Source organism: Acidithiobacillus sp. HP-11 (genome assembly GCF_015100075.1).
Lineage (GTDB): Bacteria > Pseudomonadota > Gammaproteobacteria > Acidithiobacillales > Acidithiobacillaceae > Acidithiobacillus > Acidithiobacillus thiooxidans.
Genome location: NZ_JACKYY010000021.1, coordinates 1 through 44,612, shown reverse-complemented (window position 1 = coordinate 44,612; position 44,612 = coordinate 1). Strand labels below are relative to the sequence as shown.

At 54.1% G+C, this 44,612-nt stretch carries 41 protein-coding genes, 2 pseudogenes and 1 other annotated feature; of the genes and pseudogenes, 19 read left to right on the top strand and 24 right to left on the bottom strand.

Annotated elements, in window-relative coordinates:
• Nucleotides 1-258 precede the first annotated feature (258 nt).
• Both H7F08_RS08025 and H7F08_RS08020 read left to right on the top strand, forming a co-directional pair.
• Nucleotides 259-585, top strand: a complete 327-nt coding sequence (locus H7F08_RS08025) for a hypothetical protein (RefSeq protein ID WP_193640280.1) — start codon at nucleotides 259-261, stop codon at nucleotides 583-585.
• Between the two features lie 176 nt (nucleotides 586-761).
• Nucleotides 762-2,002 (top strand): IS3-like element ISAfe7 family transposase gene (locus tag H7F08_RS08020; RefSeq protein WP_413541259.1). Its coding sequence is split into 2 segments (ribosomal slippage): nucleotides 762-1,056 and nucleotides 1,056-2,002, totalling 1,242 coding nucleotides; the frame shifts between segments, so codons are not numbered across the junction.
• Nucleotides 1,046-1,162: a sequence feature (AL1L pseudoknot), on the top strand. It overlaps the preceding gene by 117 nt.
• Here the strand turns inward: H7F08_RS08020 and H7F08_RS08015 are convergent.
• Nucleotides 1,999-2,412, bottom strand: coding sequence for a hypothetical protein (locus H7F08_RS08015; RefSeq protein ID WP_193640279.1), 414 nt, complete (start codon nucleotides 2,410-2,412; stop codon nucleotides 1,999-2,001). The two genes, H7F08_RS08020 and H7F08_RS08015, sit on opposite strands and share 4 nt — an antisense overlap.
• A 488-nt stretch (nucleotides 2,413-2,900) precedes the next feature.
• Here H7F08_RS08015 and ltrA point away from each other — a divergent pair, with 488 nt between their 5' ends.
• Nucleotides 2,901-4,382 (top strand): group II intron reverse transcriptase/maturase, encoded by a 1,482-nt coding sequence (gene ltrA / locus H7F08_RS08010; RefSeq protein WP_193640278.1) that lies wholly within the window; start codon nucleotides 2,901-2,903, stop codon nucleotides 4,380-4,382.
• Between the two features lie 86 nt (nucleotides 4,383-4,468).
• Here ltrA and H7F08_RS08005 read toward each other — a convergent pair.
• The 3 genes from H7F08_RS08005 to H7F08_RS07995 all read right to left on the bottom strand — a co-directional run bounded on the left by H7F08_RS08005 (nucleotide 4,469) and on the right by H7F08_RS07995 (nucleotide 8,097).
• A protein-coding gene (locus tag H7F08_RS08005; protein ID WP_193640277.1) for an IS3-like element ISCARN105 family transposase occupies nucleotides 4,469-6,015 on the bottom strand; the annotation gives its coding sequence in 2 pieces (ribosomal slippage) (nucleotides 4,469-5,553 and nucleotides 5,553-6,015; 1,548 coding nt in all).
• A gap of 522 nt (nucleotides 6,016-6,537) precedes the next feature.
• Nucleotides 6,538-7,026: a hypothetical protein gene (locus H7F08_RS08000; RefSeq protein ID WP_193640276.1), complete on the bottom strand. Its 489-nt coding sequence runs from the start codon at nucleotides 7,024-7,026 to the stop codon at nucleotides 6,538-6,540.
• Between the two features lie 3 nt (nucleotides 7,027-7,029).
• A complete protein-coding gene (locus tag H7F08_RS07995; protein WP_193640275.1) occupies nucleotides 7,030-8,097 on the bottom strand; it encodes an XRE family transcriptional regulator in 1,068 nt (355 codons plus the stop codon).
• Nucleotides 8,098-8,401: 304 nt separating this feature from the next.
• Between H7F08_RS07995 and H7F08_RS07990 the strand changes: the two genes are divergently transcribed.
• The 4 genes from H7F08_RS07990 to H7F08_RS07980 all read left to right on the top strand — a co-directional run bounded on the left by H7F08_RS07990 (nucleotide 8,402) and on the right by H7F08_RS07980 (nucleotide 11,213).
• A complete protein-coding gene (locus tag H7F08_RS07990) occupies nucleotides 8,402-9,157 on the top strand; it encodes an E2/UBC family protein (protein ID WP_193640274.1) in 756 nt (251 codons plus the stop codon).
• Nucleotides 9,154-10,536 (top strand): ThiF family adenylyltransferase, encoded by a 1,383-nt coding sequence (locus tag H7F08_RS07985; protein WP_193640273.1) that lies wholly within the window; start codon nucleotides 9,154-9,156, stop codon nucleotides 10,534-10,536. The genes H7F08_RS07990 and H7F08_RS07985 overlap by 4 nt, the downstream gene beginning before the upstream one ends.
• Complete coding sequence (locus H7F08_RS15895; protein ID WP_413541258.1) at nucleotides 10,533-10,865, top strand: DUF6527 family protein; 333 nt, start codon at nucleotides 10,533-10,535, stop codon at nucleotides 10,863-10,865. Before H7F08_RS07985 ends, H7F08_RS15895 begins: the two co-directional genes overlap by 4 nt.
• Nucleotides 10,866-10,931: 66 nt before the next feature.
• Nucleotides 10,932-11,213, top strand: coding sequence for a hypothetical protein (locus H7F08_RS07980; RefSeq protein WP_193640272.1), 282 nt, complete (start codon nucleotides 10,932-10,934; stop codon nucleotides 11,211-11,213).
• A gap of 335 nt (nucleotides 11,214-11,548) precedes the next feature.
• On the opposite strand, the gene H7F08_RS07975 is transcribed toward H7F08_RS07980, so the two are convergent.
• From H7F08_RS07975 to H7F08_RS07925, 11 genes are all read right to left on the bottom strand, one after another.
• Nucleotides 11,549-12,532 (bottom strand): hypothetical protein, encoded by a 984-nt coding sequence (locus H7F08_RS07975; RefSeq protein WP_193640271.1) that lies wholly within the window; start codon nucleotides 12,530-12,532, stop codon nucleotides 11,549-11,551.
• Between the two features lie 76 nt (nucleotides 12,533-12,608).
• Nucleotides 12,609-13,049, bottom strand: a complete 441-nt coding sequence (locus tag H7F08_RS07970) for a ribonuclease H family protein (RefSeq protein ID WP_193640270.1) — start codon at nucleotides 13,047-13,049, stop codon at nucleotides 12,609-12,611.
• A gap of 52 nt (nucleotides 13,050-13,101) precedes the next feature.
• The gene (locus H7F08_RS07965) at nucleotides 13,102-14,715 is read right to left on the bottom strand and encodes a type I restriction-modification system subunit M (RefSeq protein ID WP_193640269.1); all 1,614 of its coding nucleotides are present in this window, start codon (nucleotides 14,713-14,715) and stop codon (nucleotides 13,102-13,104) included.
• 3 nt (nucleotides 14,716-14,718) lie between these two features.
• Nucleotides 14,719-15,792, bottom strand: coding sequence for an AAA family ATPase (locus H7F08_RS07960; protein WP_193640268.1), 1,074 nt, complete (start codon nucleotides 15,790-15,792; stop codon nucleotides 14,719-14,721).
• Nucleotides 15,789-17,030, bottom strand: coding sequence for a restriction endonuclease subunit S (locus tag H7F08_RS07955; RefSeq protein WP_193640267.1), 1,242 nt, complete (start codon nucleotides 17,028-17,030; stop codon nucleotides 15,789-15,791). The genes H7F08_RS07960 and H7F08_RS07955 overlap by 4 nt, the downstream gene beginning before the upstream one ends.
• A 5-nt stretch (nucleotides 17,031-17,035) precedes the next feature.
• The gene (locus tag H7F08_RS07950; protein WP_193640266.1) at nucleotides 17,036-18,190 is read right to left on the bottom strand and encodes an RNA-binding domain-containing protein; all 1,155 of its coding nucleotides are present in this window, start codon (nucleotides 18,188-18,190) and stop codon (nucleotides 17,036-17,038) included.
• On the bottom strand, nucleotides 18,172-20,808 hold the full coding sequence (locus H7F08_RS07945; RefSeq protein WP_193640265.1) for a TrlF family AAA-like ATPase: 2,637 nt from the start codon (nucleotides 20,806-20,808) through the stop codon (nucleotides 18,172-18,174). The genes H7F08_RS07950 and H7F08_RS07945 overlap by 19 nt, the downstream gene beginning before the upstream one ends.
• The gene (locus H7F08_RS07940) at nucleotides 20,805-20,978 is read right to left on the bottom strand and encodes a hypothetical protein (protein WP_193640264.1); all 174 of its coding nucleotides are present in this window, start codon (nucleotides 20,976-20,978) and stop codon (nucleotides 20,805-20,807) included. Before H7F08_RS07940 ends, H7F08_RS07945 begins: the two co-directional genes overlap by 4 nt.
• Nucleotides 20,975-21,364, bottom strand: coding sequence for a type II toxin-antitoxin system VapC family toxin (locus tag H7F08_RS07935; RefSeq protein ID WP_193640263.1), 390 nt, complete (start codon nucleotides 21,362-21,364; stop codon nucleotides 20,975-20,977). The genes H7F08_RS07940 and H7F08_RS07935 overlap by 4 nt, the downstream gene beginning before the upstream one ends.
• Nucleotides 21,354-21,623 carry a hypothetical protein gene (locus H7F08_RS07930; protein WP_031572886.1) on the bottom strand — a complete coding sequence of 90 codons (270 nt, stop codon included), beginning with the start codon at nucleotides 21,621-21,623 and terminating at the stop codon, nucleotides 21,354-21,356. The genes H7F08_RS07935 and H7F08_RS07930 overlap by 11 nt, the downstream gene beginning before the upstream one ends.
• 99 nt (nucleotides 21,624-21,722) lie before the next feature.
• Nucleotides 21,723-24,827, bottom strand: a complete 3,105-nt coding sequence (locus H7F08_RS07925) for a type I restriction endonuclease subunit R (protein ID WP_227487838.1) — start codon at nucleotides 24,825-24,827, stop codon at nucleotides 21,723-21,725.
• A gap of 571 nt (nucleotides 24,828-25,398) precedes the next feature.
• Between H7F08_RS07925 and H7F08_RS07920 the strand changes: the two genes are divergently transcribed.
• Complete coding sequence (locus H7F08_RS07920; protein ID WP_193640262.1) at nucleotides 25,399-25,935, top strand: hypothetical protein; 537 nt, start codon at nucleotides 25,399-25,401, stop codon at nucleotides 25,933-25,935.
• Nucleotides 25,936-26,023: 88 nt separating this feature from the next.
• On the opposite strand, the gene H7F08_RS07915 is transcribed toward H7F08_RS07920, so the two are convergent.
• Genes H7F08_RS07915 through H7F08_RS07905 form a run of 3 tightly spaced genes read right to left on the bottom strand, consistent with a single transcriptional unit; the run spans nucleotide 26,024 to nucleotide 28,351 of the window.
• The gene (locus H7F08_RS07915) at nucleotides 26,024-26,893 is read right to left on the bottom strand and encodes a hypothetical protein (RefSeq protein ID WP_051690638.1); all 870 of its coding nucleotides are present in this window, start codon (nucleotides 26,891-26,893) and stop codon (nucleotides 26,024-26,026) included.
• Complete coding sequence (locus H7F08_RS07910; protein WP_031572895.1) at nucleotides 26,874-27,914, bottom strand: AAA family ATPase; 1,041 nt, start codon at nucleotides 27,912-27,914, stop codon at nucleotides 26,874-26,876. The genes H7F08_RS07915 and H7F08_RS07910 overlap by 20 nt, the downstream gene beginning before the upstream one ends.
• Nucleotides 27,911-28,351, bottom strand: coding sequence for a hypothetical protein (locus H7F08_RS07905; protein ID WP_051690639.1), 441 nt, complete (start codon nucleotides 28,349-28,351; stop codon nucleotides 27,911-27,913). Before H7F08_RS07905 ends, H7F08_RS07910 begins: the two co-directional genes overlap by 4 nt.
• 1,509 nt (nucleotides 28,352-29,860) lie before the next feature.
• On the opposite strand from H7F08_RS07905, the gene H7F08_RS07900 reads away from it, so the two are divergent.
• From H7F08_RS07900 to H7F08_RS07880, 5 genes are all read left to right on the top strand, one after another.
• A complete protein-coding gene (locus H7F08_RS07900; RefSeq protein ID WP_010636975.1) occupies nucleotides 29,861-30,097 on the top strand; it encodes an AbrB/MazE/SpoVT family DNA-binding domain-containing protein in 237 nt (78 codons plus the stop codon).
• Complete coding sequence (locus tag H7F08_RS07895) at nucleotides 30,098-30,520, top strand: type II toxin-antitoxin system VapC family toxin (RefSeq protein ID WP_227487839.1); 423 nt, start codon at nucleotides 30,098-30,100, stop codon at nucleotides 30,518-30,520.
• A gap of 64 nt (nucleotides 30,521-30,584) precedes the next feature.
• A complete protein-coding gene (locus tag H7F08_RS07890) occupies nucleotides 30,585-32,042 on the top strand; it encodes a DUF3375 domain-containing protein (RefSeq protein WP_193640261.1) in 1,458 nt (485 codons plus the stop codon).
• Nucleotides 32,043-32,061: 19 nt separating this feature from the next.
• Nucleotides 32,062-32,733 (top strand): DUF4194 domain-containing protein, encoded by a 672-nt coding sequence (locus H7F08_RS07885; protein WP_193640260.1) that lies wholly within the window; start codon nucleotides 32,062-32,064, stop codon nucleotides 32,731-32,733.
• Nucleotides 32,726-32,953: an ATP-binding protein gene (locus H7F08_RS07880; RefSeq protein ID WP_227487837.1), complete on the top strand. Its 228-nt coding sequence runs from the start codon at nucleotides 32,726-32,728 to the stop codon at nucleotides 32,951-32,953. The genes H7F08_RS07885 and H7F08_RS07880 overlap by 8 nt, the downstream gene beginning before the upstream one ends.
• Here the strand turns inward: H7F08_RS07880 and H7F08_RS07875 are convergent.
• Nucleotides 32,942-33,130 (bottom strand): annotated as a pseudogene (locus H7F08_RS07875) (transposase); the annotation flags it as partial. The gene H7F08_RS07880 and the pseudogene H7F08_RS07875 sit on opposite strands and share 12 nt — an antisense overlap.
• Between H7F08_RS07875 and H7F08_RS07870 the strand changes: the two are divergent.
• Nucleotides 33,129-33,326: pseudogene (locus H7F08_RS07870) on the top strand (transposase); the annotation flags it as partial. The pseudogenes H7F08_RS07875 and H7F08_RS07870 overlap by 2 nt on opposite strands.
• Here the strand turns inward: H7F08_RS07870 and H7F08_RS07865 are convergent.
• The 3 genes from H7F08_RS07865 to H7F08_RS07855 form a co-directional block, all read right to left on the bottom strand.
• Nucleotides 33,315-33,620, bottom strand: coding sequence for a hypothetical protein (locus H7F08_RS07865; RefSeq protein WP_193640259.1), 306 nt, complete (start codon nucleotides 33,618-33,620; stop codon nucleotides 33,315-33,317). The pseudogene H7F08_RS07870 and the gene H7F08_RS07865 sit on opposite strands and share 12 nt — an antisense overlap.
• Nucleotides 33,620-34,342, bottom strand: coding sequence for an ABC transporter ATP-binding protein (locus tag H7F08_RS07860; RefSeq protein WP_010639124.1), 723 nt, complete (start codon nucleotides 34,340-34,342; stop codon nucleotides 33,620-33,622). Before H7F08_RS07860 ends, H7F08_RS07865 begins: the two co-directional genes overlap by 1 nt.
• A gap of 169 nt (nucleotides 34,343-34,511) precedes the next feature.
• Nucleotides 34,512-35,186: an HAD family hydrolase gene (locus H7F08_RS07855; RefSeq protein WP_031569468.1), complete on the bottom strand. Its 675-nt coding sequence runs from the start codon at nucleotides 35,184-35,186 to the stop codon at nucleotides 34,512-34,514.
• A 113-nt stretch (nucleotides 35,187-35,299) separates the two neighbouring features.
• On the opposite strand from H7F08_RS07855, the gene ligA reads away from it, so the two are divergent.
• The 4 genes from ligA to H7F08_RS07835 are packed head-to-tail and all read left to right on the top strand — an operon-like array spanning nucleotide 35,300 to nucleotide 40,095.
• A complete protein-coding gene (ligA, locus tag H7F08_RS07850) occupies nucleotides 35,300-37,333 on the top strand; it encodes an NAD-dependent DNA ligase LigA (protein ID WP_031569469.1) in 2,034 nt (677 codons plus the stop codon).
• Nucleotides 37,334-37,385: 52 nt separating this feature from the next.
• Complete coding sequence (locus H7F08_RS07845) at nucleotides 37,386-37,985, top strand: OmpA family protein (RefSeq protein ID WP_031569471.1); 600 nt, start codon at nucleotides 37,386-37,388, stop codon at nucleotides 37,983-37,985.
• A 52-nt stretch (nucleotides 37,986-38,037) separates the two neighbouring features.
• Nucleotides 38,038-38,664, top strand: coding sequence for a DUF2459 domain-containing protein (locus tag H7F08_RS07840; RefSeq protein ID WP_010639115.1), 627 nt, complete (start codon nucleotides 38,038-38,040; stop codon nucleotides 38,662-38,664).
• 33 nt (nucleotides 38,665-38,697) lie between these two features.
• Nucleotides 38,698-40,095, top strand: a complete 1,398-nt coding sequence (locus H7F08_RS07835) for an MFS transporter (protein WP_051690455.1) — start codon at nucleotides 38,698-38,700, stop codon at nucleotides 40,093-40,095.
• Here the strand turns inward: H7F08_RS07835 and H7F08_RS07830 are convergent.
• Complete coding sequence (locus H7F08_RS07830; RefSeq protein WP_193640258.1) at nucleotides 40,046-41,737, bottom strand: ArnT family glycosyltransferase; 1,692 nt, start codon at nucleotides 41,735-41,737, stop codon at nucleotides 40,046-40,048. The two genes, H7F08_RS07835 and H7F08_RS07830, sit on opposite strands and share 50 nt — an antisense overlap.
• A 202-nt stretch (nucleotides 41,738-41,939) precedes the next feature.
• Here H7F08_RS07830 and H7F08_RS07825 point away from each other — a divergent pair, with 202 nt between their 5' ends.
• Nucleotides 41,940-43,847 (top strand): penicillin-binding transpeptidase domain-containing protein, encoded by a 1,908-nt coding sequence (locus H7F08_RS07825; RefSeq protein WP_193640257.1) that lies wholly within the window; start codon nucleotides 41,940-41,942, stop codon nucleotides 43,845-43,847.
• 104 nt (nucleotides 43,848-43,951) lie between these two features.
• Here the strand turns inward: H7F08_RS07825 and H7F08_RS07820 are convergent, their stop codons facing one another.
• Nucleotides 43,952-44,359, bottom strand: coding sequence for a type II toxin-antitoxin system HicB family antitoxin (locus H7F08_RS07820; RefSeq protein WP_010639110.1), 408 nt, complete (start codon nucleotides 44,357-44,359; stop codon nucleotides 43,952-43,954).
• Nucleotides 44,360-44,612 lie beyond the last annotated feature (253 nt).

The window sequence follows — 44,612 nt, the reverse complement described above, 5'->3', positions numbered from 1 at the left end:
AACGATCACTCATTATATCACGGAAGGCGGTTCTATTCATCGTTATCTGGCTGATTCACAATAAATAAAACAAGAAAAATAGGGTAACAAAATAGCGCCAAAATAAGTATAATTCATAGATAAATAATAATATTTAATGACCGACATTTTTGTTAACCATGCCGATTTTCCTCGCGGAAAAACGGTGAAACTTTAGTTTCAAAATATCTCAACAATGTTTCAGGAAGAATTGAGGTTGATTTCAAGAAGTCAGGAGAAATGCTTGTTTCCGGCATAATCCAGTTAATTATTTTTATTTTTATGATTCTTATTCCTTATCTATTTATTACACTTTTAAAATACATACCAGACACTACAACTTATTTTTTAGTAGCCAAAACGATTCTCATTGTTTTGTTTTTTTCTGTCTTTACATTTGGCATGATTGGCGTTTTAAATTTTATCTTTAACCCTGAAGTTATTGTTAATGTAGTTATTGGTGGTGCTATTATGGCCCTCATAAAGCTGTTAAATAAGTCAAGCAGTGTCATAGGCGTTGTTGGGGTTTTATTATTAATATTATCAGCATACATGCAGACAAAATAAAGGTTTTCTGAACAGCCCTGTTCTGGACACTTCCTAGGCCGTTTCTGGCCTCGATAGTGTGCTTAAAGCGGTTCAACTTTCAGCGTCCGAAAAACTTCTCACAACCGGCCGTTTTTGAGAGCCTGAACCGCCCCGGATTTTGAGGAGGCTCCTTTTTCCAAGAGAATGGAGCCATGATGAACAAAGCAAAAACACCCAAATATTCCCCTGAAGTTCGCGAACGCGCGGTGCGCATGGTGCAGGAACACCGCGGCGAGTATTCTTCGCCCTGGGCGGCGGTGGAGTCTATTGCTCCTAAGATCGGCTGTTCGCCCCATACCTTGCATGAATGGGTTAAACGGCATGAAGTCGATACCGGATTGCGCGACGGCGTCACCAGCGAAGAGTGTGAACGTATCAAGGCGCTGGAGCGTGAGGTCAAGGAATTGCGCCGTGCCAACGAAATCCTGAAGCTGGCAAGTGCGTTTTTTGCCCAGGCGGAGCTCGACCGCCGTCTGAAGTCATGAACACCTTCGTCGATACGCATCGTGATGCTTTCGGGGTCGAGCCTATCTGCCGTGTCTTGCAGATCGCCCCGTCAGGCTACCGGCTTCATGCCGCACGCCAGCGCAATCCCGCGCTGCGTTGTGCGCGTGCGCAACGCGACGATGTATTGATACCCAAGATCGAACGCGTCTGGCAGGCCAATCTTCAGGTCTACGGCGCGGACAAGGTCTGGCGGCAGATGCAGCGCGAAGGCACCGAGGTCGCGCGCTGCACCGTCGAGCGCCTGATGAACCGCCTAGGATTGCGCGGCGCGGTGCGGGGTAAAAGCGTGCGCACGACGGTACCCGACTCCAAACAACCGTGCCCGCTGGATCGGGTGAACCGCCAGTTCAAGGAGGATCGGCCGAACCAGCTCTGGGTCTCGGATTTCACCTATGTTTCGACCTGGCAGGGCTGGCTGTATGTGGCCTTCGTGATCGACGTGTTCGCCCGGCGCATCGTTGGCTGGCGAGTGAGTCGAAGCATGACGACGGACTTCGTGCTGGACGCACTGGAGCAGGCGCTCTACGCCCGTCAGCCCGAATGCGATGGCAGCCTCGTGCATCACTCAGACCGGGGCTCGCAGTACGTCAGCATCCGCTACAGCGAGCGTCTCGCCGAAGCGGGTGTTGAACCCTCCGTGGGCAGCAAGGGCGACAGCTATGACAACGCCCTGGCCGAGACGATCAATGGGCTGTACAAGGCGGAACTGATTCACAGGCGCGGCCCGTGGAGGACACGGGAAGCGGTGGAACTGGCGACCCTCGAATGGGTGGCGTGGTTCAACCATGTCAGGCTGCTCGAACCCATCGGCTATATCCCTCCGGCAGAAGCTGAGGCAAACTACTATCGGCAACTCGCCGAACAGACCGAATTAACGGCCTGCACTTAAACCAAATGGCCTCCACGAAACCCGGGGCGGTTCAGTTCAAGCCGGGCCAGATCCTCGCCGGCTTCGCTTCGGCGGCGCAAGACGAACGAAACCGTCGCCGTCTCGGCTTCAGTGAGGCGGGACAGCAGAGCGCCATCGAGTTGCACATCCAAATCGGTGATGTGACAACGTTGGCCGGCATTTACGGCATCGATATGCCATTGCTTGGTTTTTAGGAATGCGGGAACCGATACAATACTGAGGTCGAGTTCTCTCTCGTCCTCAACAGAATCATTGTTAATGCTTAGCTCCCTGAGCATCGGGACAGCATTTTGAAAATCGGCAAGATTCAGCTTCGCACCCAATGCGACCGCTATGGTCAGATGCGGTTTCTTGGACTCTGATTCATCAAGCGGTTCAGTATCATTCATTTCCCTGTCCCTAGCAGAACCAGCATTCGGCCATTTTTAAATATCCGCCATGGCTCATTCTGGAAAAATGCTGATACCCAATGGGTCTGGCGTCGAAAAGACGCATAGCGGCGTCTGTCAAGGTAGTTGTCGGTGCGCCGGGAGACCGGCAAGGAGTAAGTGGTGCAAGTCCACTGCGATGAAGGTATAGCGAACCACATCGGCCCCGAGCCGTGCGCTGGCGCCCGCGAGGACGTCGGCGAAGCGTCGGTAGGGGAGCGCATAGGCCAGCCATTGAGCCTCGAAAATATCTTTCCTCTGGGTGCTGACGCTGTCGACAAGGCGGAAAGCAACACGTTCGGGCGCGCGATCGCGAGCGCCCGAACGACCCGGCGTGGTCGAAGACACTGGCATGTGCGTACGCTCTTTGCACGGGAACCGGGAGATCTCGGGTTTGACCAGCTGCTGTACGGGCTGGCCCGCATTGGGAAGGCGAGGAGCCGAAGCCAATGATGAACGGACCCGAGAAGTCAGACTCGGTCGTAGTAGCTGTGAAACCTGCGAACAAGGCCGGGCAACCGGCGGCGGAGTGGGCGGAGCCAAGGACCGGGACCAAGGGGAACACGGAACAACCGCACACGCGACGGACTCAGAGCCGAGATAGCGTGTCACAGGGGCTGGACCGTGTACGGAACGCTGCCAGGCAGCGGAAGAAGGAGAAGTTCACCACGCTGCTGCACCACGTCAGTGTTGACCTGCTGAGGGAATCGTTCCTGGCGCTTAAGCGCCGTGCCGCCCCCGGGGTCGATGGTGTGACATGGGAGGACTACGAGGTGGGTCTGGAGGGCAACCTCTTCGACCTGCACGCACGGGTTCATAGCGGCGGATATCGGGCGCTGCCCGTCAGGCGACGGTTCATACCCAAGCCTGGCACTGACAAGCAGCGGCCGCTGGGTATCGCCGCGCTGGAAGACAAGATCGTCCAGCGCGCGCTCGTCGCGGTGCTCAACGCCATCTACGAGGAAGACTTCCTCGGGTTCTCGTATGGGTTCCGGCCCGGACGGAACCAGCACGATGCGCTTGATGCACTGTCGGTGGCGATCAGTGACACCCCGGTGAACTGGATTCTCGACGCGGATATTCGGAGCTTCTTCGATTCGGTCAGCCAGGAACGGCTGCTCCGTTTCCTCGGCCACCGGATCGGCGACGAGCGCGTCGTCCGCCTTGTGCGCAAGTGGCTCAAGGCGGGCGCCCTGGACAACGGGGAATGGAGCGTCAGTGCCGAGGGGACGCCTCAGGGTGCGGTGATCTCACCGCTGCTTGCCAACGTCTACCTGCACTACGTCTTCGACCTCTGGGCCAAGCAATGGCGAGGGCGCGAGGCCGGCGGCAACGTGATAGTCGTGCGATATGCCGATGACATCGTTGTTGGCTTCGAGCACGAAGCCGATGCGAGGCGTTTCTGGGACGCGATGCGGACGCGGTTCGAGCAATTTGGACTCGAACTGCACGGGGAGAAAACGCGCTTGCTGGAGTTCGGCCGCCATGCGGCCGGACGTAGACAGCGGTGTGGATTGGGCAAGCCGGAGACCTTCACGTTCCTGGGCTTCATATTCATCTGCGGCAGGTCACGACGGGGAGCGTTCCTGCTCCATCGCAAGACCAGAGTCGATCGGATGAGGGCAAGGCTACAGGAGATAAAGAGGACTCTGCGCAAGCGCATGCATGCCACGATCCCTCAACAGGGAAAGTGGCTGAAGTCGGTGGTCACGGGCTACGCCGTGTATCACGCTGTGCCCACGAACATCCGGGCGCTCAGGCGGTTCCGATATCATGTCATGCGTCTCTGGCTCCGGACGCTTCGGCGCCGCAGTCAAAAGGACAAAATGACGTGGGCACGCCTGAGCGAGATCGCCGGTGACTGGCTGCCGACACCCCGTATCCTTCATCCGTGGCCGAGCGAGCGATTTGCCGTCAAACACCCGAGGTAGGAGCCCAGTGCGTTAGTTGCGCACGCTGGGATCTGTGCGGGGGGCGTCCGGTAACGGGCGTCCCTACCGCGATCGTCTCCCATTTTTTAAGCGGCCTTTTTATCCTGTCGCTGCGGGTTCAGATCTACCGCCCCGACGGGTGTCCAATTGCGTGTGCCGCCTGACCAGCGCGCAGGATTTCTCGCCTTGGCCGCCTCATAGAGGGCATGACGTTTCGCCAGCAGCGCGTGATCTTCGCCCCGGTGACGCTGTGCCGGGGTAACGAAGCGAATGCGGCTGTGACGATGCTCATGGTTGTACCAGGCGATGAAGTCACGTACCCAGCGTCGCGCTGCATCCAGGCTTTCAAAGCCGTTTTCTGGCCATTGCGGACAGTATTTCAGCGTCCGGAATAGCGACTCCGAATATGGATTGTCGTTGCTGACCCTGGGCCGGCCTCGGGATGGGGTGATCCCCAGATCATAGAGCTTGGCCAGCAGGGTGGAGGATTTCATCGGGGCGCCATTGTCGGAGTGCAGGACCAAGGGTTGCCGCCAGCATTGCTCCGCCGTAAACCCTCTCTGGATGAGTGCAGCGGCATGGTCGCCGCTCTCCTCCATATGAACCTCCCAGGCCACCGCCTTGCGGCTGTAGAGGTCCTCAACGAGGTAGAGATAGTAGTACTGCCCACGCACCGGCGACGGCAAATACGTGATATCCCACGACCAGATGGTGTTGGCTGTGGTGGCCGTATGGGTGGTGGGTAGTTTCACTTTACGGGGCGGGTGCGCACGACCACGCTGTGCTCCCATGCCTTCGGCCTTGAGGATCCGGTAGAAAGTGGACTCCGATGCCAGATAGACCCCCTCATCCACCAGCCGTGGCACAATCTGGGTCGGTGGCAGGTGTGCGGTATCCGGACGATGGCAGGCGTCCAACACCGCCCGCACCTCGGCTTCACTCAGCTTGTTGCTGGGTGCCGGTCGTTCGACCGTTGTGCGGGCATCTGTCTTTATCACTCCCGACTCCTCTGTCCATCGCTGGACGGTGCGTAATGATAAGCCTGCTTCTGCGCAGGCCCGCGACCGGCGGGCACCACCGTCAGCAGCTTCCTGTATCCATGCGACCAATTGTTGCCGCTCCGGGACCGGGGTTAATCTTCCCCGGCGTCGTCCCCCCAGAGGGCGTTCAATTTTTTTCGCAAGATCAACAGCGCAGCCGCCTCAGCTAACGCCTTGTCTTTACGGCGCAGTTCCCGCTCCAGCTCACGAATCCGTTTCTGGTCCGCGCGGGCTTGCGCACCCGCTGTCTGTTTCTGTTGGGTGGCGGTCTGCTGTCCAACGATACATGCCTGTTTCCACGCTTTTACCTGGTCTGGATACAGCCCTTTCTCCCGGCAATATTCGCTCAACTCCACCTCTGACAGCAGGGCCGTTTCCACCACCGCTGCCAGTTTGGACTCGGCAGACCAGCCCTCTGTGGTCTTCTTGGTCACTGCACTCATCGCCCCACTCGCCATCGCCTGCTTACGCCAATGGTACAGCGTAACATCAGAAATCCCTTCCTGTTTGGCCAGTTCCGCCACGGACAAACTGGTGGGCGGCAACATCTTCTGCAATACAGCGGCCTTACGTTCTGCTGAGTAATGTTTCATCTCGATAATCCACTTTCCGCCCCCACCCTACGCCTGACTCCATTTCAGAGAGGCGACAACTACCCTGACACCGGGGGCATAGAGTCACACCTACATTCCGGGTCAATGGCAGGAAGTCGATCTGTTGCCAGCCGCAAAAGCTACACGGAACAAGTGACCGTGTTTTCCGAACATTTCTACCTTGCGGTTGACGGCTTTCGGAGGTACACCAGTCGGCCAGTGTCGCCTTTTTCTGGTCCCATGAAGGACTGCATGTGGACGGCAGCAGACTGAAAGCTGTCGTTCAGCAGCGGAAAGCAAATGCCCAAAGCAGCCGTTCACGGTGGGCACCGTCAGCGCCCGGAGTTCGGCCATTGCTGCCATTTGATCTAGGAAGATCGAATGGTCAGCATTGCGCAGAATGCCGACGATGGCTCAGACTTCGCCGTTTGAGAAGCGAGTGCTGCAGCGTGAAACAGTTCAACTGGGGTGCAAAGGAGGAATAGTTAGTCTCCTGGACAGGACCCAGATCCACACGCCATGTCACCACACCTCGATGCGTTTGCGAACCTCATCGGACGGCAAGCGAGCGCGAGGGTGAGATGCGATTTTTGTAAGCCCGTCGATGAGATATTCCCGTTCGAACTTTCCGGACTCATACATTTGGTCCAATATCCAAAACAGCCCATACACAGCACCAAGCCGGACCTTAGCCTCCTTGCGCATCAGGCCATCGCCCGTCACAAGTACGTGATCCGGCCTAGTAGCGCAACTTAGCGCAAAGCAATCGGGCAATGAAAGACCTGGCTGTGCGGTGCTAACTTCCTGTGCTACGACCACCTCTTTCGCCGTCAGAGTAACTATTCCAAGTCCTAAAGATCGAAGGTACGGGCCGATATCGTTCTTGAGTTCTCGATCATATAGAAGATCCGGGACAATAAATGAAAGTCCAACAGAGAAGATCCCCTCCAGCAATCCGCCTCGTTCGAGATCAATGAGAACTGATGTGTCGGAAACCAGGACTATCATCACGCGTCAGGCGATTTGCGCCATTAACTTCTTGTCAAATTCACGTACGCTAACGCGAAGCAGTTGCGCTGCCTTTGGCTCGGATATCGCTCCCTCGGAAACTGCGCGCAAACACAGTCTCTCCATTCGTTTTGGCACCTCAGGTTCAAACCGAAATGGCTCGTTGGATTGTGGGCCATTCCATCCCATCCCTTTGATTTGAGCCCATAGGCGTGAATATGCCGCTTTGGAAATAACACCCACTTGGCTACAACGAACCACCAGGGATGCGACGCTAACCATGAAGATCTTCTTCAACTCAGCCAGTTCCCCTAACGAGATCAACGTTCTTTGGCCGCCGAGAAGACGGATAATCATTTCCCTTGCCATTAGAAATGCCCCTGCGAACCTGTCCGCAGCCTTTTCGAGTAACTCTTCACTCAGATTGTCTGACTTCAATACCAGATGCGCCAATTCATGGGCCAGCGTAAATCGCTGTCGCTCGCCGTTGTGCTTCTGATTGACGACTATGACGGGCAATTCGGGAAGGTTTGGCCTTTGGATCATGGCCTTGGAACCAGATACGCCCTCAGGAAGATCCAATGCAATGACCTTTACACCTTTCTCCTCGAGCAGTTCTGCCATGAGTGGGATGGGATCAATTCCCAGTTTCCACAATTGTCGTAGGGCGTCGGCAGCCCCTTCGGCGTCATCGACCACACTAATAATAAAGTCCGAGTGCTCTGGAACAATCCAAGGTTGCTCGGATCCCGGTAGAAGCTCCTCTAGTTCGAGATAGCGTTCGATTTGATCAAGAACGGCCGCTTCTACTGCTCGCTCCTCTTTGCTACTGGCATGAGGCGACTTCCGAAAGTCGATTCCAGAAAGCTCAACCTCCCGTTGGCTTAACAAATATTCCGGCGAAACGTTGAGTGCTTCGGCCAAGGCTAATAGGACGGAAGAGGTCGGCATCATTTCGTTGCGCTCGTACTTTCCGATTGCCTGAGCAGATACTTGTCTCTGAATGCGCGCCTCTAGGTCGCGCAGAGACAGGCCGAGCGCTTCGCGCGCTCGCTTGAGTCTGTTTCCGATCATATGCGGCCTCCTTGGTTGGTTTACAATTTGACATTCGAAATTGTAGTTTGTAAACTTTTAACCGTCAATGAAACGAAGCCCTTGAATGGAAGAAAGGAGACGCGAATGACTAGCCAGAAATGAAACAGGGGGTCAAACCTATGAAGGCCGACCCTCTGAGTGGACTCGCAAAGATCGCTCGTCCGGTGTGAGAACCTACAGTATCTATGCGGCTCCCATAGGCGTCAACCCTTCATAGCTAGACCCTTTTCGATGATGTGGCTTTTGCCACATCTAAGACCCTACTATTGCAAGGAGTAATGCCATGCCTAATCAGGTGAGTATCAATCACACGGACAGCAGCAAGCCGTCCAACGTGCCGGTAGTCGCATCGGAGCCGGGCTCCGCTAATGAATCCGTCAAGGACGATCATCCCGATAAGTGGAAATTGAAAGTCCAAGGGGTGATGGTGGAGTTCGAGCACCCCGTAGTCTCGGCTAGGGCCGCCCTAGTGGCAGCAGGCTTTGATCCGACGAAGTCCTGGCACATCTTCTTGATCGTTCAGGGCAAGGAAAAGGAGGAGCTTTCGCCTGACAGCGAAGTCAACCTCCGTACACCTGGTCTCGAAAAGATCAGACTGATGCAGCGCAACGTCGACAATGGAGATGCGCAGTGCCCAGCGCCGAGACGCGTCTTTACGCTACTCAGTTTAGACAGCGACTATCTTGATCGCTTAGGCCTGCGGTGGGAAACGATTAAAGTTGAAAAGAGACGTTGGCTGCTGATTCATGACCATCCGATCATGGCCGGGTATGTCCCCGACAAGATCACCTTGGCACTCGACATCCCCGCTGACTATCCGGCGTCGCAAATCGATATGTTCTACTGCCATCCATGGGTGGCGCGAGCGGATGGAGGTACCATTCCGAATATCCAAGTGCGAGCAACGATCGAGAACCTCGAGTATCAGGGCTGGTCTCGACATCGGAATTCCAGTAACCCTTGGGATCCGCACTCGGACAGCGTACGTACACACCTCGTGCTAGTTGAAAGCTGTTTGGCTAGGGAGTTGGGTCAATGATTCCCAAGGCTACTGTGACGCTTACGGCGGCCGCACATACCTTTCTGCGCGACCACCTATTCCCAGGCGATGGCAAGGAAGCGGCCGCGATCCTTATTTGCTCTCGTACACCAGGGCCGCGCCTCCGCCTGCTAGTGCGCGACGTTCTGCTTGTTCCCCATGACGAATGTAGCCGACGAACCGAGCATGGTTTGACATGGCCCGGCCAATGTATTGAAGCCGCCATTGATGCAGCAGAGTCAGAAGGACTGGCCCTGATTCTGGTTCATTCCCATCCCAGTGGCTATCCGGAGTTCTCGACGACTGACGACGATAGCGACCAAGTCATTATGCCTTGCATATTCGAAGCACTCGGCGATATGCATGGGTCGGCGGTGATGTTGCCGGATGGTTCGATGATTGCCCGCGTCTACCACCGATCAGGTGGCGTGTACCCAGTTGATCTTGTGTCGATGGCCGACGGTGACTTGCATTATTGGTGGCGAGACAAACCGGACCGCATGCTTCGCCCGATGGCCTTTACATCGGACATGACCGCCGAACTATCTAGACTTACCGCATGCGTTATCGGAGTTTCCGGGACCGGCTCCATTATGGCCGAGCAAGCATGCAGACTAGGCTTTGGTCGAGTCTTAGGGATTGATCACGATCATGTCGAGCACAAGAACCTAAACAGAATCTTGAACACAAATTTGGCCGATGCTAAAGACAAACGCGCCAAAGTTCATGCGTTTAGTGACCGTGCCAACGGATACAGGCAGTCAGACTATTTCACCCCGATTGAGGCAAACCTATTTTCCCGAAAAGCCGTTCTTGCCGCTGCTCAAGCCGATGTGATCTATTGCTGTGTCGATACCCATAAGGGGCGAATGCTTGCTGATCGACTGGCAACTTCGTTTCTATTGCCGTTATTCGACGTGGGCGTCGCCATACCGACTCGTCAGAATGGCACCGAGTTAGCAATCGCAGAAGTCACCGCTCGGATCGACTATGTTCGTCCGGGCGGAAGCTCTCTAGCGGATCGAGGTGTGTACACACCTGCGACTCTTCAGGCGGAGGACCTTGCGGAATCCGATCCTGATACACACGCAGCCCAAGTCGGAGCAGGGTACATCGAAAGGCTTCCCGAGCAAGCACCGTCTGTGATCACGCTAAACATGCATGCATCGAGCACCTGCATGATGGAGTTCATTGCTCGCGCCTATCCTTTCCGTCATGAAAAGAACTCCAATTATGCAAGGACGCGATTCATGCTCGCCGAAGGACTCGAGGAATATGAGCCCGAAGCAAGCTTTCAGTACAAGGAGTCTCCGTTACTCGCTCGCGGCGACATGGAGCCATTGCTGGGGTTGCCTTCACTCGGCCCAGAGGAAATATGATGAATCTAGGAAGACTTTGGCAGCTAGCTAAAGAGTGGCTTTTTCCACGCCGCAAGTTGCAGCGCATTGAGGGTGATGTTCTGCCGTCCCGCCTACCCTGGAGAAACTTATTCCTCCTAACGGAAGACGGCGAAGACTGGTGTGTTGCCTTTCGGTGTCCATGTGGATGTGGCCAACGTATCGAGTTACCACTCATCGAGGAGGCCGTGCCCAGATGGAGTCTGAAGTTGGACAAGCAAGGCTGCCCATCTCTGCATCCTTCCGTTTGGTTGAGGGAGGGTTGCCGTTCTCACTTCTTTCTTCGAGACGGCAAGATCATATGGGTGTGAATCGCCTAAGCCTAGATACCCTTGGGATGAATGACTGCAACACAACTGCTCGGGCAAGGAGAACATATGCGTGAAGTATTCGAAGAATTCTTGCTGGTCCTGCAGTTTTCATGGAGAACGCAGCTTTGGATTTACCTCGGAATAATTTTCTTTCTGGGGGTTCTGCTCGGCGGCGAATATTTCTCCAATAACTTTGTACTGCATGGATTTCTGGCACCAATGTCGGATGTCATTCGGGAGAAGATTCTATATCGATATGACAACGCTGCTTGGGTGCTTCTTGGAAGCAGTTGGCTCACGGCCATCAAACAGTTCCGCAAGGACCGAAAGCGAATTCTAGGAATGTAAGCCGCTGCTTTGAGATACACGAGAAACAGTCTAGTTGGCCGTCAACTCTAGGCGCCAGCACTCATTGGCCAGACAGGAATACGACCGCTCGATTTTAATTTCCTCTGACAGGCTGGTGTCAGTAGCTTTGCTGACGAATCAGGTCAACAAGCCCACCGGCAGCTCGCGGTGCCATAACCAAGCGTCCGCTTTTTGGTGTATATTAGATTTTTCAAAGTTAGACGGGAATGTCCGGTTACGCTGCATACCCGTCCTTCAAATTGCGGAAGTAACGCCATCCATTGGTTCTGCCCCAGCCTTTAGCATCTTTATATGCCAATCTTGGGAAGATGCGCTCAATGTACTATGGTCGGTGCCCCATCAGCAGGCCCGCTCCAAGCTACCGGAAAACCAAAATCCTCCAGCACCTGTTTAAGTTTATCCGCGATTTGTGTTCGCGTCTCGGTGGCTTCCTCGTAGTTCATGCTGCAAAGCAGGTTTTTGAGGTGATGCCTGGGCTGGAGATAGACATGGATCATGCTGGCTGGTCCATACTCCAGGATGACCCGACAGTCCTTTGTGGCAAGGTGCTCATCCTCAATCCGTTTTTTTGCAGTTGCAGCGATCGAGAAGGCCATTTCCAGCAAAGGGTCTTCCATGGATTCGGGTTCCACCTGTTCCAGAAAGAATTGCAGGGGACCACAAGCGTCGAGCGTTTCTACCGGCCAGCCCAGCGCTTCGGATTGGGCCTGGATGAGCAATTCCGGATTGGGCCAGTGGAGCCTGCTTTGCTCAGGAAACTCCAACCGTCCCACCAGCAGGTACATCGTGGGCGTCGTCACATGGCCGTAGTTCCAAGGGTAGGGGGCTGTGGCTGTGGGCGTGTTCAGCGTCCACAGCTGCATTGGGCTGGTATCTCTCAAATGGTAAATCGACTGCGGTTGCTGAACCCAGTGGATTTTGCCACGCGGGGGTATGACACCCTGCTTCTTTAGAACCTGGGATAGCGCCTTGCGGTCAGCCGCTCGGCATTCCCCGGACCAGGGAGCAAGGAAGGGAACGGCAATCAGGAGGCTGCGGAAGCCGTTGTCATAGGATTTCGCGCAAGCCATGTCCGTAGCCCGATCCCAATAGTATTGCCAAAGTTCGGTCAGTCCCTCGGCACGGAGCGTTTCAAGTACCGACTGGAAGGCTTCGTCGTCACGTTCATACAGGATGCTGTAGAGCGATGTCAGCAATCGCGACATCTCCGAACCGTGCTTCAGCGCGTTACCGACCGCGTGTGCGAGCGGCATCATTTCCCCCAGAAGAGCCTCTATTCTGGCGCTACGCTTTCTCATGATGGCACCGAATCCCCGGTTGTACGTTTGCTGCGAGTGCCAGCGGCGGAACCGGAAACATGCTGACTCTCCCCCTTCATCCCAGGGTCAATCCACGGTTCGCGAGTTGGTCTGCCGTCTCGTTTTCCGGATGGCCATTGTGCCCACGTACCCACTCCAGCTTGACCTTGCGGGTGAGGTACTCCTGATGCAGCAGTTTCCAGAGTTCCTGGTTCAGTACCGGCGATCCAGAAGCCGTTTTCCAGCCCTTCCTGATCCAGCCCGGAAGCCATTCACCCAATCCCTTCAGGGTATACTGGCTATCAGAGCAAAGAATCACTTCCGCCCCTTCGGGAATCTTGCGCAAGGACTCAATGGCCGCCGTCAGTTCGGCAATGTTGTTGGTGCCCCGTTTCTGAATAAAGCCGCAATGTTCCATGCGCTCGCCATCCGGCGACTCAATCACCGCTCCCCAGGCACAGGGGCCGGGATTGGTTGGCCCGCAGGACCCATCACACCAAATTTTCCATACACTCACAAAACGATTCCTCTCGCACTGAAAGCTTGCGTCCAGAGTATAACGCAGTCGGTCACGGTGTCCCCAGCAGCGGTAGCCCCAGTTCTTGCAGAAAAGCATTGTGGCGCTGTGTGGCTTCTGCGATCTTGTCCTCCAATGTGGTCAGATCCTTGTGGACCGCCTGCAGGTCGATTCCATCCTCAGCCTGGGCCGTGCTGACATACCGGGAGATGTTGAGGTTGTAGCCATTCTCCTCGATCTCGGCCATCGGCACCCGACGCGCATAACGATCTTCCTCACGTCGAAACTGGTAGGTGTCGATAATCTGGTCGATGTCTTCAGGCCGCAAACGGTTCTGCCGCTTGCCCTTCTCAAAATGCTCGGCGGCGTTGATGAACAGCACGTCATCGGGTTTTTTGCACTTCTTGAGGACGAGGATGCAGACCGGGATGCCTGTGGAGAAAAACAGATTGGCGGGCAGGCCGATCACCGTGTCGATGTTGCCGTCCTTGAGGAGCTTGGTGCGGATGCGTTCTTCGGCACCCCCGCGAAAGAGCACGCCATGGGGCAGGATGATGGCCATGACGCCCTCGGGCTTGAGGTAATGAAAACCGTGCAGGAGAAAGGCAAAGTCCGCAGCAGACTTGGGAGCCAGGCCATAGTTCTTGAAGCGCATATCCTCGCCTAAGGCGCTACTCGGCTCCCAGCGATAACTAAAAGGGGGATTGGCGACTACGGCGTCGAACTTGGGTGCCTTGGCCGGATTCGTTTCGCGCAGGAAGTCCCAATCATTGGTCAGGGTGTCGCCATGGTAAATCTCGAACTCCGAGTCTTTCACCCCATGGAGCAGCATATTCATCCTCGCCAGGTTATAGGTGGTGATATTCTTTTCCTGCCCATAGATCTTGCCGATGCCGTGGGGACCCATGCGGTGCCGGACGTTGAGCAACAGGGAGCCGGAGCCACAGGCGAAGTCCAGGACGCTCTCCAGTTGCTTCTTCTTACCCGTGGCCGGGTCCTGGCTATCGAGGGTGACTATCCCTGAGAGGATGCTGGAGATTTGTTGGGGGGTGTAGAACTCTCCGGCCTTTTTGCCCGAGCCCGCAGCAAACTGACCAATGAGGTACTCGTAAGCATCGCCCAGCACGTCCTGGTTGGTGGAGAACTGAGCCAGACCATCGGCGATGGCCTGGATGATGGTACAGAGCTTGGCATTGCGGGCGCTATAGTCCTTGCCCAGCTTTTCAGAGTTCAGGTTGATCTCGGAAAAAAGGCCATTGAACGTGCTCGCAAAAGATTCGTTTTCAATGTAGTCAAAACCCTTTTGCAGGGTGTGCAGCAATTCCCGGTTCTGGGTACGGGCCAGTTCCGAGATGCTCCCCCAGAGGTATTCGGGGCGAACCACATAGTGGATCTTCCGGCGCATCTGTTTTTCAAATTCCTCGATATCATCGGGATTCTGGGCATACCACAGTGCCAGGGGGGTGCGGCGATCCACAGCCCCCAACTCAGGATAATCAGCACCCAGTTCCTTTTGTGCGGCTTGCGCGTAGTTGTCCGACAGGTAGCGGAGGAACAGGAAGGACAGCATGTAGTCGCGGAAGTCGTCCGCGTTCATGGCTCCGCGCAGTTGATCGGCAATGCCCCACAGCGTGGTACCCAGTTGTTTTTGGTCTATTTCAGTCATGACTTATCCTGCATGCAATATAAATTGATATTTGGTCATCAGCTTGTCAAAAATATCTCTAAAAACACTTTCAACTGAAGGCGGCATAAAATCGCTTTGAAAATAGTAGGTATTTTTATGTGAAAGAGAGTTAATAATATTTATTGTTCCTTCAACATCTTCGACACCTATCTGTTCTAAGGCAAAGCTGATTCTACCGACCCCAAGAAACGACGCGACGCTCTCAAGCACCTGACGCAATAAAACCATATGATGAGCATAAAGTCGATCTCTCACAGCTTCTTCTAATACTTGCAAAAGATGTAAGTGATACAAAAATACATTACCATTTGGATTAGCAAGATACAATTCATTTCCAGAATTTGCGAGGATAAATAGCTTCGTAAGGCGTTTATATCGACTACTTTTTTCACCCCTGGTCAAGCGATCAGCTAGAATAGAAAACAGACCAATATGATGAGTGGTTATTATTATTTTTTTATTTAAATAGTTATTATCAATTTGTTCGTAAATGGTATCTGCTGTGATAAAAATATTGTGCTCATCTAGGCTGGATACTGGGTCATCAATAAAGATGTGTGCATCTTGAACGCCAGACCATTCATCCACTTCCAATAAAGCTAGAAAAAAGCACCAAACGAAAATCCTCTCTTCACCTCGTGAAATTTTAATCGGTATAGTTTCTTCGCCAGACAAAAAGAATGTGACCGATTCGATGCCATGCTCAGGATCATCATGAGCATTTAATCGAAACAAAAACTTCGGGATATATGCAGAAAGTTTCTCTATAATTAAATATATGTTCTCGTATAAGAAACTATGAAAACGGTTAAGACTACTAGGAATAATTTTAAGTTTAATGTTGACTCCACCATCGTCTTCGTCGTTATCCCAGACAAAAAGATCTTCACTGAATGCGTTGTAATAGACACCAGTATGCTGCCCGCTAGCTGGATCTTTGGTTGTTTCTTTGTAAGCTACAGATAACCTTGTTTTACCCGTGGCATTAAATGCGTAAATAAGGATGATATTTTCATTTAACTCTTTAATCTGATTAGCAATATCGGAAAAATTCATGCATCCACCTCGGCCAACATTGGAAAAAGCTGCTGCATCAGACCTTTCTTGTGCGTTTTGAGCGCTTCGACTTTCTGGGCTTGTGCCGTGATTAGATCGCCGAGGGAAGAAAGGCAGTTGGCGATTTTTTGTTGCTCGCCAGAACAGGGGCAAGCCACCGGGAACTCTTGAATCATTGAAAGTTCGCCGCGTGGCATCTTGACGCCCTTAGCTCCACGCATCACATATTCGATGAACAAATCGCTACGAAGAATTGCGGCTAGGTAGCCAGCATCAATATTCTCTTTAGCACGAATAACAAGAACGTCGTTCGATGCGCCACCAAAGATATTCGATTGCCAGATTTTCTTTAAATATGGGCGAATATTCGACACAAGGATATCATTCGGTTTGAAGGATGTTACCGACGAAACAGAAGGCAGCTTGACTGCCGGGCGTATGCTTCCAAAATCAGGTAAAATATTTTCTGTGCTTACGTACACCCATGTTGTGATTTGATCGATGCTGATTTTCTCGCTCACTAAATCAGCAACTGCAGTAAGAGGCAAGATAGATATATTTCCCACCTCCAAAAACGCCGGAAACCGCAGCCTGGGCACAGTTTCCCCTTCTGCAGGGAAAAGCTGCTGCATCAGTCCCTTTTTGTGGGTTTTGAGTGCGCCGAGCTTTTGGGCCTCCAATGTGATCAGATCGTCGAGGGAAGCGAGGCAGTCGGCAATTTTTTGTTGTTCTTCATGCCCCGGAACAGGCAGATCAACAAGCTTTAGTTGACTCGAATACAAATGGACAACTGTGTCACCCTGGGCGGTTCTTGCGATTTCTTTCTTAGCAGGACCATTCAGGATATAACTTAGGAAGAGTCCGTCAATATTTGGCCGAAGGATATTCAAGTCGCCACCCAACGCGACTTGGTCCAGTTGGACGCAAGACGCTCTGGCGATATCTATTTTAGTTTCCCCAGATGCCGGAACGATAACATCGTTAGCTCTGCTAAGGAAAAGTTCTGACGGGGATACGTTTGTTCTTGAGAATACATTTTTTATGGCCTCATTGTACTCTGTATAAAGCTCACCATAACGTATGCAAGGTGTCTTTCCTCGTGGATCAATATCAGCTTTTGAAATGCCTTTTCCCTTAAAAAAATCAGCAATTTCTTCCAGTTTCCTTATTTGCCAAGCATTTCGAAACTCCGGAAATCGCAGCTTCGGAACCAGCGGACGTTTTTCGTTCCCACTCATGTGATTTACTCCTTCGTCCGTGCAACGATGGCCTTGAACATGTTCCCGGCTCGATCGTCAACGAGTTCGATCTGCGGCCAGGCCCGCAAAGCACGCAGCAGGCCGCTACCCAGTCCGCGATAAGGCAGGAGTTTGGCAGCAAAGGACGCCAGAATCGGGTTGCGCATATTGGAGTTGCCAGCCTTGATGTTCTCGATAGTCAGGTTGTTGGGCAGGTGGCCGGGGCTGACGATCTCGACGCGATCGGCAAAGACTAGCACGCGCACAGGGGCGCTGATGAAGTAGTCGCGGTGGATGAGGGCATTGGCGACTAGCTCCTCCCAGACGATGCGCGGAATCTCGGATTGACCTTTGGAGTTGAAGCCCTGTTCGCCCTGCGTGGCGCGGGTATTGGCGACGATGAAGCCCCGCGTCTGCTGGAACACATCGGCCAGCTTGCCGGTGATGTCGCGGCTGTCAATGTAACGCTCATCTTCAATCTCGGTGCCAACAAAGGCCACCGCCTTGACGATGAAGGCAGGCATTGCGTACTGCGGCGCCCTGGCAAACAGCAGGCTGCCCGCCACATTGAGCTGTCCCTGGTTCATCAGGTTCATATTGGTCAGCAGCTGCGGCAGCGGCTGGTTGTGCTGGGCGAGTGATTCGCCGAACTGTTCTTCGAAAAAGGCTTCGAAATAGGGCATGTCCACATCGCCCGCGCCCAAGCCCGCCACGGGCGTTTTGTCGGCATGTACTAGTCCCGACTGCTGGAACAGTCGCTGGAATTCTTCACGCGAGGTGGCGCGGCGCTTGTCTGAACTGTTTTTCACCCATATGGTACCGTTCTTGTCCATGTAGGGCTTGCTGACGCCTTCGGCAATGGTGACCACCATCACAGTGCCATTCGGGTGCGGCACGTTCTCGGTGAGCGGGTTCACAGCAGGCCGCACGTTTTGCGATGCACTGTTTGAGATGAGCTGGTTCAGGCGGTCGATGTGTGCGCCGGACAAGCCAAGCACCGAGCCATTGTTCTGCACACCGATGAAAATCTTCCCCCCTGCGGTGTTGCTGAAGGCGGTAATTTCGGCCGCCAGGGCATCAGCATTGGTGAAGTTCTCCTTGAATTGATGGCGGCTATCCTCGAGTCGGCTGAGGATATCGATCAGCTCTGTGGTTTCCATAGGTTGTAAACCTCTTTGCGGCGGTTGAAGGCCTCCTGGCCTCCTTCCATGATATTGATGATGGCGTCCTGCACCGGGCGGGCGTCGATGCTGCCGCTTTGCACGGTGACTTTCTCGTCCTGGTACTTGCAGGCCTGCACTTGCTCCGCGTCACCAAGCACCGGGAAATTGGCGTTGTGGGTGGCGAAGATGAATTGGGTGTAAGGCTTCATCTCGCGAAGCAACTTGATCACGTCGTCGTAAATCGTCTGGTTGTCCAGATCGTCTTCCGGCTGGTCGATAATGATCACATCGTTCTGCCGTTGGCTGAGCACATACAGCAGCAGCGCCGAAGCGCGCTGCCCGAGCGAGTGGTGCTTCAGTTCCTTGCCGCGATAGCGGATGACGAATCGGTTGGGCACCTGCCAGGTGACGAACTCGATCAGGTTCTGCATGAAGGTCTTCTCGAAGACCTCGGGGGTGCTGCTAGCCTTAGCCAAGGCTCTCGGCAGGGCGCGCAACAGACCGCCGAAGTCAGCGTAATCCTCCATGACCGTGCGCAGTGTGGTTTCGCGGATGTTGCTGCCCTTGAAAAGCTGCTGCATGAAGCTGATGGCCGCTTCCTTGTCGCCCTTGAACTCGGCTTCGATCTGCAGCGAGGTGTGGCTGCCGTTGACGCGATCCAGTTCGGCCTTGATGGTGTTGAATTCGCGCAACCAAAGCTCGTTGAGCTTGTCGATCTCGGTAAACAACGCGTCACGGATGCTGCTCTGCTGGCTTTCCTGCTTGGACAGCGCTTCCAGCATTTGCACCGCCTTGGTTTTACGCTGTTGCTGAGCCAGGAAGTCATCCGGCTGGATGGCGGTCATGCCGGTTTGCTTGAGTTCTTGGGCCAGTTGCCGTTCGACTTGCGCGAACTCTTCCTGAAGGTTCTTGCTTGCGCCTTCAAACTCACCCTGTTTGGTCTTGAGGCGACCCGCAATGGCGCGGGCTTCTTGCTCGATCTGCTTGAGCTGATCGACCTTGGCAATGAGCATGGCAAACTCGGTGTAGTAGGCCGTGAAGAAGTCTGGATTCTGCTTGGACACATAGCTTGTGGCGTTACGCAGTTCGTCCTCGTGCTCGGCAATAAATTGCTCCAGGGCGACGACGAAGTTGTCCGCCCGCTCCTTCATGCGCGCCAGCGCAGCGGCATCCTGCTGGAAGCCAAGACGCTTTTGGAGTTTGTCGGCGACCCCATACTCTTCGAATTTCTTCAGCCGGAAGTTGGCATCGGTGCGCTGGGCCTCAAAATCTCGCTTGAGTTCGGCGGTATTGCTGAGCTTGAGCCAACGCTGAGCAGCATCGCGCACATGCTGGCGTTGGGTTTCGATTTCCTCACGCAGCACGTGGAGCTTTTCGCCAACCAGTTTTTCCACCAAGTCGGTCTCGAAGCCTTCGCCGGTGCTGGAAAGGTCTTTCTGCCCGAAGTAGATCGGGCGGCGCAGTACGGTCTCTCGGATCGACACGCCGGGCTGCAACTTGCCACCCAAGTAAACGTTTGGCGGTTCGCGGAAGATACGGGAGATAGTGAATTCCTGCCCGTACACATCGCAGGCCGTCATCGTCACCTTGCCACCGCTGCCGAGGGTGTGACGGATCAGTTCATCCTTGTACTTGGTGTCTTGCGCCTTCTCGCCGCGTGGAATGTCGAGAGCGTAGCGCACCGCCTCCAGGATGGACGACTTGCCGCTACCACGGATACCGATGAGCGTGTTGAGTTCGGGAGAGAAATGCAGCGTCTGCCCGTCGAGGATGCCGCCATCGAAGTGGATGCTACGAATGTGCGATGCCTGATGTTTGGGCGGCTCCATGGCCACTCGCGCAGCGGGATCACTCAAGGCAAACTTTACCGCCTCGAAGGATAACTCGCCCAGCTTCAGGCAGCTGGTTTTGCCCCGACCGATTTCATCGATGCACTTGGGGTCGCTGCCTTCCAGTTCGGCGGGGTACCAGCTTTGCAGCCAGCTTTGGATTTTGTATCGACAGGGTTTGTCTTTACCTGCGCCGTCGTGCGTGCGAACCTTTTGGAAGCCAAGGGTTCTACGTCGGAAGAGTTCATTCTGCCCCAACTCGGTCAGTCGGCCGCCATCCAGCTCCGCCCACAAACCACTCGGCGCTTCGACATGGGCGAAGACTAGGAAAAAGTCCCGGTGATAGCTTTCGAGTTTCTTAATCGTCTCCAAGAGTGACCAAGAAGTGCGGCCATTCTCTTGCTCGTATTGCGCAGGCGCCTTGCCTTCGAATGTGCTGGTCAGGAATGGGTTGATGTAGTTGTGCTCATCAATCCATTCGTCTGAGAAAATAACGAGCGTGTGGATGCCATTGGCTCCGTCGTTGACCGACAACTCGACGCCAGGCAGCAGTACAATCTCCTTCTTCTGTGCCGTCTTGCGTAGTGCCTTGAACTCATCGAAGTCGAACTTGTTGTGATTGGTGATGAGGCCCAGCCGGATGCCCTTCGTCTCCAGCGCATCCACATAGTTGCTATTGTAGAAGCTGTCGTCACCCGTGTACTTGAATTCGCGGTCTGCGCGAGTGTGCAAATGAAAGTCTGCGCGAACCCACTGCGCCCCTTCGGCAAAGACGGCTCCCATCATCGTCCCTCCTCATAGGTGATCAAATCGGCAATGTCGCGGTCTTGAGCAAGCATGAACATCTTTACAAAGATGTAAGCATTTCCGAGTTCTCCTGTTTCCCACTTCCCCGCCTCCCGAAACTCAGGAAAACGCAGCCTGGGCACTCTTCCACGGTTTTCTGTCTCCTTCATCCGTTCTGCTTCCCATGCGCTTCCTGCCGCAGCGGATTATGGATAATTAATCCATTGATCCACGTAAAATCCTTTTCATTTGCGCTCGCCAGTGGTAGTTGATGCTCCAGACAAGTTGCCGCAATCAAGGCGTCGCCAAGGGTCATCTTCCGTTGTCGACGCAGCGCAATGGCAAGTTCCATGGTTACGGAGCCGATCATCAGCAATTCCAGCTGATCGAGAATAGCCATAATGGCCTGTTGTTCAGCCTCTTGCAGGTTAGGGTATCCCAGCGTTTCCAGACGAGTGATGGCTGAGTAGTGGCTCGCATGCGCGACCAACCAGCTCCGCAAGGCTTGTTGCTGCGCTTGTGTTGCATAGATGATCAGGTTGCTGTCAATCAGCATGCTTTCTTCCAGGTAGCGGGCGATCCTGGCGTTGTTCCTGTTGCCAGGACACCGGGTCCGCAATATCGCCATAGGGATTCAATGCCACGGCTTGTTCCAACGCTTGGGCAAGGCGTTCCCGTTCTATGGGCCGGGAGACGTTGGAAACACTCCCTTGGGCTTTTTGCTCCAGGTACAAGGTGTAATGCAGAAGCTCTGCCTGTAAGGGTAAGGGCAAACTGGAGGCATGTTGCTGGACTTGTTGCAAAATCGTGTTCATGTCAGGCTCCATTGTGAGCAAACCGAAATTGGGGGTCATTCATCTCAACAACCACCTGTTGTGGCAATGCGCTGGATCCACTCCTTACGCCGTGGATGATTATTGCTCATAAGCCTCCAACCCCGAAATCTCCCGTCCCTGGGCCAGTTTGTGCAGCAGAGGGATCAAATCCTGCATGAGCGCCTGTTCTTTCTGTGTCCGTGCCTTCCAGCCCAGATGGAGGGGCGCGAGTAAGTCGCTCAGTTGCTCTCCATCGAAGATCATACGGCCCAGGGTGTTGTCGATGAAGTCTTGCAGTGCCTTGGATTCCAGCCCATGGGCCTGGGCCATATCGACAATCTGTTGCTTTTGCTTCCTGGTCTTGAAGTGTTCAAAGCCATCGCGGATCGCCCGTTCGTCCAGTGCTTTCCCGGCTTCCAGGGTGTTGATGTAGGCCGTAATCTCTTCCCGATCTTCCAGAAACTTGGCATCTGACAGGATCAATCCCACCAGTTCTTCCCGGTTCATTTGCTGCTTGCCCGATGTCGGATTCGTATAGCGGCTGATCAGGGTCATGATGTAGTCGTAGTCGATGACCGCCGAGGCAAAGAGCACGAACTCAAAGTCCAGTTGTTGGACTTCAGGACTCGCCTTGTCGCCCCCCTGATCTCGTTGCTCCTTCAAGCGTTGCGCGGTATCCAGATAAACGCCCCGAAATCCCTGTAGGGTCTCCGTGGGGACTACCAGCTCAATCACCGTGCGATCTTCGGGCGTCAAATCCGTGTACTGATCCAGTTGCGTCTTGAAGCGCTGAATATCCTTGAAGAGCTTGATGAACTGGCAACGAGCAGCATCACCCTGGAGTTGGGGAATAGCCTCGGGAGCGGATGGTAGTCCTTGGGACTGGAGGAAGGTGCCCAGTTGCTCCATGGCCCCCTGGAGCCGTTCGATGACCACCGGCGCTTTGTCCACCAGCCAGATTTTCTTGGCCTGTTCCCCCGATTGGCCGGAAAACAGACTAATGGCCGCGTCCACGGCTTCCTGCTGCTGGCGGAAATCCAGAATGTTGCCGTAGGGCTTGGTGTCATTGAGGATGCGGTTGGTCCGGGAAAATGCCTGGATCAGGCCGTGATACTTGAGGTTCTTATCGACGTAGAGGGTGTTGAGGTACTGGGAGTCGAAGCCGGTGAGCAGCATGTCCACGACGATGGTGATATCGATTTTCTGGTCGTGGGGGAGATCAGTGTTGGGGTATTGCTGGTCCTTGATCCGCTTTTGCACATCCTGGTAGTAGAGATCGAATTCACCCACGCTGTGATTGCTACCATAATTACGGTTGTAGTTGGCGATGATGGCCTGTAGGGCGGCTTTTTTCCGATCCGGGTCTTGGGCGTTGTCCGCCTTCTCCTGGGGAAGGTCTTCCTGAATTTGCAACACGTCCTGATTGCCCTCGGCGGGGGGCGAGAAAACACAGGCGATGTTCAGCGGGCGGAAATCGGGGTTTTCCGCCCGCTTCTCGGCCTGGATGGTCTCGAATAGCGCGTGGTATTCGATGGCGTCATTGATGGACGCAGTAGCCAAAAGGGCATTGAACTTCCGGCCAGCGGTGGCGGCATCGTGCTTGGACAGGATCGCTTCGACGATGGCCCGTTTGGCCAGGGGCTCGCCGGGCTTCGGCGGATGTCTGCCCTCGGGCTTGTAGTAGTCCACATGAAAGCGCAGGACGTTGAGGTCCTCGATGGCGTGGGTGATGGTGTAGGCGTGGAGCTGCTGCTGAAAAATGTCCTGCGTGGTCCGGTAGGACGCCTGCTCGCCCTCGATCTGCTGGTAATTGGCGTTTTGCTCGAAGATCGGAGTGCCCGTAAAACCAAAGAGCTGCGCGTTGGGAAAGAATTCCTTGATGGCCTTGTGGTTCTCCCCAAACTGGGAGCGGTGGCACTCGTCGAAGATAAAGACGATGCGGCTCTGTCGAAGTGGTTCCAGTTGTTCCTTGTAGTTGCGGCGATGGGTTCCGTCCAGGGCGAGACCGAGCTTCTGTATGGTGGTGACGATCACCTTGTCGGCATAGTCCTCAGAAAGGAGTCTGCGGACGAGTGTCCCCGTGTGGGTGTTCTCCTCCACGCAGCCTTCCTGAAACTTGTTGAATTCTTCGCGGGTCTGTCGGTCGAGGTCCTTACGGTCCACGACGAAGAGGCATTTGTCGATGTCCGGGTTGTCCTTGAGGAGGGTCGCAGCCTTGAACGAGGTCAGGGTCTTGCCGCTGCCGGTGGTGTGCCAGATATAGCCATTGCCGCGATGCTGATGGATACAGTCTACGATCGCCTTGACGGCATAGATCTGATAGGGACGCATCATCAGGAGCTTCTGTTCGCTGGCGACCAATACCATATAGCGGCTGATTATTTCTCCCAGGGTACATTTGGCGAGGAAAGCATCGGCAAAGTCGTCCAGTTGGTTTATTGGGGTGTTGTCCACGGCTGCAAACTGGTAAACCGGCAAAAAGCGTTCGTCAGCATTGAAGCTGAAATGGCGGCTGTTGTTGTTGGCGAAGTACGAGGTATCGCTGCGGTTGCTGACGATGAAGAGTTGCAGGAAACAGAGTAGGGTCTTGGCATAACCATTGCCCGGATCGTTCTTGTATTCGACGATCTGCTGGATGGCCCGACGCGGACTGATGGCCAGGGTCTTGAGCTCGATCTGTACCACGGGCACGCCATTGAGCAAAAGGATCACGTCATAGCGGTGATGGCTGTAGTCGGTATTGATACGCAGCTGGTTGATAACTTCAAAAGTGTTCTTGCACCAGTCCTTGATGTCGACCAGGGTATAGTAGAGCGGTGTCCCATCATCGCGCTCGAAGCTGTTGCGTTCCCTGAGCATCCGGGACGCGGCATACACATCCGGGGTCACGATGGAATCCAACAGGCGATGGAACTCCGCATCCGTCAGATGAACTTGATTCAGGGCCTCGAAGTGTAGGCGAAAGTTGTGCTCCAGGGCAGCGCGGTCCCGGATGTCGGTGCGGTAGGTGTACTTGAGGTCACTGAGCTTCTGGATCAGGGCCTCTTCGATGTCTTGCTCGGTCATGGGAGGCGGAAGGGGCTGGAGCAGGGAACGGACAGGTGAACGGTCGGCCTGGGCATCTTCCTGTGCGGATGGCTTGCGGCAACCGTCAGCGCTTCGTGCATAGTGGTCCTTCAGCGGGAAACCGCTTTCATCAATCAAACATGCTCCGATTCTAGCAGGCAGCAGGGTATTGGGGTACCTATCAACGCATCCAACCCGCTCTACGAGTCGCCAGACCGTCTACCGGGTAGACGATCATACGCCGGGGCAGCATCGCGTGAGCCTCGGGAAGGGGCTGCGGACCCCTGATCTTGGAGGTTGCGGGTAGCGTCTACCGGGTAGACGATCGGCGCGGCCAGTTTTCCCGGAAAACGCCCGCATTACCCCTTCTTTATCTTGCGTTCCGCTTTTCTTTCGGTAGACGCTTTTTTTGGCGTTTTCGTCTACCGGGTAGACGATTTTTGGGGCCGGCGTTTTCCGGGATGACGCTTTTATTTGCCGATTCTGGGGCCATCGTCTACCCGGTAGACGGGTTGCAGAGGGGAAACTGGGGGTGTCGTCTACCCGGTAGACGACATTGGAGTAGCAAATCAGCGGGGGAGACAAGGGGCAATAACGGCATCGCAGGCTGCGCAAAGGGACCCCCTCCAGCTGGAACAGAGATCGGCGGGTGCCACTACGGTATGGACGCGCATCCCGGCGATCCCTATCGACCGAGCAGCTTTGTAATATGGGGCATCATCAGATGACCGGGGATGCACCCTACCCTTTGGCGGCGGCACCGACTGATGCCCCCGACTTCACCGTCTACCGGGTAGACGCCTGCCGGGCGCAGATTGCCTCGGCCCTCGGCATCCATTGCTCAGACATCGCCGTGAAACGTGGTAAGGCCGCGCATGAGATTGACCATGGAAAGTTCAGATACAGAATCGAATACCTCACACGAGGCAAAGTCGGGATCGTCGGTAAGCCCATTTTATTTGACAGCGCCGAAATCAAATCGCAGCAGAAAGAGATGTATGCGGTTGCTAAAGAAAGAAGCCTCAGTCCCAGAAGATGCATCGTCTACCGGGTAGACGAAACGATCCCATGGGACTTCTGGGAAAAAAACAGAGCGGAACGCAAGATTAAAGAAGGGGAAATGATATCGGTGTCTTTCGCGAGAACATGGTCCACCACGGCCCATGCTGGCCGTCTACCCGGTAGACGCCGCCCGCTGGCACATAGATCCGTTGTTGTGGCCGCCCCCTTGAGGGCTCCCGCGTAAAATTTCTTTATCCTGAACCAGGCCACCTGCCGCTAGAATGCGGCAGGTGATCCGATTCTAGGTCTTGTCCTGACAAGACCTAGAAGACCTAAATAGGCCGCGGTTTTGCTACACGCCCCGCGGTTTTACTACACGCTACCGCGGGTATGCTACACGGTCCCGCGGTTTTGCTACACACGGCCCCCTTTCGGGTCATGTGAACCCTGCCATCATGTAGATTAATCCCCAATCTCAAAAGGACCTCGACGTCCTGATGGATTTCCCGCCGACGATTCCTTTGCTGCTGCGCAGATAGGGGACCCGCAACCGACGCAATGAGACCATCCAGCCTCCAGCCACCTTTTGGTGAGACTTTATGGCTCAGCACATGTCGAGCTACGGCCTGGGAGATGCCGTGACGCATTGCCGCGATTGGATACGGGTCGCGGGATATCCATAAATCGCTATCTACAAGCCGACAGAGCATCTTTCCGAGATCAACACGCCATTGTCGCCGTTCGCAGATGACCGCTCCCCCGGGGGGCGCTTTTACAATGAATGCACCAGAGGGTTGCCGCGCCCAATCGATGTGGTCGATCAAATGCCCGATTCCCGCCAGATGGTCGGGTTCGATGATTTGGATGATCGCTTGCATCAGATCATCCAGAACCCGCTGGAGCGTCGTCCCGTCCTGCCGCGACTTTCGCCGCACTTCAGCCGGATCGACCAGAATCTTGATTCTGCCATCGTCCCCCAGGCGCCGTGGCTTCGTCCCGCTGTGGAGGATAGCTTCCAGAACGTCGGCGTGCTGCTGCCCAAGCCTGCCCTTCACCCGATGCTTACCCCAGGCGGTTTGGATCAGCTGTGCGAGCTCACGCGGCCTCCTGGTCGGCTGAAAGATCATCAGCCGGGCTTGATAGGCGGTGGATGCGGGAACAGTGCCTCGCGCAAAGATATCCTCAATAGTCGTCGTCATCATCTATCCCCCCATTACTTGCCTGCGCATATGCCCTGGCTTTTTTGGTGATGGTCTTTCCCACGCTCGGCAGTTTTCTGAAAAGAGGAACACCACCAACCACTGCGCCATTGCGCTCCTGCGTCGTCGGCCAGTGATAGAACCACTGCGGCGCATCAAGGTGGGCATAGCTCGCCTTGGATTCATGGACTGCTGTCCAGCGACTTCTGTCCGCAATATCGATACCCTCCAGTTCCGCCATCTCCCTATCCATAGGCTGCAGCACGACCGCCCAGCGTGCGCCTGCGCCAATCCGCGTGTTTCCCCGGCCAGACTGGTGGTTCGTGTTGCCAGCCAGCATGGCCGCCTTGTTCTGGTGGTGAACTACGAGTACCGCCGCGCCTACGCTTCGGCTGATATGGCGCAGGGTCTGCACGATCATCCGACTGGCACGGGCGTCAGCGTCATCGGCGTCAGCAAGGTCGGCCAGAGGGTCCAGGACCATCAGGGATGCTCCCTTGGCGTACCGAATAAGGCGGGTGCAATCCGCCCCCCTTGCGGGTCCATTCTTTGAGTCCGTTACCAGGGTTATCTGCGGTACAGCCAAAATGTCCAGGTGATGTCCCAGATCTCCTACCCACTCCCACCCAGGTTGCCTGGCGATGGCGTGAATGCGCTCCCATAGCTCCGCCACATCATCTTCAGTCGTCACGTAAACCACCCGTCCAGGCTCTGGGGCTGGCCACAGCCCCCCTGCAACCGGTTGGCCGCCAGCCTTGGCCATGGCAATGTGCAGCGCCAGCCAGCTTTTGCGGGTGCCATCCGGACCCAGGAGTAGGCCATACACTCCGGTCTCTTCGGGAACCGGGAGCTTCCCAATAGCGAAACGGCGGGGCGGAGGATTATGACGGGCACAAAAGCCGATATTGACCCGTTTCCAGGAGATCGCTTCCCCGCCGTCATCGGGGCCTGGATCGATATTCTGTGCGGGCGTATCTGCAGGAGAATTTAGGGGGGTAGCGAGTTGATCCCAATCCGTGCTCATCGTCCCTCCTCCGCCACTCTCAGGGCCTCACCAATCCGCTCGTCGGCTAGAGCTAACCGCACCAAATCGTCGTGGTCCAACGGAGCACATCCAACCAGGCGTGCGATGAAGAGGCGGACGATGATCGCCTCATGGGCGATTCCCTGAAGCGCTTCGCGATGCGCCCATACGCGGTGCACCGATCTCGCCTCCCCGACGTTGTAGCGGTTTGTACGTGGAAACAGATCGGCAAGCGTCAACCCGAGCGCGTTGACGATATCGGCAGCACCACACCCTGCCCAGCAATGCAGGAGGATTTTGCCGTCGTCTGCCTCACGGATACTCAGGGACGGTCGCCGGTCATCATGAGCTGGGCACAGTGCGGTCCACTTGTCCGGGGCGATCTTTTTGACTCGTTGCAGTTGGGAAAGGATTTCTTGAATAGGCTGGGCGCTCATCGCACACCCCCCTTTCCGCGCTGTTCCGCGATTCTCGGCCTGCCCCTGCCCCGCTTTGGAGGTTTGGGGGCGAACTGCTCAGGATCTAGGGCGTAGCGCAGATGCTCGGAGGTGAATCTCACGCCGAGGGCTGTTTTGATCGGAGGGAGAAATTCGCCGCGACTGACTTTATTGCGGAGTGTCTTCGGAGATGCGCCGAAAAGGTTGGAGAATTCGTTGTACGACCAACCGATTCTTGGGGATGCTTCTAGCTGCTGGAGCAGTGCTGATGGGATGAGCGATCGCGTGGGGTCACTGTCCCCACCATCGCCGTCTGGATCTGAAGACGACTTGGTGCCGCTGGCTTGGCGTCTGGACTTCGATGCAGGGCCAGCTTGTCTTCCGCAAGGATGGCTCGTCACCGCTTCAGCCTTGGCGCGAGCCTTCGAGAGGTTTCCAATAGCACCAAGCTCGCAGGATGGAGATCTTTCCCTCCATCGCATGAGGACGGCAGCACGCGTTCTGCGGGCATGCTCGGTCACTATTCGAACAGTGCGAGACATCTCCGAGGCGGCTACCTCTCTAATCTCGGGGTCATCACCGACCCCGGACCAATATGTCTGCATGGCGTGCAAAGCAAAGAATATAGCCAGCAGGTTTATGCCTATCATGGGGGCAAAAACGGTGTAATCCCCAGTAACCGCACTGAAGATGCCATGTAGGGCAGACAGGGAACCACACACCCAGATGCCAATCATGGACCTAAATAACCTAATCCCGACCAACCTTTTCTGTTTCGTCATCGTCGTCTCCTTTCTGAAGGGTTGCAGGCGGGGATGTCCCAGGATATCCCCTACAGTGAGGGTATAGATCGGGACCGGGTCAGATAATGATTTGACTTATAAACGCGGGGGTGTAATTGGACAGCCTATACATATAACCAACTGATTATGTTTACCTTGTAGATTTCACGGGTACCGATGGAGTTCCGAGGATTGCTCACACCCGATTGGCGCACTGCACAAGGTCCCGATGGCCTACCAGACCCTCGCCACGCGACTGCGCACGTTGGCTAGGTGGCCGAAGGCTCCAGGTTTATCAGATTTATGTATGTCGAAGGATGCGATTCTGCGGCGCAGAACTTCCTTATATAACATGCACGAAGAGGCTCGTAATAGCGATATTTGCGCTGCAATTACGCTGCACCATGAGACGGGATAGGGCGTGATCACTTGGGATAGGACGGGATATTACTGTGCGTAACATGTTGAGTACAAAGCGTAATGAAAAATGCTTATATTTCAAATATCCGCGAAAAACGTCTGATTTGCATTCGCAATGCGAAGGTCGGGAGTTCGATCCTCCTCCGCTCCACCAACATTCCAAAGCCCGGACATGCTCCGGGCTTTTTTACGCCCGCGAAGGGCCAGCAGTGGCAGGGTTTCACGGGCGCTGCGAATTTTCGGAAATTGCCGTTGTGTCTTGGTAGTATTACAATCGCCGATACCGTAATACGTCAGGAGTCATCAAATGGCAACCACACTCACCAGCAAGGGACAGGTCACCATCCCCAAGCAGATTCGCGACGCACTGAATCTCGCGCCGGGCTGCTCTGTTGATTTCGCGGTCAATCGCGAAGGCGATGTCGTTATTCACAAGGTCGGTGCCCGGCCCAGCCGCAAACCGGATCGCTTCGAGATAGCCCGTGGCAGGGCCGACGTAAAGTGGCGCACCGATGAATTGATGGCCCTGCTGCGCGGTGAATAACTGATTCTGCTGGTCGATACCAATGTGCTGGTCGACGTTCTGGAGGACGATCCGGAATGGGCGGACTGGTCCATCGGCCAGCTACGGGCGCAGTCCAAAATTCATCGCCTGGTCATCAATCCGATCATCCATGCCGAACTGTCGTTGACGTTCTCGACGGTCGAAGCCCTGGATCGCACTGTCGCTGAACTCGGTCTGACGATGCTCGAGATTCCCCGGCCCGCGCTGTTCCTGGCTGGCAAGGCCTTCGTGCGCTACCGCCGGATGGGAGGAAAGAAAAACAACGTGCTTGCCGACTTCTTCATCGGCGCCCATGCTGCCGTGGCTGGCTGCCCCGTGCTGACCCGTGACGGGCAGCGATACTCCACATATTTCTCTGGGGTCAGTCTGGTAAGCCCGGCATCCGGGACGGGCAAGCAATGAATTCAAAAAATCATACTGGAAACTTGCCGATATTGTTTAAGTACGAAAATGAGGTTTGTAATACTTGGTAACTCTCGACTACGCCACCCTTGACGTCCTGCGTAACCATCACCCTGCATGGCGGCTGTTGCGTTCAGATCATGCACCGCTGGTAGCGAGCTTTTTGCATCGGGTATTCGTAGTGCCCAATGAGCGGGTGATGGCAGCGGCGGATTTGGCCGAAGCACTGGAAGATGAGTTGTATGCCTTACGCCTGCATCTGGGTGAGGCTGCATTCCCCAAGCCTGCACTGGAATACCTGAACGACTGGGCAGAACCCGATAAGGGCTGGCTGCGCAAGTTCTACCGCACGGGCACAGACGAGGCGCAGTTTGATCTGACCCCGGCTACTGAAAAGGCTATTGCCTGGTTGACGCAACTCAGTGAACGGCAATTTGTCGGAACCGAATCGCGCTTGCTTACCCTCTTTGACCTGCTCAAGCAGATGAGCGAGGGCAGCGAAGCCGACCCTGCCAAACGCATTGCCGAGTTGCACAAAAAGCGTGACGCCATTGATGCCGAGATTGCAAAGGTGCTTGCGGGTGAGGTATCACTGCTGGATGACACAGCGGTGAAGGACCGTTTTCAGCAATTCATGCAGGGCGCACGCGAGTTACTCACCGATTTTCGCGAGGTGGAGCACAATTTCCGCCAGTTGGACCGCCGCGTGCGTGAGCGCATTGCGCTATGGGAAGGCAGCAAAGGGGCGTTGCTGGAAGAGATCATGGGTGAGCGCGATGCTATTGGTGATTCCGACCAGGGCAAGAGTTTCCGTGCCCTTTGGGATTTTCTGTTATCCAGCCGTCGGCAGGAAGAATTGACCAATCTGCTGGATCAGGTACTGGCACTACCCGCTGTGGCGGAACTGAACCCGGACACCCGGACTCGCCGGGTACACTACGACTGGATGGAAGCTGGTGAACAGACCCAGCGTACCGTCGCCGCCTTGTCCCAGCAATTACGCCGCTTTCTGGATGACCAGGCCTGGCTGGAAAACCGCCGCATCATGGATATTTTGCATGGTATTGAAAGCAAGGCACTGGCGCTCCGCAGCATCGCTCCGACCGGCACGGTGATGGAAATGGCTGCGGCCAGCGCGGATGTTGTGCTGGCGATGGAACGGCCACTGTTCACTCCGGCCAGCAAACCAATGATTACCGAAATCATCCTCCAGGCTGGCGATGAAAACATTGATCCCTCCAGGCTTTTTGAACAGGTCGTCGTTGATAAGGCCCGGCTAACCCGCCATATTCGCAACACTTTGCAAAACCACACCCAGATCAGCTTGCGCGAACTGGTCACTAATCAGCCCTTGCAACAAGGGCTGGCTGAATTGATTGCCTACCTGCAGTTGGGCAGTGAAGTATTCAGCAGCGTAGTGGATGAAGACACGACTGAATCCATCCACTGGCAGACAACAGATATGGAAGGGCAAACACTTATCCGCAGCGCGCGACTACCCCGCGTGATTTTCATGCGCTGAACAAGCATCGAGGCAAGAAATGGAAGTGGAATATTTGAACATAACCCAGGCTACACCGGCTGCTCCGCCTGCTGACTTGTCGGTGCTGTTGATTGGCCTGCTCAAAGGCGTGCTTTACCGTGAAAATGACGAGCGCCAATGGGCCGCACTGTTGCAGCTGCAAGTGCGGGTGCGTGATTATGTGGCAGTGCTCAATCTCGACCTGGTACTGGATGAGGCTGAAGGCTATGCCTTCCTGAAAAGCCGCCCCGAACCCACTGAGGATGACCCCTCCCCGCGTTTACCACGTCTGGTGGCCCGTCGACCATTATCATTTGCCGTAAGTTTACTGCTTGCCTTGCTGCGCAAAAAACTGGCCGAATTTGATGCTGGTGGGGGTGATACGCGACTGGTCCTGTCCCGCGATGACATCGTGGATCTGGTGCGGGTATTTCTGCCCGATGGCCCGAATGAAGCCAGGCTGATTGACCAGATTGAAACCACCATCAACAAAGTCGTCGAACTGGGCTTTCTACAAAAACTCAAAACGGCTGGTGGCGCTACCGCTGGACCAGCCAATTATGAGGTGCGGCGCATTCTGAAGGCCTTTGTAGACGCCCAATGGCTGGCCGAACTGGATGAACGTCTGGCCAGTTACCAGGGGCAACTGGCTGGCAAGACCGGCAGCAGGGAAGAAACTGATCATGAATGACCCACAATTATTGAACCTCGACTTCTGTGCTGATGACACCCTGTCAGGATTCCGGCTGACCAGGCTGGAAGTGTTTAACTGGGGCACCTTTGACAGCCGGGTCTGGACGCTGCAACTGGATGGCAAAAACGGGCTGCTGACCGGCGATATCGGTTCGGGTAAATCCACCTTGGTGGATGCCATTACTACCCTGCGGTTCCTCGCTGTTTTAAGTGGGTAGCTTGAGATCCAGCTTACCCAGTACGAGGTAAGCCATGTTAATAAAATTCTTGTGGGTGCGATAGCCCCGTGCCCTGGATTTGGCGGACTGGAGCAGACTGTTGAAACCTTCCAGAGTGCCGTTACTCAGATGGCTCTCGAACCATCGGAGCACGCCATCCCAGTGATTCATGATGGTCGCCTACACCATCATGAATCACTGGGATGGCGTGCTCCGATGGTTCGAGAGCCAGATCACCAATGGAATTCYRGAAGGTTTCAACAGCCTCATTCAATCCGCCAAGGCCAAGGCTCGGGGTTACCGCACGCACAAGAACTTTATCAACATGGCCTACCTGATCCTGGGCAAGCTGGATCTCAGGCTACCCACTTGAAATGACGAGGAACCAAACAAATATACCAATGGCCTGCCTGCGAAAACCGGGTAAAATTCTCAAAAGGTCTTCAGAAATTATCCGCCAGTAATGGATGAGAAAGCCGGCTACGATAAAAAATGCGGGCAGTAATATCATTGTAAAAACCGCTTGCGACGCCTGTGGCTTAGCCTGGGTGGAAAGTGAAAAGCCGATTGTTATACCCATCCCCATTAAAAATAGGAGGCTACCCAGTATCAGGGTCAGGTTTTCCTGAAACAGCAGGCGCGGGTGGAGACAGCGCCAGATACCCATCAGTTGCTGTCTCTGGTCATTGCCAGGAATCGGCTTTCCGCTTCTCCGGGCTGTAAGGTTTCGCGGGGCCACTCTGCAATTATCCGGCCGTGGTGGAGTACCAGAAAACGCGAACAAATGCGTTCAAGATCAGAAACAATGTGAGATGAGAGCAGTACGGCAGCTTCATGCTCCAGGGCGTGCTCCTGCAGCAGGGACAGGAAATCCTGACGTGCCTGTGGATCCAGTTGAGACACAGGTTCATCAAGAATTAGTAAACGCGGGCGGTGGCGCATGGCTAGGACAATAGCCAGACGTTGTCTTTGTCCACCCGAAAGTTCCTGGACTTTTTTGCTGGAGTCCAGATCAGCCCAGTCTTCGAGTTTTTTCCAGTGGCGACCGGAAGCAGGATAGAAGCCCGCAATCAACTCAAGAAGTTGCTTGACCCGCATCCAGGAAAAACCACTGAATTCCTGGGGAACAAAGCCAGTCTGAATGCGGTTTTGGGTATCCAGTTGCTGGATATCCTGACCGAATAACTCAATGTCACCAGTATTGGCGAGAATGAGCCCGATAAGACAGGTCAGCAGGGTACTTTTGCCGGCACCATTGGGACCCAGTAACGCCACGATTTCCCCAGGATATAAGTCCAGAGAAATCTCCCTGAGTATTCGTGCTTCTCCATAAAATTTGCCAACAGTTCTGCAGCGTAATAAGGCTGTGTCCTGCCCGGAAGGATTCATAGGCGTACACTCACCCGATTAGTTTCGGGAGTTGCGAAAGTTCTCCCGTTTTACCGATATGGGGCGCTGATCGGAAATAGGGCATTGCGGCTCCTGATCCGGTTTTTACCGGTTAACAGTTTAATAATGGACTAATGCTAGCACCATAATATGACAATTTGATGAACGTCTATTGATCATGTAAAGAAAGAATCGGCCATCCTTTGCTTGTGGCATGGGCACGCAGGCGTTCATCGGGGTTCACGGCAACGGGGAAATCGACGGTTTCCAAAAGCGGCAAATCATTGTAGGAATCACTGTAAAAGGTGCTGCCTTGCAAGCTTCGCTGCCAATCCAGTTGCTGCTCTTGCAACCAGTGACGCAGGCGTTCGATCTTTCCCGCCTGGAAGCAGGGGGTGCCGACCGTTTTGCCCGTAAATTCGCCGTCTGTGTTTACTTCGGGTTCGGTAGCCAGGAGGTTTCCAATCCCAAATTCAGTGGCGATGGGTGCGGTCACGAAGCGATTGGTAGCGGTAATAATGACCAGCACATCGCCCTGCTGGCGGTGGTCTTCCACCAAGGCCCGTGCCCGGTTGGAGATCATGGGCAAAACCCTTTCCTGAAGATAATCACGATGCCAGACATCCAGTTGGGCGCGGGGATGGGCGGCTAATGGCGTGAGCTGAAAGTCCAGAAAAGCATGGATGTCCAGGCGCCCGGCCACATAATCGGCGTAAAACTGATCATTGCGGTGATTGAATTCTTCCGCATCGACAATGCCACGACTGCCCAAAAACTCCATCCATGCGTGGTCGGAATCCCCTGTCAGCAGGGTGTTATCGAGGTCAAACAGGGCCAAAGCCATACATTCTCCTTCTGGTTGGTAGTTCAATTATCTGCAAAAATATACCAGAAAGGGCATTCGGGATACGCCGCCCAAAAATTACCCACGCTTGAATTTCAGCAAAGGAGCAATGAGTGGCATCAGCCAATGACAGGGATCTGCAGCGAATTATGCAATTACGCGCGCAACTGAGCGAAGCCAATGCCGCCTACTATCAGAAAGATGCGCCGACGCTCAGCGATCCAGAATATGACGTGCTCCTGCGGGAACTTCAGGCACTCGAAAATCGCTATCCACAGTGGCACAGTGCCGATTCGCCGACGCAAAGGGTAGGTGCAGCCCCCCTCAATCATTTTGCCGAAATACATTATCGTGTGCCCATGACCTCTTTGGACAATGTGTTTGACGATGCGGGTTTTGCAGACTGGTTGGTGCGAGTCTACAAAGGGCTGGGACATGAGCAGGTCAGCATGAGCGCGGAGCCCAAATTTGATGGTCTTTCGGTCAACATCCGCTATGAAAACGGACGATTACTGCAGGCAGGTACCCGGGGAGATGGCAGTACCGGAGAAGACGTCACCAGTAATGTGCGGAGTATTCGCAATGTGCCTTTGCAACTAAAGGGTAAGAATTGGCCGAACATTCTTGAGGTTCGTGGCGAGGTAGTCATTCCGGTCGCGGCTTTTGAGCGTTTAAATGATGAACGTTTACGGAATCATGAAAACCCGTTTGCCAATCCCCGCAATGCGGCAGCGGGAAGCTTGCGGCAACTGGATTCACAGGTCACGGCGCAAAGGCCCCTCGCTTTTTTCCCCTGGGGCTGGGGAGAAGTGAATGCCCCCTTGGCAGAAACCCATCTTGAAGTGTTACAGCAACTGGCCGGCTGGGGATTTGAAGTAACTTCTTACCTTAGTAAGATCGATCATCTTGATGATTGTAGAGAATATTATTTAAAAATGCAGAATTTACGTGAACAAATGCCCTTTGAAATAGATGGCCTGGTGTTTAAGGTGAATGATTTGCATGAACGGGAGCGCCTGGGCTTCACAGCGCGCGCGCCACGCTGGGCTATTGCCTATAAATTTCCGGCGCACGAGGAAAAAACAGTGGTTGAGGACATTCTGGCTTCGGTGGGACGTACGGGCGTGATTACCCCTGTTGCCCAATTGCGTCCCGTGCAGGTGGGTGGAGTGACCGTCAGTCGTGCCAGCTTGCATAATCAGGATGAAGTAGATCGCAAGGATATCCGGGTAGGCGATACGGTATTGGTGCGGCGGGCGGGTGATGTGATTCCTGAAGTGGTCATGGTCATCCTTGAAGCCAGACCGGAGCATACCCAGCCCTGGCAGATACCTGATCATTGCCCGATCTGTGGATCGGAAGTGTTGCGTCTCAGCAACGAAGCCGCGCATCGTTGCATGGGGGGTATTTATTGTCCGGCGCAAAGAGTGGGTGCAATCAGTCATTTCGCTTCACGCAAGGCCATGGATATTCGTGGTCTGGGCGAAAAACTGATTACCCAACTGGTAGATCGTGAACTGGTCAAAACGGTGGCTGATATTTACTCCCTCAATGAAGACGTGTTGTGTGGTCTGGAGCGTATGGCCCGTAAATCGGCACAAAATCTGCTCGCCGAAATTGCAGCTTCGCGGCAAACACAACTTTGGCGCTTTTTGTATGCCCTGGGTATTCGTCAGGTCGGTGAAACGACAGCCAAATCACTGGCTGAGCACTTTGGCGATCTTGATCCGCTGATGACGGCAGATGAGGCACAACTGCAGAATATTCCGGATGTAGGGCCTATTGTCGCCGAGTCCGTCCAGCATTTTTTTGCGCAATCCCATAATCGGGAAGTGATTACGGCCTTGCGCACTGCCGGCCTGCACTGGGAGAAGGTCGCGCCCAAAAGCTCTGGACATTTGGCTGGGCGCATATTTGTCCTGACAGGAACTCTCCCGCAGATGAGTCGGGAAGAAGCCAAGGCGGCCATTGAGGCAACCGGGGCCAAGGTCAGTAGTTCCGTCTCCGCGAAAACCGATTATGTGGTGTTGGGTGCGGATGCGGGCAGTAAGGCAGAGAAGGCAGCCAAGCTGGGCATTACGGTTGTGGATGAAGCGCAGTTGCTGGAACTGTTAAAGGAGTCATACACAACCCTACATATGGATTGAAACTTAGCGGCGCGGCGGCGGTCACAAGGCTATTGCCACAAGGAGAGAAAAAATGCCACGTTTCCGTGTCCGCCTGCCCATTATGCATATGCTATGGATGCTATTGCCTGCTTCCTTGCTTTTGACTGGATGCGCGCAGGAAGTCTCACCCCATCCGGTCGCCCACATACCTGTGCCTTCCCATGTTATAACCCAGCCACCTACCCAGCGTTATGCGGCTCCAGGCGTACAGAGTGAGGATATTAATGGTCCCCTCGGGGGGCGGAACAGGTATTTGTCTGACGCTGAACTGGCCGCCTTACCCTCGCATCTGCGCGTTCATTTTGCTACGAACAGTAGTCAGGTCAATGTCCACGGTCGTCGTATTGCCCTGGATAATGCCCGGTTTTTATTAAAATTCCCCCATGTAGATGTACGTCTGGAAGGCAATTGTGACCAACGCGGTACCCAGGAATACAATCTGGCTCTGGGTAATCGCCGGGCAGAAGCCGTGGCGCGCCTGCTGGAAGCCGACGGGGTATCTGCCAGCAGAATTCAGATGGTTTCCTTTGGTAAGGACAATCTGCTGTGTTACGCCAATGATCCCAAGTGCTGGAAGCGCAACCGGCGCGTGGATTTTGTCTATCATGCCATGTTATCAGACTCCCAATAGTGGTACCGGCAGACGCGTGAGCGCTTGGCGACCAGTTTTTCTGGAGATCGGCATGATGGCCTTCCTGGCCGGTTGTGCAGCCTTACCGCCGGTTTCCAGCCATGCGGCTACAGCAGCTTGTGCCCGCGACAGATCTGAGATCGGTGTTATTGATATAGGCTGGCATACCGGATTGATCATTCCTGCTGATGAAATGCAGGGTGACTTAAAGTTTGTACCGCAGTATTTTCGGGTCAAGCCTCATGACTGGATTTTTGGATGGGGTAACCGGCGCTACTATATGGCCGAAAACCCCAGTGTCTGGGAGGGAATCAGCGCCCTGTTGCCTTCCCATAGCGTGATGCTGATCAGAGCCGTGGAAAATCTGAGTGCAGCAAGCGATCTGCCGGGTGTTAAAGTCCGGTGGTTACCGGTCACTCCGGAAAATCTGCACAGACTGGATAATTATATAGCTGCCTTTCTGACTGTAAACCATACAGACGGGTTGACAGTTGTTGGGGCCGGGCCTTATCCTCGCAGCAAATTTTTTGCCTCGCCGGGTACGTATGATGCTTTTCATACCTGCAATACCTGGACCGTAACCGCTCTGAAAACGGCGGGTTATCCGGTGCATCCGGCGGGGGTAATTTTCGCGGGGCAGGTGCTCAGCCAGCTGAAAACATTGCCGGTCTGTAAATAGCGCTGTTCTGCCCAAATACGTCCGTCGGGGTATATGAAATCAGCAAATACATCTGTTTCGTCCATTGCCGCGCTGAATGACGCCACTCTCGGGCTTTTTCACTTAAAAACCATGTTGACTGCCGGGCTGGGATTTTTTTCGGCAGCCTACGATTTATTTATCATTGGATACGCTTTGGCACTGATTCGTCAGGAATGGCATCCTGATGCCCTGATGATGGGCCTGATTGGCTCCGTTTCTTTGCTCGCCGTACTATTTGGGGCGTATCTGTTTGGTAGAATTGCGGATATTTATGGGCGGCGCAAAATATACGGTATTGAAGCCCTGTTGATGGTGCTCGGCGCACTCGGATCTGCCTGCGCCAATGATATCACCACATTGATTATCTTTCGTTTTATTCTGGGGCTGGGGGTAGGTGGAGATTATCCTTTGTCTTCAGTGATCATGAGCGAATATGCCAATCGGGATAATCGCGGATTGCTGGTGGGTCTGACTTTTTCCTTTCAGGCTTTGGGCGTTTTGATTGGCCCTGGTATTGCCCTGGCATTGTTGGCCGCACAAATTGACCATGATCTGGCCTGGCGCATCATGCTGGGGCTGGGGGCGTTTCCTGCGCTTGGTGCATACTGGATGCGACGCAGCATGCCGGAATCACCGCGTTGGCTGAATCGGGCCACAAAAGCTCCCAACAACGCGGATTCATCGGTTACCTCTCCAAAGCCACTGAGACATTACTGGCGATATTTGTTGGGTACGGCTGGGGCCTGGTTTGCTTTTGATTATGCCTATTATGGTAATACTATTTCGACGCCCATGATTATGCATGCGCTGGCCCCACATGGTGGGCTAATGGCCAATATTGCCTGGAGCTGGATTGTTTTTGCAATTGCTGCAGTGCCGGGATATTTTCTTGCGGCATTCACTCTGGACCGTATTGGTCATCGCCGTCTGCAATTGATCGGTTTTTTTTGCATGGGCATGGCTTTTCTCGCCATTGGCGTGATTCCTGATATAGCCGGGGCATTTGCTCTGTTTATTGCCTTGTATGCCATCAGTTATTTTTTTGCAGAATTTGGCCCGAATACCACTACATTTGTCCTGGCCTCAGAAATTTATCCTGCTCATTTACGGACTACAGCCGCTGGTATTTCCGCAGGGACAGCCAAGGTAGGCGCATTTATCGGGGTGTTTTTATTTCCCATTCTGCTCCAGGCGATGGGCATAGAAAACACCCTTCTGCTTACTTTTTTATTCAGTATGACGGGATTGGCACTGACTTTTTTATTGCCTGAACCTGCCCGCCAAAATTTGGAACAGGTGGCTGGCGAGGAAAATCTGACAGAGCAGGCGTTTTCCACTTCCGCCGGACCCAATCCCGAGATTAACCCGGAGGGGCCTGGTGCTGAAGGGAAACAGCAGATTGCGGGCTGATGCGTAACAAGGTCAAATTTTCGTGATTATATAACTCATAACTGACATAAATGCTTTGGATATGGAGATGATCCGGCAGGCTTCTGCGCATGTCAGAAACATCCCGACTGGGCAAGACCAGATAAAGGGGACTGGGGTTATGACGCAGAATGTTCTGTAATTCCGCCATATGCCTGGGCCGGTGCAAAATCATGTTGCCACGTCCGGCATAAAACAGAAAATTGGGCTGAAACCAATGCCAGGCGGCAATGCTATAGGGTTTATCACCTTGGTACTGACGGATTTTTTCTCCCATGAAGTAAGAAGGCTTCAAAATATTCAATGCTGGCTCGGTGTAGGTCATCAGCGCGAAAGTCAAGGCGGCGGCCCCGGCGGTCAGAGTGATCAACCAGCGTCCAACTTGGTCTTTCCATACCCAAAGCGCGGCAAGGACGGCAGACACGGCATAGGGTAAGCCCAGGTAATAAAGCGAGCCCAGGGGAGGAATTTTTGCCGGCACGATTATAGCGCCGGCATAGACCAGAGCCGCCCCGACGCTGAAAAGTACGGACAAGGACATATATAATCCCCGGCTGCGAAAGGGTATTTCCCCGGACAGGGCCTGGTAAAAGCGTCTTCCGAGAAAAATAAACAGGGGCGGGTAGGCTTCCCAGACATAATTGGGCAGTTTGGTGGCGGAAATACTGAAAAAAATGACCCACACCAATAACCAGCTGAGCAAAAAGGTATCTACAGGATATTGCCGGATCAGTTGCTTGCGTTTGCGCCACAGAGGTCGCAGTGCCTGAGGGAGAAATACGGACCAGGGGAGCAGGGCGAGGGGAATGGTCAGCAGGTAATAAAAAAACGGGCCCTGATGCCCCTGCATTTCAGCATTGTACCGGCTGATATTGGCCCGCAAAAGAAAGCCCAGATCCCATCTCCAGTGGCTTTCTACCCCTACGGCAACATACCAGGGCAGGCCGATCAGCAAAAACAAAGGTAAGCCCCATTGCAGGCGCCCTTCTTTCCATAAATAGGGGAGATTACCGCGCAACAATAAAAAAACCACAATAATCAGCCCCGGAATCAGGAAGCCTATCGGTCCTTCATCCACAGTGGCCAGGGCCATGGCGGCATAACTGAGTAAAATATTGAAGCTGCGTGTCTCCGGGAATTGATAGGCGTGCAAATAGCTGATCAGACTCATGCTGACAAATAAAATCAATAAAGGGTCTGGTACCGCCGCCCGGAAAATGATCTGGCTATGCAAGATAGTGGCAGCCACCAGGCCCGTCAGCAAAGCGGGACCGCTGCCTATCAGACGCCGTGTGGAGACAGTCAGGTACAGGACAAACAGCGCTCCCACCAACACCGAACCCATACGCAAACCCCAGCTGTTCATCCCGAACACTTCCACGCCACCCCACATGAGCCAGTAATTCAGAGCGGGTTTGGCAACGCGCAGGGTCCCGTTGAACAGGGGAAGCACAAAATTATGCTGCGCAAACATTTCCTTGAGCGCCTGGGCATTATTGGGCTCATCAATATCCCAGAGGCTGCCGCTGCCACTATGGTAGGCAAAGAGGATAAAAGCACCCAGAAACAACAGGCCCCATAAAAAATAAAAACGGGACAGACTAAGCGTTTTGTTGAAGGCCATATCAGCAGGCGGTCTCCATGGTAGGGGTCAGCATTGCGGCGCTTATCATATCAAAAATATGGTGCTGATCCTCCATAGCTTACTGCCAAGCGGGTTGCCGGGAACTTTTGCATTGTCTACATATCATATTAAGCTTATACGCCGACTAACTGCTCCAATGCTTTCAGGTAGAACTATTTGTTGTTATTGAACCGTATTGTCAATGGATAGACCCGTAAAATTCCTGCCCGCAGGACGGGCGCGTCTGGTCATCATCTTCCTGTTACTGACTTTTGCAGTTATGTTGATTCGCGATATTTATCTGCAGATTCTGGACCAGTCCACCTTGCGTCAGCAGGGCCAGATGCGCTATTTACGGGCTATTCCTTTGCCAGCCAGTCGGGGAATCATCACAGCCCGTAATGGTGAACCTCTGGCGGTAAATGTGCATGCGGTTACCATCTGGGCAGACCCTGCCATTCTGGATAAACACCACGACCAATGGGCAGAACTCAGTCATGCCCTGCATCTCTCCGAAGCCAGTTTTGCCCGTCGAGTGGCCAGCGGAGGAGCAGATTATGTCTATATTGAACGACAGGTTGCTCCGGAGTTCGGAACGGCTCTACAAAAGCTGCAGGTGCCGGGCATTTATGTACAGAATACTAGCCGCAGTTATTATCCTATGGGCGCGGTGACAACCCCCCTGCTGGGGTTAGTGGATGAGGCACACCAGGGTTCTGCCGGTTTGGAGCGTGGTTACAACACCTGGCTCAGGGCGCATCCCGGAAAGGAACTGGCACTGGTGGATGGACATGGTCAGATAGTGCACGTGGCTAAAGTGCAAAAACTCGCGCATTTTGGTCATCCCCTGCAGCTCACCATTAATCCCCAGATTCAATATTGGGCCTATATTACCCTGACCCGCTCACTGCATCATTTTCACGCCAAAGATGGATCTGCGGTGGTGATGAATGTGCATACCGGACAGATTCTGGCCATGGTCAGTGCACCCAGTTGCAATCCCAATGCAGAGGGTTCCTGCATGGATCCTGCCGACTATACCAATAATGCCGTACATCAGGCCTTTGAACCGGGCTCAGTGATGAAACCTTTTGTGGTGGCAGCCGCCCTGGCGAGCCACAGTGTTCAGCCTGATGCCCGATTCAATGTTTTTCATCCGCTGATAGTAGACGGTTATGCCATCACGGATGATGTGCGCCATCACATCCTGAATATTGAACATATTCTCAAATATTCCAGCTGTATTGGGGCCTCCAAAATTGCACTCAAAACCCCCGAGCAGATTATTTACAATATGTACCGTAGCGCCGGTTTTGGGCGCAAACCCGATCTCGGTTTCGTAGATGCGACTTCAGGGGTACTGCCCAACTGGCATAGCTGGAGTCTGGCGCGCCATGCCACCATTGCCCTGGGTTATGGGGTTAGTGTTACCACCCTGCAATTGGCAGATGCTTATGCCGCCTTTGCCAACGGGGGCTACCATATGCGACCGGAATTGGTCATGGGGCAGGCACCAGTCGCCAAGAGAATTATGCCTGCCTGGGTGGCCAAAAAATTGCGAGTCTGGCTGCAGAGTGTGGCGGAGCCGGGAGGAACAGGTATCTTGGCGGCCATTGAGGGCTATCATGTAGCGGGCAAGACGGGTACAGCCAATATGGCCAATGGTCATGGCGGCTTTTATGGGCATACCACCAATGCCACCTTTGTCGGCTTTGCTCCCGGCAATCATCCCCAACTGGTGATGGCCGTTTCCCTGCGCGGTAGTCATTTCAAATGGAATTTTGGGGGCATAGAAGCGGCACCCGTATTTCGGGTGACCATGCGTCATGCCTTGCAGGAGCTGGATGTGGCTCCTGCCTGCCATCATGGCCCGACCATGCGCATCACCATCAGGCCTGGCCAGAATCTGGCAGAAATTGCCCAGCAGTATCACAGTTCTGTTGCCCATCTCATGCAGATTAATCAGATGACTAATCCGGAAGATATCGACTCGGGCGCATTACTCATGGTGCCCACTCCCAAGGGGGGTAAGCATATTTGCCGTTTTGAGGCGCCACTGGTTTCCAGAGCCCAAGCCGAAATCTGGAGTGAAGGCGGGGGTGGGGCATAGGTGTGATATACACAAACACGACCTGAATGAGCTATGATCCAGCTGAGGCGCCGTACACAACAAATTACGAATACCCCATTTTTGTCGCCCAATTTGTGGCAGATTTAAGAGGCCTCGCGCCGCAATGTCGCCAGTGCGGCGCGAGCTAGAAAACCAGAACGGCTCTCGTGACGGCTTTTAGCCGCCTCGTCTACACGTCGCAGCACTCGTGCAGGCAAAGTAATATTGACTCGTTCCGCCTTGTCAGAGATGAGCGCCGGGTCCACATCCACCAGCGCCCAGATCCAGTGAGCAAACTCCGGATTAGCCTGATGCTCCGTGATGGCTTTAGGTTCTGGAATGTCTCCACTCTCATCAATCTGCACCTCCAGCCACAGTTCGATGGCTTCCTTGGCCATTTGGATGGCTTCGTCCAGGGTATCCCCGGCAGAGAAGCAGCCCGGCAAGTCGGGAACTACTACCCCGAAGGCATGGGTCTCATCCCCGGATTCAATAGCGATTGGGTATCTCATTTGCAGTTGCCCTCTTTAAGTCCTAAAGTTTCACCGTTTTTCCGCGAGGAAAATCGGCATGGTTAACAAAAATGTCGGTCATTAAATATTATTATTTATCTATGAATTATACTTATTTTGGCGCTATTTTGTTACCCTATTTTTCTTGTTTTATTTATTGTGAATCAGCCAGATAACGATGAATAGAACCGCCTTCCGTGATATAATGAGTGATCGTTAACGCTCTGATTATAAAACGCAAGAGGCCCTGTTC

What these genes read in the sequence shown, in the direction of transcription:
- H7F08_RS08025 (WP_193640280.1), top strand. Translation starts at nt 259, where the DNA reads ATGCTTGTTTCCGGCATAATCCAGTTAATTATTTTTATTTTTATGATT.
- H7F08_RS08015 (WP_193640279.1), bottom strand. Translation starts at nt 2,412, where the DNA reads ATGAATGATACTGAACCGCTTGATGAATCAGAGTCCAAGAAACCGCAT.
- ltrA (WP_193640278.1), top strand. Translation starts at nt 2,901, where the DNA reads ATGATGAACGGACCCGAGAAGTCAGACTCGGTCGTAGTAGCTGTGAAA.
- H7F08_RS07995 (WP_193640275.1), bottom strand. Translation starts at nt 8,097, where the DNA reads ATGATCGGAAACAGACTCAAGCGAGCGCGCGAAGCGCTCGGCCTGTCT.
- H7F08_RS07990 (WP_193640274.1), top strand. Translation starts at nt 8,402, where the DNA reads ATGCCTAATCAGGTGAGTATCAATCACACGGACAGCAGCAAGCCGTCC.
- H7F08_RS07985 (WP_193640273.1), top strand. Translation starts at nt 9,154, where the DNA reads ATGATTCCCAAGGCTACTGTGACGCTTACGGCGGCCGCACATACCTTT.
- H7F08_RS15895 (WP_413541258.1), top strand. Translation starts at nt 10,533, where the DNA reads ATGATGAATCTAGGAAGACTTTGGCAGCTAGCTAAAGAGTGGCTTTTT.
- H7F08_RS07980 (WP_193640272.1), top strand. Translation starts at nt 10,932, where the DNA reads ATGCGTGAAGTATTCGAAGAATTCTTGCTGGTCCTGCAGTTTTCATGG.
- H7F08_RS07975 (WP_193640271.1), bottom strand. Translation starts at nt 12,532, where the DNA reads ATGAGAAAGCGTAGCGCCAGAATAGAGGCTCTTCTGGGGGAAATGATG.
- H7F08_RS07965 (WP_193640269.1), bottom strand. Translation starts at nt 14,715, where the DNA reads ATGACTGAAATAGACCAAAAACAACTGGGTACCACGCTGTGGGGCATT.
- H7F08_RS07960 (WP_193640268.1), bottom strand. Translation starts at nt 15,792, where the DNA reads ATGAATTTTTCCGATATTGCTAATCAGATTAAAGAGTTAAATGAAAAT.
- H7F08_RS07955 (WP_193640267.1), bottom strand. Translation starts at nt 17,030, where the DNA reads ATGAGTGGGAACGAAAAACGTCCGCTGGTTCCGAAGCTGCGATTTCCG.
- H7F08_RS07950 (WP_193640266.1), bottom strand. Translation starts at nt 18,190, where the DNA reads ATGGAAACCACAGAGCTGATCGATATCCTCAGCCGACTCGAGGATAGC.
- H7F08_RS07945 (WP_193640265.1), bottom strand. Translation starts at nt 20,808, where the DNA reads ATGATGGGAGCCGTCTTTGCCGAAGGGGCGCAGTGGGTTCGCGCAGAC.
- H7F08_RS07940 (WP_193640264.1), bottom strand. Translation starts at nt 20,978, where the DNA reads ATGAAGGAGACAGAAAACCGTGGAAGAGTGCCCAGGCTGCGTTTTCCT.
- H7F08_RS07935 (WP_193640263.1), bottom strand. Translation starts at nt 21,364, where the DNA reads ATGCTGATTGACAGCAACCTGATCATCTATGCAACACAAGCGCAGCAA.
- H7F08_RS07930 (WP_031572886.1), bottom strand. Translation starts at nt 21,623, where the DNA reads ATGAACACGATTTTGCAACAAGTCCAGCAACATGCCTCCAGTTTGCCC.
- H7F08_RS07920 (WP_193640262.1), top strand. Translation starts at nt 25,399, where the DNA reads ATGGGGCATCATCAGATGACCGGGGATGCACCCTACCCTTTGGCGGCG.
- H7F08_RS07915 (WP_051690638.1), bottom strand. Translation starts at nt 26,893, where the DNA reads ATGATGACGACGACTATTGAGGATATCTTTGCGCGAGGCACTGTTCCC.
- H7F08_RS07910 (WP_031572895.1), bottom strand. Translation starts at nt 27,914, where the DNA reads ATGAGCACGGATTGGGATCAACTCGCTACCCCCCTAAATTCTCCTGCA.
- H7F08_RS07905 (WP_051690639.1), bottom strand. Translation starts at nt 28,351, where the DNA reads ATGAGCGCCCAGCCTATTCAAGAAATCCTTTCCCAACTGCAACGAGTC.
- H7F08_RS07900 (WP_010636975.1), top strand. Translation starts at nt 29,861, where the DNA reads ATGGCAACCACACTCACCAGCAAGGGACAGGTCACCATCCCCAAGCAG.
- H7F08_RS07885 (WP_193640260.1), top strand. Translation starts at nt 32,062, where the DNA reads ATGGAAGTGGAATATTTGAACATAACCCAGGCTACACCGGCTGCTCCG.
- H7F08_RS07880 (WP_227487837.1), top strand. Translation starts at nt 32,726, where the DNA reads ATGAATGACCCACAATTATTGAACCTCGACTTCTGTGCTGATGACACC.
- H7F08_RS07865 (WP_193640259.1), bottom strand. Translation starts at nt 33,620, where the DNA reads ATGGGTATCTGGCGCTGTCTCCACCCGCGCCTGCTGTTTCAGGAAAAC.
- H7F08_RS07860 (WP_010639124.1), bottom strand. Translation starts at nt 34,342, where the DNA reads ATGAATCCTTCCGGGCAGGACACAGCCTTATTACGCTGCAGAACTGTT.
- H7F08_RS07855 (WP_031569468.1), bottom strand. Translation starts at nt 35,186, where the DNA reads ATGGCTTTGGCCCTGTTTGACCTCGATAACACCCTGCTGACAGGGGAT.
- H7F08_RS07845 (WP_031569471.1), top strand. Translation starts at nt 37,386, where the DNA reads ATGCCACGTTTCCGTGTCCGCCTGCCCATTATGCATATGCTATGGATG.
- H7F08_RS07840 (WP_010639115.1), top strand. Translation starts at nt 38,038, where the DNA reads ATGATGGCCTTCCTGGCCGGTTGTGCAGCCTTACCGCCGGTTTCCAGC.
- H7F08_RS07835 (WP_051690455.1), top strand. Translation starts at nt 38,698, where the DNA reads ATGAAATCAGCAAATACATCTGTTTCGTCCATTGCCGCGCTGAATGAC.
- H7F08_RS07830 (WP_193640258.1), bottom strand. Translation starts at nt 41,737, where the DNA reads ATGGCCTTCAACAAAACGCTTAGTCTGTCCCGTTTTTATTTTTTATGG.
- H7F08_RS07825 (WP_193640257.1), top strand. Translation starts at nt 41,940, where the DNA reads ATGGATAGACCCGTAAAATTCCTGCCCGCAGGACGGGCGCGTCTGGTC.
- H7F08_RS07820 (WP_010639110.1), bottom strand. Translation starts at nt 44,359, where the DNA reads ATGAGATACCCAATCGCTATTGAATCCGGGGATGAGACCCATGCCTTC.